Origin of the sequence: Ciceribacter sp. L1K23 (assembly GCF_018122705.1) — a bacterium.
Taxonomy (GTDB): domain Bacteria; phylum Pseudomonadota; class Alphaproteobacteria; order Rhizobiales; family Rhizobiaceae; genus Allorhizobium.
The window spans coordinates 1404628-1459617 of sequence record NZ_JAGRRC010000001.1 but is presented as its reverse complement, the minus strand read 5'-3'; the positions used below and the strand labels follow the sequence as shown (position 1 = coordinate 1459617).

The 54990-nt window shown below is 62.9% G+C and carries 60 protein-coding genes and 2 riboswitches (2 of these 62 cut by a window edge); of the genes, 24 read left to right on the top strand and 36 right to left on the bottom strand.

The features are described 5' to 3' along the window. The 8 genes from cobU to J5J10_RS06740 form a co-directional block, all read right to left on the bottom strand. Positions 1 to 351 carry the 5' portion of a bifunctional adenosylcobinamide kinase/adenosylcobinamide-phosphate guanylyltransferase gene (gene cobU / locus J5J10_RS06775; protein WP_211929319.1) on the bottom strand. Its footprint begins 165 nt before the window's first position, so the window shows 351 of its 516 coding nt (coding positions 1-351); the start codon lies at positions 349 to 351; its stop codon lies off the left edge, out of view. Then, positions 348 to 629 carry a hypothetical protein gene (locus tag J5J10_RS06770; RefSeq protein WP_211929318.1) on the bottom strand — a complete coding sequence of 94 codons (282 nt, stop codon included), beginning with the start codon at positions 627 to 629 and terminating at the stop codon, positions 348 to 350. Before J5J10_RS06770 ends, cobU begins: the two co-directional genes overlap by 4 nt. A gap of 144 nt (positions 630 to 773) precedes the next feature. Then, positions 774 to 1153: riboswitch (cobalamin riboswitch) on the bottom strand. Positions 1154 to 1203: 50 nt separating this feature from the next. Then, on the bottom strand, positions 1204 to 1899 hold the full coding sequence (locus tag J5J10_RS06765) for a hypothetical protein (protein ID WP_211929317.1): 696 nt from the start codon (positions 1897 to 1899) through the stop codon (positions 1204 to 1206). A gap of 66 nt (positions 1900 to 1965) precedes the next feature. Further along, a complete protein-coding gene (locus J5J10_RS06760; RefSeq protein ID WP_211929316.1) occupies positions 1966 to 2763 on the bottom strand; it encodes an ATP12 family protein in 798 nt (265 codons plus the stop codon). Between the two features lie 4 nt (positions 2764 to 2767). Next, on the bottom strand, positions 2768 to 3427 hold the full coding sequence (locus J5J10_RS06755; RefSeq protein WP_211929315.1) for an HAD-IA family hydrolase: 660 nt from the start codon (positions 3425 to 3427) through the stop codon (positions 2768 to 2770). After that, the gene (locus J5J10_RS06750) at positions 3424 to 4419 is read right to left on the bottom strand and encodes an RluA family pseudouridine synthase (protein ID WP_211929314.1); all 996 of its coding nucleotides are present in this window, start codon (positions 4417 to 4419) and stop codon (positions 3424 to 3426) included. Before J5J10_RS06750 ends, J5J10_RS06755 begins: the two co-directional genes overlap by 4 nt. A 102-nt stretch (positions 4420 to 4521) precedes the next feature. Continuing rightward, entirely contained in the window at positions 4522 to 4899 is a 378-nt protein-coding gene (gene crcB / locus J5J10_RS06745) for a fluoride efflux transporter CrcB (protein WP_211929313.1), read from the bottom strand. Between the two features lie 71 nt (positions 4900 to 4970). Next, the gene (locus J5J10_RS06740; RefSeq protein WP_211929312.1) at positions 4971 to 5507 is read right to left on the bottom strand and encodes a flavodoxin domain-containing protein; all 537 of its coding nucleotides are present in this window, start codon (positions 5505 to 5507) and stop codon (positions 4971 to 4973) included. 237 nt (positions 5508 to 5744) lie between these two features. Between J5J10_RS06740 and J5J10_RS06735 the strand changes: the two genes are divergently transcribed. After that, positions 5745 to 6023, top strand: a complete 279-nt coding sequence (locus J5J10_RS06735) for a hypothetical protein (RefSeq protein WP_208551228.1) — start codon at positions 5745 to 5747, stop codon at positions 6021 to 6023. A 59-nt stretch (positions 6024 to 6082) separates the two neighbouring features. On the opposite strand, the gene J5J10_RS06730 is transcribed toward J5J10_RS06735, so the two are convergent. After that, positions 6083 to 7090 (bottom strand): DUF1775 domain-containing protein, encoded by a 1008-nt coding sequence (locus tag J5J10_RS06730; protein ID WP_211929311.1) that lies wholly within the window; start codon positions 7088 to 7090, stop codon positions 6083 to 6085. Between the two features lie 81 nt (positions 7091 to 7171). After that, a complete protein-coding gene (locus tag J5J10_RS06725; protein WP_211929310.1) occupies positions 7172 to 7546 on the bottom strand; it encodes a hypothetical protein in 375 nt (124 codons plus the stop codon). 134 nt (positions 7547 to 7680) lie between these two features. Here J5J10_RS06725 and J5J10_RS06720 point away from each other — a divergent pair, with 134 nt between their 5' ends. The 4 genes from J5J10_RS06720 to gcvP all read left to right on the top strand — a co-directional run bounded on the left by J5J10_RS06720 (position 7681) and on the right by gcvP (position 12614). Continuing rightward, the gene (locus tag J5J10_RS06720; RefSeq protein WP_208551231.1) at positions 7681 to 7863 is read left to right on the top strand and encodes a DUF3008 family protein; all 183 of its coding nucleotides are present in this window, start codon (positions 7681 to 7683) and stop codon (positions 7861 to 7863) included. A gap of 102 nt (positions 7864 to 7965) precedes the next feature. Further along, positions 7966 to 8053: riboswitch (glycine riboswitch) on the top strand. Between the two features lie 153 nt (positions 8054 to 8206). Continuing rightward, positions 8207 to 9346 (top strand): glycine cleavage system aminomethyltransferase GcvT, encoded by a 1140-nt coding sequence (gene gcvT / locus J5J10_RS06715; protein ID WP_211929309.1) that lies wholly within the window; start codon positions 8207 to 8209, stop codon positions 9344 to 9346. A gap of 44 nt (positions 9347 to 9390) precedes the next feature. Then, the gene (gene gcvH, locus J5J10_RS06710) at positions 9391 to 9753 is read left to right on the top strand and encodes a glycine cleavage system protein GcvH (protein WP_208551233.1); all 363 of its coding nucleotides are present in this window, start codon (positions 9391 to 9393) and stop codon (positions 9751 to 9753) included. Next, the gene (gene gcvP, locus J5J10_RS06705) at positions 9750 to 12614 is read left to right on the top strand and encodes an aminomethyl-transferring glycine dehydrogenase (RefSeq protein WP_211929308.1); all 2865 of its coding nucleotides are present in this window, start codon (positions 9750 to 9752) and stop codon (positions 12612 to 12614) included. The genes gcvH and gcvP overlap by 4 nt, the downstream gene beginning before the upstream one ends. Positions 12615 to 12679: 65 nt before the next feature. Here the strand turns inward: gcvP and J5J10_RS06700 are convergent, their stop codons facing one another. From J5J10_RS06700 to J5J10_RS06690, 3 genes are read right to left on the bottom strand one after another with little or no spacing between them, the layout of a single operon-like run. After that, complete coding sequence (locus J5J10_RS06700; protein WP_211929307.1) at positions 12680 to 13441, bottom strand: ABC transporter ATP-binding protein; 762 nt, start codon at positions 13439 to 13441, stop codon at positions 12680 to 12682. Then, positions 13438 to 14469, bottom strand: coding sequence for an iron ABC transporter permease (locus J5J10_RS06695; RefSeq protein WP_211931162.1), 1032 nt, complete (start codon positions 14467 to 14469; stop codon positions 13438 to 13440). Before J5J10_RS06695 ends, J5J10_RS06700 begins: the two co-directional genes overlap by 4 nt. Before the next feature lie 5 nt (positions 14470 to 14474). After that, positions 14475 to 15494, bottom strand: a complete 1020-nt coding sequence (locus J5J10_RS06690) for an ABC transporter substrate-binding protein (RefSeq protein WP_211929306.1) — start codon at positions 15492 to 15494, stop codon at positions 14475 to 14477. Positions 15495 to 15953: 459 nt separating this feature from the next. On the opposite strand from J5J10_RS06690, the gene J5J10_RS06685 reads away from it, so the two are divergent. The 3 genes from J5J10_RS06685 to J5J10_RS06675 all read left to right on the top strand — a co-directional run bounded on the left by J5J10_RS06685 (position 15954) and on the right by J5J10_RS06675 (position 17906). Beyond that, the gene (locus J5J10_RS06685) at positions 15954 to 16385 is read left to right on the top strand and encodes a YqaA family protein (RefSeq protein ID WP_211931161.1); all 432 of its coding nucleotides are present in this window, start codon (positions 15954 to 15956) and stop codon (positions 16383 to 16385) included. A 125-nt stretch (positions 16386 to 16510) separates the two neighbouring features. Then, complete coding sequence (locus J5J10_RS06680) at positions 16511 to 17431, top strand: DMT family transporter (protein WP_211929305.1); 921 nt, start codon at positions 16511 to 16513, stop codon at positions 17429 to 17431. A 148-nt stretch (positions 17432 to 17579) separates the two neighbouring features. Beyond that, positions 17580 to 17906 (top strand): flagellar basal body protein, encoded by a 327-nt coding sequence (locus tag J5J10_RS06675; RefSeq protein WP_211929304.1) that lies wholly within the window; start codon positions 17580 to 17582, stop codon positions 17904 to 17906. A 49-nt stretch (positions 17907 to 17955) separates the two neighbouring features. On the opposite strand, the gene J5J10_RS06670 is transcribed toward J5J10_RS06675, so the two are convergent. From J5J10_RS06670 to J5J10_RS06615, 12 genes are all read right to left on the bottom strand, one after another. Next, positions 17956 to 18879 carry a hypothetical protein gene (locus J5J10_RS06670; RefSeq protein ID WP_211929303.1) on the bottom strand — a complete coding sequence of 308 codons (924 nt, stop codon included), beginning with the start codon at positions 18877 to 18879 and terminating at the stop codon, positions 17956 to 17958. A 136-nt stretch (positions 18880 to 19015) separates the two neighbouring features. Further along, positions 19016 to 19630, bottom strand: a complete 615-nt coding sequence (locus J5J10_RS06665; protein WP_249116688.1) for a LysE family transporter — start codon at positions 19628 to 19630, stop codon at positions 19016 to 19018. Positions 19631 to 19719: 89 nt separating this feature from the next. Continuing rightward, the gene (gene sufA, locus J5J10_RS06660) at positions 19720 to 20109 is read right to left on the bottom strand and encodes a Fe-S cluster assembly scaffold SufA (protein WP_211929301.1); all 390 of its coding nucleotides are present in this window, start codon (positions 20107 to 20109) and stop codon (positions 19720 to 19722) included. An 85-nt stretch (positions 20110 to 20194) separates the two neighbouring features. After that, complete coding sequence (locus tag J5J10_RS06655; RefSeq protein WP_211929300.1) at positions 20195 to 20482, bottom strand: type II toxin-antitoxin system RelE/ParE family toxin; 288 nt, start codon at positions 20480 to 20482, stop codon at positions 20195 to 20197. Then, on the bottom strand, positions 20482 to 20757 hold the full coding sequence (locus J5J10_RS06650; protein ID WP_211929299.1) for a type II toxin-antitoxin system ParD family antitoxin: 276 nt from the start codon (positions 20755 to 20757) through the stop codon (positions 20482 to 20484). The genes J5J10_RS06655 and J5J10_RS06650 overlap by 1 nt, the downstream gene beginning before the upstream one ends. A gap of 46 nt (positions 20758 to 20803) precedes the next feature. Next, the gene (locus J5J10_RS06645) at positions 20804 to 21178 is read right to left on the bottom strand and encodes an SUF system Fe-S cluster assembly protein (protein WP_208551244.1); all 375 of its coding nucleotides are present in this window, start codon (positions 21176 to 21178) and stop codon (positions 20804 to 20806) included. A gap of 10 nt (positions 21179 to 21188) precedes the next feature. Further along, entirely contained in the window at positions 21189 to 22436 is a 1248-nt protein-coding gene (locus J5J10_RS06640; RefSeq protein ID WP_211929298.1) for a cysteine desulfurase, read from the bottom strand. Then, positions 22429 to 23706 (bottom strand): Fe-S cluster assembly protein SufD, encoded by a 1278-nt coding sequence (gene sufD, locus J5J10_RS06635; RefSeq protein WP_211929297.1) that lies wholly within the window; start codon positions 23704 to 23706, stop codon positions 22429 to 22431. The genes J5J10_RS06640 and sufD overlap by 8 nt, the downstream gene beginning before the upstream one ends. Positions 23707 to 23726: 20 nt before the next feature. Continuing rightward, positions 23727 to 24482 carry a Fe-S cluster assembly ATPase SufC gene (gene sufC, locus J5J10_RS06630; protein ID WP_211929296.1) on the bottom strand — a complete coding sequence of 252 codons (756 nt, stop codon included), beginning with the start codon at positions 24480 to 24482 and terminating at the stop codon, positions 23727 to 23729. Positions 24483 to 24525: 43 nt separating this feature from the next. After that, complete coding sequence (locus J5J10_RS06625) at positions 24526 to 24747, bottom strand: hypothetical protein (protein WP_208551248.1); 222 nt, start codon at positions 24745 to 24747, stop codon at positions 24526 to 24528. After that, the gene (sufB, locus tag J5J10_RS06620; protein ID WP_211929295.1) at positions 24747 to 26216 is read right to left on the bottom strand and encodes a Fe-S cluster assembly protein SufB; all 1470 of its coding nucleotides are present in this window, start codon (positions 26214 to 26216) and stop codon (positions 24747 to 24749) included. The genes J5J10_RS06625 and sufB overlap by 1 nt, the downstream gene beginning before the upstream one ends. Before the next feature lie 143 nt (positions 26217 to 26359). After that, the gene (locus tag J5J10_RS06615; protein ID WP_211929294.1) at positions 26360 to 27526 is read right to left on the bottom strand and encodes a cysteine desulfurase family protein; all 1167 of its coding nucleotides are present in this window, start codon (positions 27524 to 27526) and stop codon (positions 26360 to 26362) included. 209 nt (positions 27527 to 27735) lie between these two features. On the opposite strand from J5J10_RS06615, the gene J5J10_RS06610 reads away from it, so the two are divergent. Continuing rightward, positions 27736 to 28413 (top strand): alpha/beta hydrolase, encoded by a 678-nt coding sequence (locus tag J5J10_RS06610; protein ID WP_208551250.1) that lies wholly within the window; start codon positions 27736 to 27738, stop codon positions 28411 to 28413. Between the two features lie 341 nt (positions 28414 to 28754). Further along, positions 28755 to 29618 carry a patatin-like phospholipase family protein gene (locus J5J10_RS06605; RefSeq protein WP_211929293.1) on the top strand — a complete coding sequence of 288 codons (864 nt, stop codon included), beginning with the start codon at positions 28755 to 28757 and terminating at the stop codon, positions 29616 to 29618. Here J5J10_RS06605 and J5J10_RS06600 read toward each other — a convergent pair. After that, positions 29615 to 30742 (bottom strand): anhydro-N-acetylmuramic acid kinase, encoded by a 1128-nt coding sequence (locus tag J5J10_RS06600; RefSeq protein WP_211929292.1) that lies wholly within the window; start codon positions 30740 to 30742, stop codon positions 29615 to 29617. The genes J5J10_RS06605 and J5J10_RS06600 overlap by 4 nt on opposite strands. A gap of 133 nt (positions 30743 to 30875) precedes the next feature. Here J5J10_RS06600 and tyrS point away from each other — a divergent pair, with 133 nt between their 5' ends. Next, complete coding sequence (tyrS, locus tag J5J10_RS06595; RefSeq protein WP_208551253.1) at positions 30876 to 32132, top strand: tyrosine--tRNA ligase; 1257 nt, start codon at positions 30876 to 30878, stop codon at positions 32130 to 32132. 53 nt (positions 32133 to 32185) lie between these two features. Here tyrS and J5J10_RS06590 read toward each other — a convergent pair whose 3' ends face one another. Continuing rightward, positions 32186 to 35584: a DUF3971 domain-containing protein gene (locus J5J10_RS06590; protein ID WP_211929291.1), complete on the bottom strand. Its 3399-nt coding sequence runs from the start codon at positions 35582 to 35584 to the stop codon at positions 32186 to 32188. A 119-nt stretch (positions 35585 to 35703) separates the two neighbouring features. On the opposite strand from J5J10_RS06590, the gene bcp reads away from it, so the two are divergent. The 6 genes from bcp to J5J10_RS06560 all read left to right on the top strand — a co-directional run bounded on the left by bcp (position 35704) and on the right by J5J10_RS06560 (position 41181). Continuing rightward, a complete protein-coding gene (gene bcp / locus J5J10_RS06585; protein ID WP_208551255.1) occupies positions 35704 to 36171 on the top strand; it encodes a thioredoxin-dependent thiol peroxidase in 468 nt (155 codons plus the stop codon). After that, complete coding sequence (locus J5J10_RS06580; RefSeq protein ID WP_348646454.1) at positions 36168 to 37010, top strand: ferritin-like domain-containing protein; 843 nt, start codon at positions 36168 to 36170, stop codon at positions 37008 to 37010. Before bcp ends, J5J10_RS06580 begins: the two co-directional genes overlap by 4 nt. A 146-nt stretch (positions 37011 to 37156) precedes the next feature. Further along, complete coding sequence (locus tag J5J10_RS06575; protein ID WP_211929290.1) at positions 37157 to 38455, top strand: peptidoglycan DD-metalloendopeptidase family protein; 1299 nt, start codon at positions 37157 to 37159, stop codon at positions 38453 to 38455. A 46-nt stretch (positions 38456 to 38501) separates the two neighbouring features. After that, entirely contained in the window at positions 38502 to 39125 is a 624-nt protein-coding gene (locus J5J10_RS06570; RefSeq protein ID WP_208551257.1) for a LysE family translocator, read from the top strand. A 145-nt stretch (positions 39126 to 39270) separates the two neighbouring features. Further along, positions 39271 to 40764, top strand: a complete 1494-nt coding sequence (locus J5J10_RS06565; protein ID WP_211929289.1) for a DEAD/DEAH box helicase — start codon at positions 39271 to 39273, stop codon at positions 40762 to 40764. A 9-nt stretch (positions 40765 to 40773) separates the two neighbouring features. Beyond that, positions 40774 to 41181 carry an NUDIX domain-containing protein gene (locus J5J10_RS06560; RefSeq protein WP_211929288.1) on the top strand — a complete coding sequence of 136 codons (408 nt, stop codon included), beginning with the start codon at positions 40774 to 40776 and terminating at the stop codon, positions 41179 to 41181. On the opposite strand, the gene J5J10_RS06555 is transcribed toward J5J10_RS06560, so the two are convergent. From J5J10_RS06555 to J5J10_RS06525, 7 genes are read right to left on the bottom strand one after another with little or no spacing between them, the layout of a single operon-like run. Continuing rightward, complete coding sequence (locus J5J10_RS06555; protein ID WP_211929287.1) at positions 41140 to 41517, bottom strand: TfoX/Sxy family protein; 378 nt, start codon at positions 41515 to 41517, stop codon at positions 41140 to 41142. The two genes, J5J10_RS06560 and J5J10_RS06555, sit on opposite strands and share 42 nt — an antisense overlap. Positions 41518 to 41521: 4 nt before the next feature. After that, a complete protein-coding gene (locus J5J10_RS06550; RefSeq protein WP_211929286.1) occupies positions 41522 to 43156 on the bottom strand; it encodes a molybdopterin-binding/glycosyltransferase family 2 protein in 1635 nt (544 codons plus the stop codon). Next, a complete protein-coding gene (locus J5J10_RS06545; protein WP_211929285.1) occupies positions 43153 to 43854 on the bottom strand; it encodes an XdhC family protein in 702 nt (233 codons plus the stop codon). The genes J5J10_RS06550 and J5J10_RS06545 overlap by 4 nt, the downstream gene beginning before the upstream one ends. After that, the gene (locus J5J10_RS06540; RefSeq protein ID WP_211931160.1) at positions 43854 to 44174 is read right to left on the bottom strand and encodes an XdhC family protein; all 321 of its coding nucleotides are present in this window, start codon (positions 44172 to 44174) and stop codon (positions 43854 to 43856) included. The genes J5J10_RS06545 and J5J10_RS06540 overlap by 1 nt, the downstream gene beginning before the upstream one ends. An 8-nt stretch (positions 44175 to 44182) precedes the next feature. After that, positions 44183 to 45442, bottom strand: coding sequence for a VWA domain-containing protein (locus J5J10_RS06535; RefSeq protein ID WP_211929284.1), 1260 nt, complete (start codon positions 45440 to 45442; stop codon positions 44183 to 44185). A 2-nt stretch (positions 45443 to 45444) separates the two neighbouring features. Then, positions 45445 to 46371, bottom strand: a complete 927-nt coding sequence (locus tag J5J10_RS06530) for a MoxR family ATPase (protein WP_211929283.1) — start codon at positions 46369 to 46371, stop codon at positions 45445 to 45447. Positions 46372 to 46399: 28 nt separating this feature from the next. Beyond that, positions 46400 to 46894 (bottom strand): flavin reductase, encoded by a 495-nt coding sequence (locus J5J10_RS06525; protein WP_208551265.1) that lies wholly within the window; start codon positions 46892 to 46894, stop codon positions 46400 to 46402. Between the two features lie 193 nt (positions 46895 to 47087). Between J5J10_RS06525 and J5J10_RS06520 the strand changes: the two genes are divergently transcribed. Beyond that, a complete protein-coding gene (locus tag J5J10_RS06520) occupies positions 47088 to 48161 on the top strand; it encodes an ABC transporter substrate-binding protein (protein WP_211929282.1) in 1074 nt (357 codons plus the stop codon). Between the two features lie 12 nt (positions 48162 to 48173). Here the strand turns inward: J5J10_RS06520 and J5J10_RS06515 are convergent, their stop codons facing one another. Next, on the bottom strand, positions 48174 to 48938 hold the full coding sequence (locus J5J10_RS06515; protein ID WP_211929281.1) for an SDR family NAD(P)-dependent oxidoreductase: 765 nt from the start codon (positions 48936 to 48938) through the stop codon (positions 48174 to 48176). A 181-nt stretch (positions 48939 to 49119) separates the two neighbouring features. Between J5J10_RS06515 and rpe the strand changes: the two genes are divergently transcribed. The 4 genes from rpe to purB all read left to right on the top strand — a co-directional run bounded on the left by rpe (position 49120) and on the right by purB (position 52427). Next, a complete protein-coding gene (gene rpe, locus J5J10_RS06510) occupies positions 49120 to 49797 on the top strand; it encodes a ribulose-phosphate 3-epimerase (RefSeq protein WP_211929280.1) in 678 nt (225 codons plus the stop codon). A 29-nt stretch (positions 49798 to 49826) separates the two neighbouring features. Continuing rightward, entirely contained in the window at positions 49827 to 50534 is a 708-nt protein-coding gene (locus J5J10_RS06505) for a DUF2259 domain-containing protein (RefSeq protein WP_211929279.1), read from the top strand. Then, positions 50507 to 51049: a hypothetical protein gene (locus J5J10_RS06500; RefSeq protein ID WP_249116687.1), complete on the top strand. Its 543-nt coding sequence runs from the start codon at positions 50507 to 50509 to the stop codon at positions 51047 to 51049. Before J5J10_RS06505 ends, J5J10_RS06500 begins: the two co-directional genes overlap by 28 nt. Before the next feature lie 76 nt (positions 51050 to 51125). Beyond that, positions 51126 to 52427, top strand: a complete 1302-nt coding sequence (purB, locus tag J5J10_RS06495) for an adenylosuccinate lyase (RefSeq protein WP_211929278.1) — start codon at positions 51126 to 51128, stop codon at positions 52425 to 52427. Positions 52428 to 52497: 70 nt separating this feature from the next. Here purB and J5J10_RS06490 read toward each other — a convergent pair whose 3' ends face one another. After that, positions 52498 to 53304: a DUF2189 domain-containing protein gene (locus J5J10_RS06490; RefSeq protein ID WP_211929277.1), complete on the bottom strand. Its 807-nt coding sequence runs from the start codon at positions 53302 to 53304 to the stop codon at positions 52498 to 52500. Between the two features lie 165 nt (positions 53305 to 53469). On the opposite strand from J5J10_RS06490, the gene J5J10_RS06485 reads away from it, so the two are divergent. After that, positions 53470 to 54021 (top strand): alpha/beta hydrolase, encoded by a 552-nt coding sequence (locus tag J5J10_RS06485; protein WP_208551271.1) that lies wholly within the window; start codon positions 53470 to 53472, stop codon positions 54019 to 54021. Positions 54022 to 54104: 83 nt separating this feature from the next. Further along, positions 54105 to 54990, top strand: partial view of an EAL domain-containing protein gene (locus J5J10_RS06480; protein WP_349252043.1) — the beginning only. Its footprint extends 1688 nt past the window's final position; 886 of the gene's 2574 nt are visible here — the first part of the coding sequence; its start codon is at positions 54105 to 54107; the stop codon falls past the right edge of the window.

The following is a 54990-nucleotide window of genomic DNA, read 5'->3' as shown; positions in this document are numbered from 1 at the left end:
CGCCGAGAGCGACGGAAGAACTTTCACGAGGCTGGTGGCCGAAGCGTCGATGGAGCGCTCCTCCATCATCAGATTCGTGATCCACAGCGTCAGGCAATCGACGAGGACCACACGGTCCGGCGAGTCGAGAGCCCACAGACGATCGGCAAGATCGAACGGCTCCTCGTGTGTCGTCCAGCCATCCCCGGCGCGATCCGCCTTGTGTTTGTCGATACGCGCCTGCATCTCGTCGTCAAAGGCGCGGCCTGTCGCCAGATAGTGCAGATCGAGACCGCTTTGACGAGCCAGGCGCTCCGAAAAGGCCGACTTGCCTGAGCGGGCGCCACCGAGCACGAGAATGGTCCTATTCATCTTGCCTCCATCGCATCCGTCGCATAAATGCCGCCGCCCCGCGCCGCAAAGGCTGGAAAAGTCGCGGTCGGCCTTCCGGCAGATCCGTCAGAAGGGTGCAGGGAATAGGTCGATGTCACAACAGGGCTCGTAATCTCAGCAGACGCAGAAGAAAGTCCATCAACGGTCTGCTGGGTCGTTATCGGATCGTCCTGAAAAGACGGAACCACCGCAAACGCCGTCGCGGCAACAATCAGGATGCCGAGGGCGATCGAAAGGAAAGAGAAATTCTTACGCACGACGTGTCGCCTCGGCACGTTTCATAGCGCGGCCCAGGGACTCATCGCGTGTTGACCGGACGTACGGATACACCACGCCTGTCGTCTGTGTCGCCATGACAACCTCCGTGCTGGCAACGGGGAAATCCTTCCCCAAGGCTGGGCAAAATGCCCGGCACGGATGGCAGGTCTCCTGGCTCATGGCATAAGGCCCAATCAAGGGCACGCGGGTCCGTCTCGCCTTCCCGGCGCATCGGCAATATCGCGAAAAGGTGGACGATTCGTAGATCCTAGAGGCGTCCGACCCCGGCTGATCGCGCATGCCGCGCCAGTGACTTTTCCGGACTGTCCAGTAGCGCCGCCCAAGGCACCATGCCCTGATCCCGACGTGTCCGAGGCAGATCCGGATGACGGACCCTCGCCACTCTACAGTCGCGGGGTCGGCTGCGATGGGGACGCCCGGAATGGGTCCGTCCTGTCGCATTCCCTTTTGCTCTCCGCCCACCCTTTGCGGGACGACGGAAACCATCCGTTCATGCCGACTTGATTAGGCCGACGACATCGGCAAGTCAATCGCGCCGGCGACCTTCGCCGTTCACGGATTGCAGGTCGGATCGGTTGCCACGTCGCAAGTGGAACCGCCGCCAATGGTGATCTTGCCGCTAGCACCTTCCTCAACATTGGTGCCCGATGGAACCACGGGCGCAGCAGCCGGCGCAACGGTCGGCGCGGGCACCACCGCAGGCGCGGTAACCGAGGCTGGCGCGGCCACAGCCGGAGCATCCGCTTTCAGCTTGGTCGACGTGGTCCGCGGCTTCGGGCGGGGCGGAGGCAGGCGAGGCGTTTGCAAGGAGAAGGCGAAGCGAATTCGCGCTGCTGCCTCTTCCGCAAGGTTCTCGTCGGCGATACGGGGATTGTCGGTAGAACTGTGAACAATGAAGGTTCCCGCTGCCACGGGATTGCCGGTGTCGATGTCGGCGGCTGTCACCTTGAAGCGCACGCTCGCACGCCTGTCACCGTAGGCCTGTACCGGACGATAATCGTCGAACTTCACCGTCAGCACGACCCTTTGCAGCGGAACATTGCGGCGGGTGGCATTGACTGCCGCAGCGACACGGCGGTCAACGCCAGCAAGCACGACGAGAGGCACGTCGGCGGCACCGATCACCGCAACGTCCCTGACATCATACATCAATGGCCGGCGGATCGGCTCGCGCCCCGTGAGAATGCAGGAGGGCAGTACGGCGACCACCGCGATAATCGCAAGGAGACGGAGAAGGAATCGCTGCATGGGGAATCCCGAAAAGACGTTTCGTCTTTTTCGACATTCCTGATTTATGGTTAGCGGGTGGTTAACTCAGCCGCGACGGGCCGAAAATACACCATAAGCCGCGGCCATTTCCTCGAACCGCTTGGCCCGGCGATGGGCCGCTTCCGCGTCGATACCCCAATGCTCGTCCGTCCAGTCTTCGTCGAGGTGGGCCAGAGACCATGCCTCTTCCAACGAAATCCGCCCTTCGGACAGCGCGAGGCCGATGAGCGCCGAGCCCGTGAGGGTTGTCATGACGTGCAAAGCCGAGAGCGCGAAAGGATCGCGATGCCTGGCAAGCGCCTTTTCGAATGCGGCGATCGCCGCTTCTGGCTGCTCCTGGTGCATCACACCGACAGCCAGGATGAAGCGCGCCCCAAAGGTCTCCGCGGCCCAGTCCAGCAGGGGATTCCACGAGAGGTTCTGGCGCTCCACCAGCTCCTGCGGCGTGTCGGCGCGATAAAAGATCATGTCCGTGCCCGCAAAGCGGAGAATTTCCGCCGCCACCATGTCGACCTGTTCGGCCACGGCATCGATTGCGGTGTTGGCAAGCCTGGTCACGGGCATGGTCGCCGGATCGATCACATCCTTCTGCGCCCGCCATTCAACCGCCACAAGTTCGGCGAGCGGTGTGGTCGGAAGGAGAAGCGTATTCCTGGCAGGCGTCTTTACGGGTCGCCCGTCGAGCTTGACGGCGAAGCTGTCGCCATCTGCCTCCACGCTTACGTTTTCGTAGAATTTCTTCGGCAGAGGCCGCTTCATCTGGATCTGCGCTCGGCGGACCGGATCTTCGTGGCTGGGCTCAGGCACGAATGTGCCGAAGATATCAGAAAGTTCATCGCGCATCGGGTTACCCCTTGTGAATATAGGCCAGAAGATCGGCGGGGCGCTCCACCACCGCGTCGGCGCCGGCCTGCCAAAGCTCCTCGACGGAACAGTAGCCCCAGGAGACGCCGATCGCTGCAGCACCCGCCGCCTTCGCCATCTGCATGTCGTAGATCGCGTCGCCGATGACGACCGTCTCCGCCGGCGAGATGCCGCTCTGGTCGCAGCATTCCGTCACCATGGCCGGATGTGGCTTCGACGGACAATCGTCGGCGGTGCGGCTGACGAAGAAATGGTCCCGCCAGCCGTTCGAATCAAGGATCAGGTCCAGCCCGCGCCGCGACTTTCCTGTCACCGCCCCGATCAGCACGTCGTCCCGCGCGGCAAGCGTAGCAATAACCTCGGCGATGCCGTCGAAACGCCGCTCTGTGGCTGCCCCGCTGCCTCGGACATCCGAGAAAATCGACTTGTAGTACGCGGTCATCTCGATCGCTTCGTCGTCGACATGCGACTTCCCTTGCAACCGCGCGATCGCGATATCGAGCGTGAGCCCGATGATCGCCTTGGTCGCCGCAAGGGTCGGAGGTGGGGAGCCAAACCGCTCGAAAGTCTTCTCCATCACTGCATGGATCAACCCCGCGCTGTCGACCAGCGTCCCGTCGCAGTCGAAGAGCACGAGCTTCATTCGATATCTGCCTCTGGCCCATCGACATCGAAGCCGAGCAGGTTCCAGCTCTGCACCATATGCAGAGGTAGCGGCGCCGTGACGCGCAGCCGCCCGCCGTCCGGATGCGGAATGTCGATATGGCGCGCGTGCAAATGGAGCCGCTTCTGGATACCGCCCGGGAATTCCCAGTTGTGGTCGTCGATGAAGTATTTCGGATCGCCGATGATCGGATGCCCGATGTGCAAAGCGTGCACGCGCAATTGGTGGGTACGGCCGGTATACGGTTCCATTTCCAGCCAGGCGAGGTTCTGCGCAGCCGTGTCCACGACGCGATAGTAGGAGACTGCGTGGTCCGCCCCCTCCTCGCCATGCTTGGCGATCCGCATGCGGTCGCCGTCGATCGTCGGCTCCTTGACCAGCCAGGTGGAAATCTTGTCCTCCCGCTTGCGCGGCACGCCCTTGACCAGCGACCAGTAGGTCTTCTTCGTATCGCGCTCGCGGAAAGCCGCCGTCAGTTTCTGGGCCGCACCGCGCGTCCGCGCGACGACCAGAACGCCGGAGGTGTCGCGGTCGATACGGTGCACAAGGCGCGGTTTCTCGCCCTTTCGGCTGGTCCAGGCCTCGAGCATCTTGTCGATGTGCCGCGTGACGCCGGAACCGCCCTGCACCGCGATCCCCGCCGGCTTGTTCAAGACGAATACCTTCTCGTCCTCGTGCAAGAGCATGCGAGACAGCAATTCCGCATCGCCGGCATGCTTCAGATCCTTGCCGGCGATCGGCCCGGTCTTCGGGCTTTTCGGATCGATATCCATCGGCGGAATTCGAATGAGTTGGCCCGGCTGCACGCGGCTGTCGCTTTTCACCCGGCCGCCATCGACACGGATCTGCCCGGAGCGCAACAGCTTCTGCAGCGCTCCGAAGCCCAGTCCCGGATAGTGCACCTTGAACCACCGGTCGAGGCGCATGCCCGCCTCGTCCGCGTCCACCTTGATATGCTCTATGCCGGCCATGGGTTCTCTTCCGTGCGCGCGGCCGAAACGCCGCGTCTTGCTTGTCAGACGCCGGCTTTACTGCATTTCACCGCCTTCGGACAACCTCTATCGAGGATACCGTCAAAACAGCATGCGGCCGATCTGCAGACCGCCAATCACCGCGCAGACGGAAAGGAGGACACTTGCCACGAGGTAGGTCACTGCCGCAACTGTTGCGCCGCGCTCGAACAAGGAGATGAAATCCAGGGAAAAAGCCGAAAACGTGGTGAAGCCGCCGAGGAAACCGGTGATCATCAGCAGTCGTAATTCCGCCGAGGCGTTGAACCGCCGTGCCACCAGTTCGGCGAACAGCCCGATCGCCAGAGAGCCCACGACGTTGACGGTCAACGTGCCCCAGGGGAAGGCCGGCCCGAACCAGCGCAATGTCAAAAGACCGACGAGATAGCGGCAGACCGAGCCGCTAGCGCCGCCGAGGGCGACGAGAAGGACATGCAGCATAGGGACTCCGGCATCGAACGCGGACAAGATTCGTCCAGACCTTACATCCGGCCGTCGTTGTTTGCACCCTGTCAGCGGTCAGCCGACGACAGGAAAACGGACACAAACCGGTCGATTTCGCTCCAGTCGGTGAACTCGACATCCTCACCGGTGTCCGATGGTGCGCCTTCCCGCTCCGCCATGCGCTTCATCATCCAGCGCTTGAAGAAATCGTACTCGCTGAAGCGGAAGGCACCGGCGGCATGGTGCACATGATCCGGCGCCCATCCGGTTTCAGTCTTCAGCGCATCCGGAAAGTGTCGGGCCTCATCCTGTTCTGCGTCGATATCGCTGCGGATGAACAGCGAAACGGACACGAAGGCATTCGGAACGGAGGACAGCCAATCCTTCTCGCGGCGGACGAAATCGACGAAGGGCGCCGGATAGCGGCCGGCATGGATCGGGGCGCAGAGGATCGCCGCCTCGGGCCGCTCCAGCGCATACTCCGCCATCGACATCACGTTGAAGAGAACGGCGCGGTGACCGTCCTTTTCGATCCGCGCCGCGATCGCTTCGGCGATCTTCCGTGTCTGACCTTCGATACTGACGTAACCCACGAGTACGATCATCTGAACCCTCCCTCAGGCATCGCGAGCCGGCGCAGTCTTAACATTTTCAGGCACTGACAGACAGGTCGCGCCGCCGACGCTCTGTTCAAGCTTGACCAGTTTGTCCGCAAACGCAAGCGACCGGCCGGAGGCGCCATGTCGCACCCTCCGTTGAACCGTTAAAATTCTAGGCTTTAATTTAAAGAACCGTACAAGCAGGGGCTGTTATATTAGAGAGATAAACAAAGTGGTAAGGCCATGACCCAAGTAGTCACAGTGTCGGCCCATACCGCCGCCTATGCGTCGGAGGCCGTGAAAAAACCGATACGGTCTCCTCGCAAGACCGATGTCCAGGACAATATGCGCGCGGTCGTCAACAACGCCGCCGAGGGCGAGGACGTCTGGAAGACGGCACCGCTGAACATGGTGCAATCGTCCAAACTCAGCCTTGATTTCCTGAGCGCGAACCAATCGCGGCACGAGCAGCAGGCAACGCTGAAGCAGACGATCGACGCCTACAAGAACAGCACGACCTGACCCGCCGAAGGGGGTTCGGCAAGGCCGCAGCCTGACTGACTGCGGCCTCTTGTTTGGTATCAGTTCTTCTTGCCGGCAGCCGCCACCGGAAGCATGATCTCCACCTCGCCCGCGTTCTGGAAGACCAGCTTCACCGGAACAGTCGCGCCTTCGGCGAACGGTTCCTTGACCTCCATGAACATCATGTGAAGTCCACCAGGCTTCAACTCCACGGTCTGCCCGGCCGGGACAGGAATGCCGTCCGCCAGTGCACGCATCTTCATCACCTCGCCGACCATCGCCATTTCGTGCAGTTCGACGCGACCGGCATTCGGCGATTCCGCCGACACCAGAACGTCGTCGTGATGACCGTTGTTCTTGATGGTCACGAAGCCGCCGCCGACGGGCTGTCCGGGCAACATCGCCTTGGTAAAGCCGGCCGTCAGTTCCAGGTCACCGACCGTGACGGGAGCGAAGCTACCGGGGTCGGCGGCCGCGGCCATATCACCGTGCCCGGCATGGGCATCGTGGGCGCCGTGCGCGCCATGGCCTTCATGAGCATCTTCGGCCGGATCCGCGGCCACAATCTTTAGAACGGGCGCCGGGTTTTCCAGAGAATGCGGATCGACACCCGCCGCAGCGACCTCGGTCCAGCTGACCTGCGCATCCGAGCCGCATAGCTGAACAGTCGGGAACGCGAGGCCCGCCTCGTCGGCTTCGGCGACCTTCCCGTAAATCACGAACGTATCGTAGAAATTATCCGGCAGTTCGCCGTTCTTCCAGCGGATTTCCACCGGACCGGAGGTGATCTGCGTGCCGTGATTGTCATAGGCTTTCTGGTAGTCGCCGGTGATCACCTCGATTTCCCAGCCGGCTTTGGGCTGCGGCTTGGCGGAGATGAAGCCTTCCGGCAATTTGATCTGGACCTCGTTGGTCGCCTTGCCGTCGCAGCCGTGCGGCACCTGGAGCGCCGCGGCGACATAGGAACCGACCTTCACCGGCTGGTTCGCGAAGGTGGCGTGGGCGAGCGCCTGGCCGCCGGTGAGCGAAACGAGCGCGGTGGCGCCGAGAAGAAAAGTGGTTTTCATGGGTGTTCTCCGTGTCCGGCCGCCCTGCGACGTCACCGGATTTGCCGCAAGGCGGCGATTGATCATCGTTTGCATTGAAGATCAGGAGAACGTCGGCGGCCCGCGCGACCGGGGCAGAGAAAGCGCATCAACGGTGACATGGGCCACGACGTCGGAAAGGCCATTGTCCAGACATTCAAAGCTGTCGATCAGCCATGACTCATCGTCAGGCAGCGGCAGAAGCGTCGAGCCGCCGATGAGGCAGGCCTCGCATTTCGCCATGTCATGGCCTGGATGCGGCAGGCCCTCGTCACCGATACAGAGATCGGCATAGGTTCCGTCGGGAAGGAGAAGCGCAGCCGTGTCGAACGCGGCGAGCGCGACACGCGGCGGGGTATGTGCGAGACCCAGCGACAGCATCGCGATCGCGCACAAAAGGCGCGTCATCGTCCCGACCATCGCAATTGTCTTGCCCATTTCCGCAGGCCCTCCGGCAGCCCTCCTTAGCCGGAATCAGTCGGCAAGGCAAAATCGAAAAGAGGCTGCGACAAAGGAACACAAAACCGTCTCTCGCTGTTTGTTTCTGCATCGACAACCGGAGGAGAAAATTCATGCCCGCAAAGTCCAAGGCCCAGCAGAAAGCAGCCGGCGCCGCCCTTTCTGCCAAGCGCGGCGATACGCCGAAGGAAAAGCTCAAGGGGGCCTCGAAGAGCATGGCCGAATCCATGAGCGAGAAGGAGCTTGAGGACATGGCGGAAACGAAGCGCAAAGGTCTTCCGGACAAGAAAGACTAAGCGCCACGTGCAGCACGCGCACGCCCCCGCGTACGATGCGACGAAAATTGTGCTGGTGACGACATTTGCCCCTTGCCAAGTGGCGGGTCCCGTCGATAATGGCGAGAACCCGTTGGGAGAACCGGTTCGATCCGGTGCCGAAGGAGCAACCGCCCCGGAAACTCTCAGGCCAAAGGACCACGGGTGCCGACAGGACTCTGGAGAGACGTCGCGGTTTGTGACCGTGACGCGCCGAAGGGATAACAATCTCAGGCGAAGGGACAGAGGGGGCTCAATGAACCGGCGCGCGGGACCCGTGCGCCAAATTTGAGCCAGCGCGTTTCGCGCCAATCCGGAGGCCATGGTGGACGACACCGTTCCCCTGAAAACGACCCCGCTTCACGACCTTCACCTATCGCGCGGTGCCCGCATGGTGCCGTTTGCGGGTTATGACATGCCGGTGCAATATCCGATGGGTGTTCTGAAGGAGCATCTTCATACCCGCACCAGCGCCGGCCTCTTCGACGTGTCCCACATGGGCCAGGTGCTCCTGCGTGCGAAATCCGGCCGCTACGAGGACGCCGCCCTAGCCCTGGAACGTCTCGTTCCCGTCGACATCCTCGGACTCAAGGACGGCCGCCAACGCTATGGTTTCTTCACCGACGAGAACGGCGGCATTCTCGATGACCTGATGATCACGCACCGCGGCGACCATCTCTTCGTCGTCGTCAACGCCGCCTGCAAGGACGCCGACGTGGCGCACATGAAGGCGCATCTCTCCGATACCTGCGACATCGAACTGCTTGAAGACCGCGCCCTCATCGCGGTTCAGGGCCCCCGCGCCCACGAGATCGTGCCGCAGATGTGGGCCGGTCTCGATGCGATGAAGTTCATGGACATGCGCGAGGGACCTCTGCACGACATAGACTGCATCGTCTCCCGCTCGGGCTACACCGGCGAGGACGGCTACGAGATCTCCGTTCCGGCAGAGCGCGCGACCGAACTGGCGGAGATTTTCCTCAGCCACCACGCCTGCGAGGCGATCGGCCTCGGTGCCCGCGATTCGCTCCGCCTGGAGGCGGGCCTCTGCCTCTATGGCAATGACATCGACACGACCACGTCCCCGATCGAGGCCGGGCTGGAATGGGCGATCCAGAAAGCCCGTCGCCGGGGCGGCGAACGTGAAGGCGGCTTCCCCGGCGCGGACCGCGTGCTCGCCGAGCTTGAAGACGGCGCCACGCGCCGCCGTGTTGGCCTGAAACCTGAGGGTAAGGCCCCCGTCCGCCCTCCGGCGAAACTCTTTGCGGACGCGGAAGGCTTGAACGAGGTAGGCCATGTCACCTCGGGCGGCTTCGGCCCGACCGTCGAAGGTCCCATCGCGATGGGCTACGTGCCCACGGCGCTCGCCGCACCCGGCACGCAACTCTTCGCCGAGGTTCGTGGCAAGTATCTGCCCCTAACCGTGACCGCCCTGCCCTTCGTGACCCCCGGCTACCGGCGTTAGCCGCCACCAGCATTTTTTTCCCTATCCCACCAGAGGACAACACAATGATCAAATTCACCGCCGAACACGAATGGCTCAAACTCGACGGCGACGTCGCGACCGTCGGCATCACCCGTCATGCCGCCGACCAGCTGGGCGATCTTGTCTTCGTCGAGCTTCCGGAGGTCGGCGCGACATTCAAGAAGGATGGTGAAGCCGCCACCGTCGAGAGCGTCAAGGCCGCATCGGACGTGTTTTGTCCGCTCGACGGCGAGATTGTCGAGGTCAACCAGGCGATCGTCGACGACCCGTCGCTGGTCAATTCCGATCCGCAGGGTGCTGCCTGGTTCTTCAAGCTGAAGCTCGCCAACGTGGCCGATGCCGACGCCCTTCTCGATGAAGCCGCCTACAAAGAGCTGATCGCATGACAACGCCAGTCGAATTCTCCTTCACCGACTACGATCCGTACGACTTCGCCAACCGTCGTCATATCGGCCCCTCACCGTCCGAGATGACGGAGATGCTGAAGATCGTTGGCTATCCCACGCTCGATGCGCTCATCGACGCCACTGTGCCGCCCTCGATCCGGCAGGAAATCCCGCTCACCTGGGGCGCCGCCATGACCGAGCGCGAGGCGCTGGACAAGCTGCGGGAAACCGCCAACAAGAACCAGGTGCTGACATCGCTGATCGGCCAGGGCTATTACGGCACGATCACGCCGCCGGTGATCCAGCGCAACATTCTCGAAAATCCCGCCTGGTATACGGCCTATACGCCCTACCAGCCCGAGATTTCCCAAGGTCGGTTGGAAGCGCTGCTGAATTACCAGACCATGGTCTGCGACCTGACCGGCATGGACGTGGCCAACGCCTCGCTGCTGGACGAAGCAACCGCGGCCGCCGAAGCCATGGCGCTCTGCCAGCGCGTCGCGAAATCCAAGGCCACCTCCTTCTTCGTCGACAGGGACTGCCACCCGCAGACCATCGCCGTCATCCAGACCCGCGCGGAACCGCTCGGCTGGACCGTGATCGTCGGCGACCCCTTCGCCGATCTCGATCCGACCGAAGTCTTCGGCGCGATCTTCCAGTATCCCGGCACACACGGGCACGTCAGGGACTTTTCGGGCCTGATTGCCCGCTTGCACCAGACAGGCGCAGTCGCCGCCGTCGCGGCGGATATCCTCGCTTTGCTTCTCCTGAAGTCGCCCGGCGAAATGGGCGCCGACATGGCGATCGGCTCCTCCCAGCGCTTCGGCGTGCCGGTTGGCTATGGCGGACCGCACGCGGCCTACATGGCCGTCAAGGACGCCCACAAGCGATCGATGCCCGGCCGTCTCGTCGGAGTCTCGGTCGACGCGCGCGGCAACCGCGCCTATCGCCTGTCGCTGCAGACCCGCGAACAGCATATCCGCCGCGAAAAGGCGACCTCAAACATCTGCACGGCGCAGGTGCTGCTCGCCGTCATGGCCTCGATGTATGCCGTCTTTCACGGTCCCGATGGCCTGAAGGCGATCGCGCAACAGGTCCACCGCAAGGCGGTTCTAACGGCCAAGGGGCTGCAAAAGCTGGGCTACAAGGTCGAGCCGGACACCTTCTTCGATACGATAACCGTCGACGTCGGCCATATGCAGGGCCTTATCCTGCGCGCTGCAGTGGCCGAAGGGGTAAACCTCCGCAAGGTCGGCGAGACGAAGATCGGCATCGCGCTCGACGAGCGCACACGCCCGGCAACGCTGGAAGCAGTCTGGCGCGCCTTCGGCGGCGGCTTCAAGGTTTCGGAGTTCGAGGCGGATTATCGCCTACCGGCGGACCTGATGCGCACGAGCGACTATCTCACGCATCCGATCTTCCACATGAACCGCGCCGAAAGCGAGATGACGCGCTACATCCGCCGGCTGTCCGACCGCGACCTGGCGCTCGATCGCGCCATGATCCCGCTCGGCTCCTGCACGATGAAGCTCAACGCCACGGCCGAGATGCTGCCGATCACCTGGCCGGAGTTCTCCGAAATCCACCCCTTCGCGCCGCCGGAACAGGCGCTCGGCTACAAGGAGATGATCGACGACCTCTCTGAAAAGCTCTGCGCCGTCACCGGCTATGACGCGATCTCGATGCAACCGAATTCAGGAGCTCAGGGCGAATATGCGGGCCTCCTGACGATCCGCAACTACCATCTCGCCCGGGGTCATGCCCACCGCACCGTCTGCCTTATCCCGACCTCGGCGCACGGCACAAACCCGGCCTCGGCACAGATGGCGGGAATGGTAGTCGTACCGGTCAAGGCGAAAGACAACGGTGACGTCGACCTCGATGATTTCCGCGCCAAGGCCGAACAGCATGCGGATAACCTCTCCTGCTGCATGATCACCTATCCCTCGACGCACGGCGTGTTCGAGGAGACAGTGCGCGAGATCTGCGCCATCACGCACCTCCATGGCGGCCAGGTCTATCTCGACGGCGCCAACATGAATGCCATGGTCGGCATCTCCCGGCCCGGCGATATCGGCTCCGACGTGTCGCACCTCAACCTGCACAAGACCTTCTGCATCCCGCATGGCGGCGGTGGTCCCGGCATGGGCCCGATTGGAGTCAAGTCGCATCTGGCGCCCTATCTGCCCGGCCATGTCGCGACCGACGGTCGTCCGGGCGCGGTCTCGGCCGGTCCCTACGGTTCGCCGTCGATCCTGCCGATCTCCTGGTCCTACTGCCTGATGATGGGCGGCGAAGGCCTGACGCAGGCGACCAAGGTGGCGATCCTCAACGCCAACTACATCGCCGAGCGACTGAAGGGCGCCTACGACGTGCTCTACAAGTCCGAGGCTGGCCGCGTGGCACACGAGTGCATCATCGACACGCGACCGCTGAACGCCTCTGCGGGCATTTCGGTCGATGACGTCGCCAAGCGCTTGATCGACTGCGGCTTCCATGCCCCAACCATGAGTTGGCCGGTCGCCGGCACGCTGATGATCGAGCCGACGGAAAGCGAGACCAAGGCGGAAATCGACCGCTTTTGCGAGGCCATGCTGGCGATCCGCGAGGAAGCCCGCGCGGTCGAGGAAGGCCGGATGGATAAGGACAACAATCCGCTGAAAAACGCGCCGCACACGGTCGAGGATCTCGTCGGCGAGTGGAACCGTCCCTACAGCCGCGAACAGGCCTGCTACCCGCCCGGCGCCTTCCGCGTCGACAAGTACTGGTCGCCGGTCAACCGGGTCGACAATGTCTACGGCGACCGCAACCTCGTCTGCACCTGCCCGCCGATGAGCGAATACGCCGAAGCGGCAGAGTAAGACTTTAGCATGGAAACGCCGCCCGAAAGGCGGCGTTTCCTCTTTCCCAGTATGGGGCGGCTACGTCAGCGCAGATAATGGATGTGCGGCCGGCCATGATGTGACGAGGTCTCCACCCGCGCGTCGACGGCAAAGACGCCGCGAAGCAGGTCTTCCGTCAGCACGTCCTCGGGTGATCCAAAGGCCACGATCCGTCCGTGATTCAGCACAATCAGCCGATCGCAGAACATGGCGGCGTGGTTGAGGTCGTGAAGTGCGATGATGCTGGTGACCGGCAGACCGGCGACAAGCCGCAGAAGCCCGATCTGGTGCTGGACGTCGAGATGATTCGTCGGCTCGTCGAGGATCAGCTCTCGCGGGCTTTGTGCCAGTGCCCGCGCGATATGCGCTCGCTGCTTCTCCCCACCCGACAGGTTCTGCCAGCCGTCCTGGCGCTTCTCCGACATCCCTGCCCTTTCAAGCGCCTCCTCGACTGCCACTTCGTCGGCCGCTGTCCACCCTGCGAACATCGAGCGGTGCGGAAAACGGCCGAGCTTGACCACGTCGACCACTTGAAGATTGGCATTGGTCGCCGCATGCTGCTCGACGAAGGCGACGCGTTGAGCCAGAACCCGCCTTTGGGTCGCATGGATATCCCGGCCTTCGATCAGCACCCGTCCCGCATGCGGCTTCTTCAATCCCGCGACGAGACGCAACAGCGAAGTCTTTCCCGATCCATTCGGGCCAAGCAGGCCAAGCATCTCGCCCGGCCGCGTCTCGAACGAGACACCGTCGAGGATCGTTTTCCGGCCGATCTTCCAGCTGAGATTTTCGACCGAGATGCTCATGACGCGCGCTGGAACCGGTAGAGGATGAGCGAGAAGAACGGCACGCCGACGAGCGCCGTCACCACCCCGATCGGCAGGATCTGCTGCGGCACCAGGATACGGGAAGCGATGTCGGCGAGAACCATGAATACCGCCCCGCCGACAGCGCAGGCCGGCAAGAGCCTGAGGTGCAAAGGCCCGACCAGGAAACGGACCGCATGCGGCACGACCAGACCGACGAAACCGATGGAACCGACCATGCTGACGATCGTCGCCGTCATCGCCGCCGTCAGCGAAAACAGCGCGATCCGCGCCCGGCCGACATTGACGCCGAGCGCCGCCGCCGCTTCTTCGCCGAACGCGAAGGCGTCGAGAACGCGGGCATAAAGCAGACAGATGACGAGCCCGCATCCGACCACGACGGAAACCAGCGCGAATTCCGGCCAGCGCACGCCGCCGAAGCTGCCGAGCAACCAGAACATGATGTCGCGCGCCTGCTGGGCGTTTGCTGATGTGGTCACGATGTAGGAGGTCGCCGCGTTGAAGAGCTGCGACGCGGCGACGCCGGCGAGAATGGTCCGGTCGGCGCCGCCACGGGTGCCGTTGGAGAGCAGTGCGACGAACAGGAAGGCGGCGAAGGCGCCTGCGAACGCGCCCGCCGACAGAGAAACCGCTCCTGCTCCGAGCCCCAGGATCACGATCGCGACCGCGCCCGTAGACGCGCCTGCGGAAATGCCGAGCACATAGGGTTCGGCGAGCGGATTGCGCAGCAGCGACTGCATGATCGCGCCCGACAGCGCCAGCCCCGCGCCGCAGAAGGCCGCGACCAGAGCCCGGCTCAGCCGATAGTCCCAGATGACGGTCTCATGAATGCGGTTGAGCTCGGCCGTGGTCCAGCCGAGCTTGTTGGTTACCGCGTAGAAGGTCGTCTGAAGCGGGATCGGCAGGTCGCCGATCCCAACGCTTGCGGCCACGGCGAGCGCCACAGCCCCGATCGAGGCCAGAAGCAGCGCCCAGAACGTGAAAGCGCGGTTGCGTGTGACCGTCAGCGTGCTCACTTGAGAAGACCGAGTGCCTTCAGCTGTTCGGCCACCTGTTCCGCCCCATAGACGGTGCGGATCGTCGGGTTCATCGCCTGGCCGTCCATGACGACGATCGCCTTGTTCTGCACCGCCGGCATCTGGCTGGTAGCCGGATCGGTCGTCAGGAACTGGATCTTGGCCTCCGGCGTGTCGAGTTCCCACCGGTTGCGGTCAAGGCTCGCGACGACGATAACGTCGGGATTGGCGGCGATGATTCCCTCCCATCCGACCGTCGGCCACTCCGCTTCGGTGGTGATCGCGTTCGTTCCACCAAGCAGGTCGGCAATGAATCCCGAGGCACCGTTCTTGCCACCCAGATAGGCTTCGGCCGACGGCGAAGGGCTGGAGAACCAGAAAACATAGGAAAGCTTTTTTCCGTCCTTCGGCGCTGCGGCACGAAGTGCTGCCTCTCGCGCCTTGAAGTCGGCGATCAGTGCCTGGCCGCGATCGGCAACATCGAAAATCTGCGACAGCTCGTCGATCTCCTTGTAGAGCAGGTCCATACTCCACAACGCCTTGCGGCTACCGTACATATCCGACTTGCCGTCCGTCGCAAGGCAGGTGCTCGGCGACAGGTAGCTCGGCACGCCGACCTTGTCGAAGTCCTCGCGCTTTGCGACCTTGCTGTCGGGTCCGACAAGGCTCGGCAGGGCGGACGCCACGAAGTCCGGGGTCTCTGCGAGGATCGACTCGAACGTCGGGAACTCGACCGTCAGAAGCTTGACCTTGGCATTGGCTTCCGCGAGCTCCGGCAGCACCTTGCTCGGCCAGAAGGCTGTCCCGGCCATCTTGTCCTCGAGACCGAGCAGCAGCAGGATTTCCGCGCTGTTCTGCCCGAGCGCGACCGCCCGTTCCGGCGCCTTATGGAAGGTGACCTGGACACCACAATTCTCAAGCGTCAGAGGGTATTCCGTCGGAGTAGCCGACGCGGCTCCAGCAAGCAGACCGATGGTCACAAGGGTGGAGGCGGCGAGCGTGCGGGCAAAAATCATCGGGATAAATCCTGGTCGGTTGTCTGTCCGCAGGCCTATAGTTCCGGGCGCAACAGAAAACAAGATAATAACAATCATGTTTCTATGCATTGGGCGATGCGGGAGGCGCGTTGTGCGTGGAAAGATGTGGTCGCAAGACGCTGACGCGCCTCTCCGTTCGAAACGGACCGGGCAATCCGCCGCTCTCTCCCGCTCCCTGAAACCATGGTCAGGTCGATCGTTTACACGGCACCGAACTCGAGAAGAACGAAATGCGCAACCAGCTTATTCTCGCCGGCACGATGGCACGGTCCGGTGGAACTCTACCCGAGTGAAGGGCTTCCGCTTGTCATTCGGCCGATGTCGATGCAAGACAGCGACTATCCCGTCAAGCAGAGCCCTTTGCCGAATGCCGCACGCCCAAAACATTATCCGCCCGTATGGTGGAAAAATATCGGAACCGTCGGCGTGAGCGGGGGTATGGGGGCGTTATTCGGGCTTTTTTCCTCTGCCTTTCTGGCGGCCACCCTGCTCCCGGCACAGTCGGAATCCGTGCTCGTTTTCCTCGTTCTTGCCGGCGGCCATCCGCTCGCTCTGCTGGTGACCGTTGCGAGCCTCGGCAATGTTCTCGGCTCCGTCGTCAACTGGTTTCTCGGGCGCGGTCTTGAACGGTATCGCGACCGTCGCTGGTTTCCCGTCTCGCATGCCGCTCTGGAGCGAGCGCAGCGCTGGTATGCCAGGTATGGCCGCTGGTCGCTGTTGGCGAGCTGGCTTCCCGTCGTCGGCGACCCGATCACGGTGGTCGCGGGTGTGCTGCGCGAACCGTTACCGACCTTTCTCGCACTCGTCACTCTCGCCAAGGTCGGACGGTATCTGGTCCTCGTCGCCGCCACAGCGGGCTGGATGTCCTGAAGACTGAACGTCAAGAGCTAGCCCGGCTCTCCGAATGATCACCGGAGGCACCACGTCCAGGTCGCTTGCCTTTCGCTTCCGGCTTCGACATAGCTCACCCTCACCACCGAGGCGAAGGCGCATCCATGTTCGTTTCCGAAGCTCTGGCCATCGGCTCCGCCGCCTGCATCGCGGCAAGTTCCATGTTCGTCAATGAACTGAACGGCCGGGTTCCATTGATGCGGCTGACGCGCTGGCAGCTCACCTCCGCCTTTCTCTTCACTGCCATCGCGGCGACGATGACCGGTGGCTGGAATACGCTCGGTCCATGGCAGATCTGGGCACTGATCGGCTCCAGCACAGCCGGCATCGTTGTTGCGTCCACAACCTATTTCGCGGCGATCTACACGGCCGGACCGCGCGTAACGGCGCTGCTCTTCTCCCTTGCGTCACCCTTCGCGCTGCTATTCGGCTATGTGGCTCTGGGAGAGACGATCTCCGGCCGCCAAGGCGTCGGTGTAGCGCTCATCCTGACCGGGATCCTCATTGCCATCGGCGTGCGCCGCCGACGCCCAGCCCCCATGATCCCGCTCGCCGACCAGCAGCCTATCGAGGCACCGGCACCGCAAAGCCCGCCGATATCGCTGCTTGGGATCGCGCTTGGCGTTGTCACCGCTTTCGGCCAGGCATTCGGCAGCCTGCTCGCTCGACCGGCAATGGCACCCGGGGTTGAACCGTTTGCGGCGATGGCCATCCGGTCAGGCTTTGCTGTCTTTGTGTTCTGGGCTCTTCTCTTCATTCCCGCCATCCGGCGCGAAGGCGGAACATTCCGCCTCGGCGACCTCGGACTTGCCGCGACCGCAGCATTCTTCGGCACCACGCTCGGCATGTCCCTGCTGATGGCAGCGCTGGCGGGCGGCAATGTCGGCATCGTCTCCACCCTTTCTTCCATGACGCCGATCGTCATCCTGCCGATGGTATGGCTGCGCAGCCGGAAGATGCCGCGGCCACACGCTTGGGTCGGCGCCGCGCTGGCGATCGCGGGAACGGCGCTCATCAGTCATTGACGGCCGAAGATGCAAAAAGCTGGAATGTATCTTCCTTAAAATGCAGTGTTTTTAAGAAATGCTTCGCTCACCTCGTCTTTTCAGAGTTTGCTAAAACCTTCATATTATCAATGGAGCCCTGACCGTTCTGTGCATCGGGGGGCAAGGAATGAGCATCTCAGCCGTCATGGGTGTCGCCCTGTCCGGCATGCAGGCGCAAACGACGCGGCTAAGCGCGACGGCGAACAATGTCGCCAATGCCTTGACGCCCGGCTATGACAGGCGCGTGACCGACTTCGTCACAGGCTCGCGCGTTGGCGTTACCGCTTCCGTTTCTCCGTCGGGGGAAACCACCCTCCCCGACGCTTCCAATGTCGACCTCGCCCAGGAAATGCTATCTCTCGTCGAGGCAGAAACGGCCTTCAAGTCGAACGCCGCCGTCTGGGAGACCGGTGCCGAAATCTGGGACGTGCTGCTCTCCATAAAGCGCGACTGAGCCCTGCGGCCGGCGAAGCCGGCCCTCATCGGACCGGCTTCCGGTCGTCTTACTCTTCTTCGTCGATCACCGGCTCATCGTCGACAGGCTCATCTTCGACAAACTGGTCTTCGACGGGCTCCTCGACGTCTTCAGCATCGTCCGCATAGTCTGGTTCTTCGTCGACAACCTGCTCTTCCACGACATCGTCCTGCTCCGTCGTGTCCTCGGCCTCCTCGTAAATCGCCTCGTCATCGCCGGCCTGATCATCCGCGCCATCGACATCGTTGACAACGTTGTCGGTCATGTCTTCGTCCATATCAGCGGCAGTGTCCTCATCGGCGCTCTGGTCGGATTGCGTTAAGATGTCCTCGTCATCAGTCGTTTCTTCCGTCTGCTGGTCCTCCGAGAATGTCGCTTCTTCCGAATACGCCTCGATCTCCTCTTCCACCAGCAGATCGCCGGCAGCGTCGTCCGGCAGGCCTTCGTCGAGATCACCCTCGGCGTATTCCTCGACCTCTTCGTAGACGACCTCCTCGTATTCCTCGTACGTCACTTCGACATACTCTTCGGTCACGGAGAGTTCCTCCGTGGTGATGACGGTGTAGCTTTCGAACACGGTCCACTCCACCGTGTAGCCGAACGTGTAGGTCAGGTCGACAAAATGGCGGCCGCGCGAACCGGTCACGATCGGGCTTACCCCGCGGCCGAGCGACAGGACGAGAAGGCCGATGATCTCCGAGTTGCGACCATCGACGGCCATCAGCGCTTCGGTGCCGAAGCCATCGCGGACGTGCAGGAAATAGACCTGCGCCAGGCGGCGCATGGCGATAACCTCGATGCCGCGCTTCTCGAGCGCCGTCATGATAAAATAGGGAGACCTCACGCGCTTCATGCGGTGCTGTACGGCCGCTTCGGCTTGGTAGTGGGAGATCGAGGCGACGCCCGCCGCCAGTTGCAGCGCAATGGCCGCCGAGCAAAGAACTTTGCGCACGGAAATGATCCTTGGAGAGAACGATCTGTGGACGCTCCGGCCCCTCCGAGGGCGTCCGTCGGCAACGTTGGCGCAAAGCATGGCCACAGTCACCGTCCAAAACCGGGCCTATCGGATATGGCCTGATTTGGCCGATTTATAGCAGCAGCGTCCTCAGTCCGAGGCCGACGGAAAGCAGCCCGAACCCGAGAAGCACGCCCCCGGACACCCAAGACACCCAGGTGGAGAATGAAGGCGGTAGGCGATGCTGCAGAAGCCGCACGAGACCGGAGAGAAAAATCCACCAGAGCATCGAGCCGCAGAAGACACCAGCCACGAGCAAGGCCGGGCCGGTCCGCTCACCCGCCAGCCCAAGCCCGGCGAAGATGGCGGCGAACGAGAGGATTGTCGCCGGATTGGCAATGGTCAGGAAAAAGGTGGCGACCGTGGTCGAGACCAGATCGCGCGCACCTGTGCCGGCGGCCTTCACTTCGCCGCGCGGACGAAAACTCGTCACACCAAACCAGAGCAGGAAGGCACCTCCAGCCAGTTGGAGCGGCAACGACACCACCTCCAGCAGGCCCGAAAGAGCCGCAAAACCAGCCGCCGCCATCGCGGCATAGGCACCGTCGGCGAGCGCGGTTCCCAGACCTCCGGCGATACCGGCGAGAAAACCCCGCTGTAACGTTCTCTGGATGCAGAGCGCTCCGATTGGACCCACCGGGGCAGCGATGGCTAGCCCCAGCAACAGTCCCTTTCCGAACAGCAGCATAGTCACTCTGCGCCCACCCGATCGATCGCCACGCTAGGCTGCCACATTGGCAAATCATCGTGGCTGAGGCAACGCACGGAGCAGACCTGTCACCCGTGCGCGTCGGCCCCCTGCTTCTGACGGGCAAGTTCTGCAAGGTCGGCGGCTTTCAGTTCCACCGACTCGCCACAGCCGCAGGCTGACGTTTGGTTGGGATTGTGGAACGTGAACCCCGAGCGCAACGTCGTGGTTTCGAAATCCATTTCAGTTCCAAGCAGATAAAGCACGGCCGCCGGATCGATCCACACCGACGCGCCATCGCGTTCGATCCGGTCGTCCTTCGCCTGGGGCTCAGTCACGAGGTCGATGGTGTATTCCATCCCGGCGCATCCGCCCTTCTTGATGCCGACGCGCACGCCCTTGGCGCCCGGGGAATTATCGACGATCGCACGAACCCGTGCTGCCGCCTTGTCCGTCATGGTCATGACGCTGAAAGCCATGGTCTTCTCCTTGGGCATCCGGGTTCAAGGTCCGGTGCCTTCGTCTTCAATGTAGGGGTTGGCGGTCAAAGGATCAACAAGACCGTCAACGAAACAACCTTCCCCAGTCCCGTGCGCCGTGAATCACGCGTAGGATTTCGATATCGCCGAATAGCACCCTGTAGAAGATGAGGTAGCCGTCTTTGCAGAACATTCTCACGCCGTCAGCTCGCCCTTCCACCAGATGCCCCATTCCAGGCATCTCGGCCAACCTACGAGCTGTCGCTAGGATCGTCCTCCGCCAAGCCCTCGCCGCATCCGGGTTCCGGTCGGCGATATACTGCGCGGCGAGTTGTATATCGAGCTTCGCTAAGGGGCGAAGAATGAGGGTCATCAAGCCCTCTTGGATGCAATGTAACGCTCCAGATCCTCTTCGATACGCCGAAACGCCTCTTCCCCATCAATCGGATCGCCGCTGTCCAGCCCTTCCTGGATCAGTACATCGAGCTCTTCCGGCGTGAAATTTGCGAGCAGCCGTTCGGCCTGCCATTGTGTCAGCGCCGCCGACACGACATCTTCGGCCGACTTGAAGTCGCCGGAAGACAAGGCATCCTCGACGATGTCGCGCATTTCGTCACTCAAAGCAACGCGGATTGTCTCGGCACCCATCGTCTTCGCCTCCGCAAATCCCGCAGAGAATAACCGATCCGGGACCTCAATACCAGCCGACGGCGACCTGCGCCTCTTCCGACATCCGGTCCGGTGTCCACGGCGGATCGAAGCTCATTTCGACCTCGACATTCGACACGCCCTCGACCGCGCCAACGGCGTTCTCCACCCAGCCGGGCATCTCACCAGCCACCGGGCAGCCCGGAGCCGTCAGCGTCATGACAATCTTGACCGTACGGTCGTCTTCGATGTCGATCTTGTAGATGAGACCAAGCTCGAAGATGTCGGCCGGTATTTCCGGATCGTAGACTGTCTTCAGCGCCGCAATGATATCATCGGAAAGCCGCGCCACTTCTTCCGCCGGAATGGCTGTGTTGATTATGCCCTCGCGGACGTCGATCTTGTCTTCCGTGTCGCTCATGGCATGGTCCTCAGGCAAAGAAGCTGCGGGCATAGTCGAGCGCGTCGGCGAGCGCATCGACCTCTTCCCTCGTGTTGTAAAGTCCGAACGAGGCGCGGCAGGTCGACGTCACGCCGTAGCGGGCCAGAAGCGGCTGGGCGCAATGCGTACCTGCTCGAACGGCGACACCGCGGCGGTCGATCAGCATTGAGACGTCATGCGCATGGATGCCGGCAAGCTCGAACGAAAAGATCGCCCCCTTGCCGGGCGCATTGCCGAAAATCTTCAACGAGTTGATCGCCCGGAGCCGTTCCTCGGCATAGGTTTTCAGATCGGCCTCGTGCGCAGCGATCGCATCCCGGCCAAGACTTTCCATGTAGTCCAGTGCATAGCCGAGCCCGATCGCCTGCACGATCGGCGGCGTGCCCGCCTCGAACCGGTGCGGCGGATCGTTGTAGGTGATCGCATCCTCGCTCACCTCGACGATCATCTCGCCGCCGCCCATGAACGGGTCCATATCGCGCAACCTGTCCATCTTGCCGTAGAGCACGCCAATGCCGGACGGACCATAGAGCTTATGGCCGGTCACCGCATACCAGTCGCAGTCGATGTCGGTGACATCGACCGGCATGTGCACGGCACCCTGGCTGCCGTCGATCATGACGGCGATGCCACGCTCACGGGCGATGCGGCAGACCTCCTTGACCGGAACCACGGTGCCAAGCGCGTTCGACATATGTGTGATCGCGATCAGCTTGGTGCGCTTTGTCAGGCAGGCTTCGAAGGCCTCCATGTCGAAGGCGCCATCGTCTGTGACAGGTGCCCAGACCAGCTTCGCCCCTTTGCGCTCGCGCAGGAAATGCCACGGCACGATATTGGAGTGATGCTCCATGATCGACAGAACGATCTCGTCGCCCTCGCCGACATGCTTCATGCCCCAGCCATAGGCGACCGTGTTGATCGCCTCGGTCGAGGACTTCGTGAAAATCACCTCATCGATCGAGCCGGCATTCAGAAAGCGCCGCACCTTCTCGCGCGCCGCCTCATAGGCGTCGGTCGCAGCGTTCGACAGGAAGTGCAGGCCACGATGCACATTGGCATATTCGTGGCCATAGGCATGGCTGATCGCGTCGATCACCATCTTCGGCTTTTGCGCCGAGGCGGCATTGTCGAGATAGACCAGCGGCTTGTCGCCGTGGACGGTGCGCGACAGGATCGGAAAATCCCTTCGCACCGCCTCGACGTCATAGCCAACCTGCGTGGCGATCGTATCAGCCATGACGCTCCAGCCAGTCGGAGATGACGGTTTCCAGTGCTTCCACCAGCGCCTCGTCCTCCAGTTCCTCGACGATCTCGGCAACGAAGCCGTTGATCAGCAGCCCACGTGCCTTCTTCTCCGGAATGCCGCGCGACATCAGGTAATAGAGATGCGTCTTCAGGATATCCGCGACCGTCGCACCATGGGCGCACTGCACGTCATCGGCAAAGATTTCCAGCTCCGGCTTGACCGAGAACTCGGCATCATCAGACATCAGCAGCGTATTGCAGGCCATTCGGGCATCGGTCTTTTGCGCATCCGGCGCCACCTTGATCATGCCCTGGAAGACGCCCTTCGCCCGATCGAACACCACGTTGCGGATGACTTCCGTCGACGTCGTATTGGGAACGTCATGGCCGAGCGTCATCGTGATGTCGGTATGCGTGTCGCCACCGAGCAGGTTGACCCCCCGCAAGGTGAAGTCCGAACCCTCGCCGGCGGTGTTCACATGCACTTCCTGGCGCACCAGCTTTCCGCCCGTATTCACGATGAAAAGCCGGAATTTCGCATCCGTGCCGAGCACGGCCTTGATCTGGCCGAGATGGGTATCTTCAGCACCTTGCGCCTGGACGATGACCCAGGTGATTTCCGCACCTTCGCCGAGCGTCAGATCGCTGACCGAGCTGACGAAAGACGCGCCTGAGGCCGACGAGATATGCCGCTCGATCACGGTTGCCTTAACGCCGGCGCCGATCGAAACCGGAAACCGGCTGTGCGCTTGTCCCGCCGCATGCGTGAGCTGGAGTTCGAGTGGCGCCTCGAGCTCGGTGCCGTCGGCAAACGACAGTGCAAAACCGTCGGTCACGAAACTTCCGTTGATCCGGCCGATCGCATCGTCAGCCTTGAAGGGCACGAGGCCAGCGACGTGACGACCTGCAACGAGAGCTTCGCTCAGCCGCTCGACGACAACGCCGTCCGGCAGCGATCCTGCGTTTTGCGTGCGACCCTGGTTGACAACCAACAGAGACGACCCGGCGACCAACGGCGTAGCCACGTCACCCGTCGCCGCAGGCTCCATCGCCGGAACCGCGCGCAGAAGTGTCTTGAGGTCGGTATAGTGCCAGGCCTCGACGCGGCGTGTCGGCAACCCACCCTGACGAAGCTCGGCGAACAGCCGGTCGCGGGCGATCATCACCGAGCCGTCACCCGGCAGGGTTCCGACCTGGGCGGTATAGGCCTCGATCAGCGCGCTTTCGGCGGCTGTCGGCCTGTTTGCAGCTTTCAGATCCATCGAAAAGCTCCTTCCTGGCCTCAGGCCGCCTCACCGATGATGTCGGCATAGCCATTGGCTTCGAGCGCGAGCGCAAGGTCCTTGTCGCCCGACTTGATGATCTGGCCCTTGTAGAGAACGTGGACGGTATCCGGCACGATGTAGTCGAGCAGGCGCTGGTAGTGGGTGATGACGATCACGGCGCGATCCGGCGAGCGAAGCGCATTGACACCATCGGCAACGATCTTCAGCGCATCAATGTCGAGACCCGAATCCGTTTCATCGAGAATGCAGAGCTTCGGCTCCAGAAGCGCCATCTGCAGGATCTCGGCGCGTTTCTTTTCGCCGCCGGAGAAACCGACATTCAGCGGGCGCTTCAGCATATCTGGATTGATCTGCAGCTTGGCCGAGGCTTCCTTGACGAGGCGCATGAAATCCGGCGTCGTCAGTTCCGCCTCGCCGCGCGCCTTGCGCTGCTCGTTCATGGCCACCTTCAGGAACTGCATGGTGGCAACGCCCGGGATTTCGACCGGATACTGGAAGGCGAGAAAGATACCCTTGGCGGCGCGCTCGGCCGGATCGAGTTCGAGAATGCTCTCGCCGTTATAGAGGATATCGCCCTCGGTGACCTCGTAGTCCTCGCGACCCGACAGGATGTAGGAAAGAGTCGATTTACCCGAGCCGTTCGGGCCCATGACGGCGGCGATCTCGCCCGGCTTCACGGTCAGGTTCAGACCGCGGATGATCTCGGTGCCATCTTCGGCGATGCGGGCGTGGAGGTTCTTGATTTCAAGCATGATTTCTATCCCAGATATTCGATTGTCGTTGCGCGGCGATCGGCTATTCGCTCAATTCCAGCCGCTTTTCGATCCGGTCGAGACGCAGCTTCAGTTCCGCAATCTCGCCATCCTGTCTCGTCTCGTCGGTCATGAACCCGGCCATATGCTGCTTCATAGCCCGCATTTCGGACCGCATCCCGACCATCTCCTCTTTCAACGAGGCGATATCGGTGCGCATGACACGCAGATGCTCCAAAATGAGGTTCTCGACCTTCTCGTTCATCACCCCACGCTACCCTCGAGCGAAATATTGATCAGCTTCTGCGCCTCGACAGCAAACTCCATCGGCAGCTGCTGGATGACGTCGCGGACGAAGCCGTTGACGATCAGTGCGATCGCCTCTTCTTCCGGGATGCCGCGCTGCATGGCGTAGAACTTCTGGTCCTCGGAGATCTTCGAGGTCGTCGCCTCGTGCTCCACTTTGGCCGTCGAGTTCTTGACCTCGATGTAAGGCACGGTATGCGCGCCGCACTTGTCACCGATAAGTAGCGAGTCGCAATTGGTGAAATTGCGCGCGTTTGCCGCCTTGCGGTGCATCGAGACCTGGCCGCGATAGGTATTTTCCGACACGCCGGCCGAGATGCCCTTCGAGATGATCCGGCTCCTGGTGTTCTTGCCGAGATGAATCATCTTGGTGCCGCTGTCGATCTGCTGATGGCCATTCGAGACGGCGATCGAGTAGAACTCGCCCTGGCTGTCATCGCCGCGCAGAATGCAGGACGGGTACTTCCAGGTGATCGCGGAGCCAGTCTCGACCTGGGTCCACGAGATCTTGGAGCGCGCACCACGGCAATCGCCACGCTTGGTGACGAAGTTGTAGATGCCGCCCTTGCCATCCTTGTCGCCCGGATACCAGTTCTGGACGGTCGAATACTTGATCTCGGCATCGTCGAGCGCCACGAGTTCGACAACGGCCGCATGCAGTTGGTTTTCATCGCGCTGTGGCGCCGTGCAGCCTTCGAGATAGGATACGTAGGCCCCTTCTTCGGCGATGATCAGCGTGCGCTCAAACTGGCCGGTGTTCTTCTCGTTGATACGGAAGTAGGTCGACAGCTCCATCGGGCAACGAACACCCTTGGGAACGAACACGAAGGAACCGTCGGTAAACACCGCGGAATTCAGCGTCGCGTAATAATTGTCGGAGGTTGGAACGACCGATCCCAAATACTTTTTCACAAGATCAGGGTGCTCGCGAATGGCTTCCGAGATCGACATGAAGATCACGCCGGCCTTCTTCAACTCTTCCTTGAAGGTCGTGACGACCGACACCGAATCAAACACCGCGTCGACAGCAATCCTCGACGACTGAACGCCGGCCAGCATTTCCTGCTCCTTGAGCGGAATGCCGAGCTTCTCGTAAACCTTCAGAAGCTCCGGATCGACTTCATCAAGCGACTTCGGACCCGCAGCAGTCTTCGGTGCGGCGTAGTAATAGATGTCGTTGAAGTCGATCTTCGGGTAGTTGACGCGTGCCCAGGTCGGCTCCTCCATGGTGAGCCAACGCTTGTAGGCTTCAAGCCGCCATTCCAGCATCCAGTCCGGCTCCTGCTTCTTCGCGGAGATGAAACGGATGATGTCTTCGTTCAGACCCTTCGGAGCCTTCTCGACCTCGATCGTGGTCTCGAAACCGTATTTGTACTGGTCGACATCGATCTGGCGGACCTGATCGATTGTTTCCTGTACCGCAGCCATGTGCGTTCTCCAATCTTGCCGGGTCAAGGCCGGCAGCTTGTCAACGTAGTGAGGCGGGGAAGTCCCGACTCTATGTAAGAGCGAAAGGCGTGATTTCACCCCTTTTCGCAAGCGAAATTTGCCAATCGGCAAGTTTTACGACCTCAGGCGGCCCTTTCCTCCCGAGGCCGCCGGCCGTTGACCAGGGCGAAGACCTCCAAGGCCCGGTCGATCTCTTCCTCTGTCGTCGAATACCCGAGAGACATACGCAATCCTCCCGATTTCGGATCGTGCCCCATCGCCGTCAGCACGTGACTTTGCCCGACCTTTCCCGACGAACAGGCCGATCCGGCCGACAGCGAGACGCCTTCGATGTCGAAGGCGATCTGCCCGGTTTCGGACTTCAGTCCCGGCAGGCCGAAGAACGTGGTGTTGCAAATCCTCGGAACCGACGCGCCGTAGATTGCGACATCGGGCGCAACGTCCCGCATCCGCGTCTCAAGCCGGTCGCGCAAAGCCCCAATTGACGCATTTCGATCGCCGATGCCTTCGGCCATTGCGGCGGCCGCGACCCCGAAACCGACAATCGCGGCAACGTTTTCCGTACCGCCGCGGTGCCCCTTCTCCTGCCCGCCGCCCGTCACCAGCGGCTTCGGCATGAGGGTCTCGCCACGCGACACCAACGCGCCCACCCCTTTCGGACCGCCGATCTTGTGAGCCGAGACAATCAGGAAATCGGCGTCTATCGCCGCGATATCAATCGGAATGCGTCCCGCGGCCTGCACGGCGTCGACGACGATCAAACCGCCCCTGGCATGGACGAGCGCTGCCACCTCCCGAACGGGCTGGATCACACCGGTCTCGTTGTTCGCCGCCATCACCGCCACCAAGGGCAGGCCGGCATCCGCCGGATGGACAGCAAGCAAGGCTTCAAGCGCTGCAAGATCGACGAGGCCATCCGATGTCACAGAAATTTCGGTCACCTCGGAAGCGGCGAACCGCCCTCCGAGCCTGACCGCCGGATGCTCGATTGCAGAGACGTAAAGCCGGCCGAAGCGAAGCGGCGAGCGGCCCATCGCGTAATCGGGCGTCAGCACCATATTGGCCGCTTCCGTCGCCCCCGACGTAAAAACGACATTCGCGGGCGCCGCCCCGACCAGCACCGCGACCTGCCGGCGCGCGGTCTCGATGGCGGCCCGTGCCGCACGACCATCCGCATGAACCGAATTCGGGTTTCCCTGAAGCGAAAGCGCGTCGACGAACGCATCACGAGCGGCCGGTAGAAGCGGCGCCGTGGCATTCCAGTCGAGATAGATGCGGCTCTTGCTCATCCGGGACCAGTTTTCGTTGGTTTCGGCCAACCGACGCATTTTTCTTGATATTCGCGCCGGGCTTGAACTAAGACACGTCCACACCGGATGGCCCACCATCGCAGTTTCGAACGGTTCTAAACTGTTCTAGAAAAGCTGACATGTTTCGTCAAGTCAGCTCGCGGGATATGGGGTGTCCGAACACAGAAAAAAGACAGGGACCCGAGTTTATGCCCGAAGTCATCTTCAACGGCCCGGCCGGCCGCCTCGAGGGACGCTACCAGCCGTCGAAGGAAAAAAGCGCCCCGATCGCCATCATCCTGCACCCGCACCCGCAGTTCGGCGGCACGATGAACAATCAGATCGTCTACCAGCTCTTCTACATGTTCCAGAAGCGCGGTTTCACGACGCTCCGTTTCAACTTCCGCGGCATCGGCCGCAGCCAGGGCGAATTCGACCATGGCGCGGGCGAACTCTCCGACGCGGCTTCGGCGCTCGATTGGGTCCAGAGTCTGCATCCCGATTCGAAGAGCTGCTGGGTTGCAGGCTATTCCTTCGGCTCGTGGATCGGCATGCAGCTGCTGATGCGTCGCCCGGAAATCGAGGGCTTCATTTCTGTGGCCCCGCAGCCGAACACCTACGACTTCTCCTTCCTGGCACCCTGTCCCTCCTCTGGCCTGATCATCCACGGCGATAGCGACAAGGTCGCGCCGGAAAAGGACGTTCAGGGCCTGGTCGACAAGCTCAAGACCCAGAAGGGCATCCTGATTACCCATAAGACCATCCCCGGCGCCAACCACTTCTTCGGCGGCCAGGTGGAAACGCTGATCGAGGATTGCGGCGACTACCTTGATCGCCGTCTCGACGGCGAGCTGGTGCCGGAGCCCGCTGCGAAACGCATTCGGTAACCCAATACGGGTTGTCTGAAGGGCGGCGAAAGCCGCCCTCAGACCGCTGACAAACCCGCCGATTTTTGCTTGGCGGGTTTTCTTGTTTTGAGGTGCGCGGTCAGGTGGTGTTTTGGTCTTAGATTTTCGTGATCTTCTCGAGAGCCGTCTGTTCGGGAGCAGGTTTCTTCAACATGTCCCAGTGAATCATAAACCCCCGGATGTAGCCAGGGGTTTGTCAGCAGTCTGAGGGCGGCGAAAGCCGCCCTTTTTCGTTTGCGCCTTGTCTGCCGGTTTTGGGCATTGACACGGCAGGACGAAAGTTCTGACCTGAACGACAGCGCACTCTACGAAACGAACACATGTCAGATCATCCAACTTTTGATGCCGTCGGGCTCGCAGGGGGCGGCAACCGCTGCTACTGGCAAAGCGGCTTCCTGAAGGCTTATTCTGAACACGCCAGCCTCACGCCGCGCTTCTACGTTGCCGTGTCGGCCGGCGCCTATCATGGCGCCATGCATCTGGCGGGAGTCGGCGACCGGGTTCGCGCGGCAGCCTTCGCCTTCGCCGAAACCCGTCAACGCGATCTGGACTGGAGGGCGCTGAAGCGGCGTCAATCGCCGCTTGTCGTCGGCGACCTCTATCGCCGGTTCCTCGCCCAGGAATTCGGGGAAGCCGAACTCGACGCGCTGAAGGCAGCCCCACCGATGCTGATCCAGCTATCCGCGCTGCCCGGCTGGATGCCAGGCGCCCTTGGCGCACTCGGCTCGATTGGCGCCTACCAGATCGAGAAGCTTTTGACGGACGGGTCCCATTCTCGCGCCGGACGACACATGGGGCTGAAGCCGGTTTGGATCTCGACGCACAATGTCGACTACCCCAGCGAACTGGTCGACGCCCTCGTGGCGACGTCCTCGGTACCGCCGTTCATGCCCGTCGGACGACTGCGCGGCCGCGCCTATCTCGATGGAGGGCTCGTCGACAACCCGCCGCTCATCAAGCTCCGGGAGGTCGAGGAAAAGGGTTGGCGCACGCTGCTGCTCTCAACCCGGTTTGGCCGAAAGCCCCCGGAGGCCCCAAACCGCACAGTTGTCGGTCCGAGCGAGAACATCCCCGTCAACAAGTTCGCCGTGGGAGATCCCGATGGCATACGCCATGCCTACGAAGTGGGGTTGCGGGACGGCAAAGCGTTTTCGCAACGCTCCCTTGCGACCATCTCTTGTTAGGCGCGTATCGTCCTCGCCAAGACCCCACCCGTCATCGGCCGCGCCACGCCGGTGGTGCCCGGAAAGGTGAGCGGCAACCCGGCGAGCGAGCGCACGGCAAGATACGCCCACGCCTCGGCCTCCATCGCATCGCCGTCGAAACCCGCTTCCTCTGCCGTCAGCACTTGCGCGCCATGCCGTGACGCCATTTCGGCGAGATCTTCCATCACGGCGCCGTTGAGCCGCCCGCCGCCGCAGATGATGAAGCATTTCGGCATCGCCGGCAGGTGACCTGCCGACCGCATGACGGAAGCCGCCGTCACGTAGGCCAGGGTTCGCGCGCCGTCGTGGAGGCCCGCCTCGTCCGCAGCAGGCGGCCGAAAATCGCTGCGGTCGAGCGAGCGGCGCATGTCGGAGGTGAAGAAGGGATGATCCAGATAGCGATCGGCAAGGGCCATGATGATGGTACCCTCGGATGCGATCCGTCCGCCCTGATCATAGGGAACGCCGGCGTTCTCCTCGACCCACTGGTCGATCAGCGTATTTCCCGGTCCGCTGTCAAAGGCAATGATCTCGTGATCCGGGCCGATATAAGTGAGATTGGAGATACCGCCGATATTGACGAAGCAGACCGGGCTCGTCCGATCCTCCAGCCGGGCGGCAAGCGCGGCATGATAGGCGGGAACGAGCGGCGCCCCCTGCCCGCCATGCGCGATGTCGTTTGCCCGCATGTCGAACACCGTGGCGATGCCCGTGCGGTCCGCCAACAGCTGGCCGTCGCCAATTTGCACCGTCAGTGCGGCATACGGACGATGAAGCACCGTCTGCCCGTGGAAACCGATCACATCGATATCGCCGGGCAAAATGCTGTTTTGCTTCAGGAAGTCATTGACAGCATCGACGTGTCGCAGGGTGAGATCGCGCTCCAGGTCCGCAAGATCGCCGGGCCGCTCATGCCGCTCGTGAATGGTCTTGGCGGTTTCGAGGCCGGCCTTCAGGCGCTCCCGAAAGTCAGGATCGTAGGACACGGAAAGAAACGGCCCCAGCTCGACAGTCTCGCGTCCGTCGGTCGCCAGCAGCGCCACGTCGATCCCGTCCATCGACGTGCCGCTCATCAGACCCACGGCCCGCTTCAACTCACCCACGATTCAGCTCCTTTTCGAATCAACGTCACGAATAAAAGTCTTGACGAGATTTCATGGCCGAACCACGTGCACAAATCACAAAACAGTGGTAAAGCGCCGGCGCATTTGCGTTTATTCCAGAAAGCCAAGAGTCATGTCGAAGTTCAAGTCCGATTTTCTCCGCACCATGCACGAGCGCGGCTTCATTCATCAGGTCTCCGATGAAACAGGCCTCGACGAGTTGCTCGCAAAGGAAAGCGTGACCGCCTATATCGGCTTCGACCCGACGGCCCCCTCCCTTCATGCCGGCGGCCTGATCCAGATCATGATGCTGCACTGGTTCCAGGCGACCGGACACCAGCCGATCTCGCTGATGGGCGGCGGCACCGGCATGGTGGGAGACCCCTCCTTCAAGGAGGAAGCCCGGCAGTTGATGACGATCGAGAAGATCGAGGACAACATCGCCTCTATCAAGCGCGTCTTCGCCAACTACCTCGACTACGACAAGGGTCCGAAGGGCGGCGCCCTGATGATCAACAATGCAGAGTGGCTGCGCGGCCTCAACTACCTCGAATTCCTGCGTGATGTCGGCCGGCATTTCTCCGTCAACCGCATGCTGTCCTTCGACAGCGTGAAGACGCGTCTCGACCGCGAGCAGTCGCTGTCCTTCCTCGAATTCAACTACATGATCCTCCAGGCCTACGATTTCGTCGAGCTGAGCCAGCGCTACGGCTGCCGCCTGCAGATGGGCGGTTCCGACCAGTGGGGCAACATCGTCAACGGCATCGATCTCGGCCACCGCATGGGCACGCCGCAGCTCTACGCCCTGACATCGCCGCTACTGACGACGTCGTCCGGCGCCAAGATGGGCAAGTCGGTCAACGGCGCGGTCTGGCTCAACGCCGATATGCTGTCGGCCTACGACTTCTGGCAGTACTGGCGCAACACCGAGGATGCCGATGTGTCCCGCTTCCTCAAGCTCTACACGACGCTGCCAATGGACGAGATCGCTCGACTCTCCGCGCTTGGCGGCTCCGAGATCAACGAGGTGAAGAAAATCCTCGCCACCGAAGTGACCGCCATGCTGCATGGCCGCGTAGCGGCCGACGAAGCCGCGGAGACGGCGCGCAAGACGTTCGAGGAAGGAGCACTGTCCGCGAACCTGCCGACTGTCGAGGTCGCGTCGAGCGAGCTGGAGGCCGGCATCGGCCTGCTGGCCCTGATCGTCCGCGCTGGCCTTGCAGCGTCGAACGGCGAAGCTCGCCGCCATGTCCAGGGCGGTGCGGTCCGCATCAACGACGAGCAGGTCTCCGACGAGCGCAAGACGATCGGCACCGGCGAACTGACCGCCGACGGCGTCATCAAGCTCTCGCTCGGCAAGAAGAAGCACATGCTGGTGAAGCCTGCCTGACATCAAAGCATTGAAAGACATCTGAAAAAGCCGGCCCTGCGCCGGCTTTTTCGTCAGCGGAATTCGAAGATCTGACGAAAAACGCCGGGAGCGATGATCGATAGCGGATTGACCGCCAGCCTCGGCTCTTCCGTCGGTCCGGAGAGCCGGAAGGTGATGCCAAGCAGGCCGCGGTCGCGGCCATTTCCGAGGATGGCGCCGATGATCGGCAGCTCGCCGAAGATGCGGTTCAGCCCGTAGGCAGGCATGAAGGTGCCGGTGAGGTCCATGCGGCCGCTCTCGTCACGGACGACCCCCTGGAATGTCGCGCCCACCTGCTCTCCCCGAACCACGCCGTTTTCGACGCGGAAGGCACCCGCTGTGGTCACCAGCCGGGCAAAAGCGCGCTGGAAGCGTTCGGAGCTCACGTCGATGTCGCGCCGCACGGCATTGTTGAGGCTTTGTCCGTCGCGGCCGGCCGGCGTCGAGACGATGGACTGCAGGCGCTGCTCGTTCACCAACTGGAAATTCCGGACGTCGACCGTGCCGCTCCAGCCATTGGTCTGCTCGTTGAGCTTGAGGTTCAGCAGCCCCCCCGCCATGCGGGTGTACAGGTTGGCGATCCTGAGTACGGCGCCGGCATCGCTGCTGGTCAGGGTGAGCGTCCGCGATTCTCCCGGGGTCATTTTCGCGACGACCGCCTCGCCCCTTTCGGTGACGGCCGTAAGGTCGAGCGATGATGTCTTGCCCCCACTGGCAAGGTAGGAAAGGGAGACATTGCGCAATTCTTCGCCACCGAAACCCTCGACCGAGTCGAGCCCCACGGTAAGGGCAAGCCGCTTGGAGCCGGTCGCGGCGCCACTGCCGGCACTCGACTTCAACTGCGCCATAAGCGACCGGATATCCGCCGATCCGCCGGTGACCCTGATATCGTAGCCACCCTTTGCCGACGTCATGACGACGGCGAAATCGTCGGCCGGCGATAGCCTGACCTTGCGGAATTCCGCCGACTGCAGCCCGTCCTTGCCGACGACCAGATCGCCGCTGGCACCGAAGCCGTCGCCGGTCAGCTCCAGCCCCTTGATCCGCGTCAGGCCATCGGCTTCGGTCACCTCGAAACTGGCCTTCGCGGCGACCCCCTGCCCCTTCGACCAGCCCACCCACGGCACCCGCAGCGTCGCACGCGCAAGGTCGAGATCGAGCTTCTGGCGGCTCTCGTCGATCCGCGTCATCGTCAGCGACAGCGGCCCGTCGATGATCTCCTCGAGGCCCGGCACTAGCCGATCCCGCTCCGCGTTCGACAAGGTGGCCTTGACGATCCGCTCGCGCGCGACGGTAGAACTTGCCTCCACCGGCTCGACGAGGGTAAGCTCCATCGGCACCCCGTCGATTTCGCCGCCCCCTTTGAGGCGCGCCGCCGCGCGGTCCACGTCTAGCGTTCCATCGAACGCGGCGACCTTACGCCCTGCAATCTCCGTCGCCAACGACACCTTGCTAAGATCGAGATGCGCGTTCCACTCGGTCGGCGGTGGATTTTGATCGCGTATCAGACCTACGCGCAGCCTCACCTTGGCCTTCACGTCTCCGGAGAGATCTTCCGGCTTCAGACCGGTCCGCGACAGCACGTTGATCGGCTCATAGGTGACGAGCTCACCGACGGCATCCGCCTTGCCTGAAAGGTCGAGGTCGAGATCGGCCATCAATGGCTTGAGATAGACGTCGTCGACCGTCAGCCGCCCGGCATCCAGCTTCACCGTGCGCCCGGAGCTGAAATAGGAGGCCCCGGTCTTGAAATCGATGGCAAGAGCCTCGCCATTCATCGTGATATGGGCGCTCGCATCTCTCACCGGCGGGATTTTTCCTGTGACGTTGACCCGGCTGTCGACAAGATCGATATCGAGTTTCAACTCGTCGCCCCGCAGGTGTAGCGGCGTCGGCTCGACGCTCATCCGGCCTGCAGGAATGAAGACGTCGATCGTTCCCCTGGCGACCGTACCGCCTATGACGTTCTGCATTATCCAGTCGCGCGGCTTGTCCGCGATCCAGAACGGCCACAATTGTTTCACCACCTCGGTTTTCATATCGGCAACGTTGCCGCTGAACCGCACCTCGGGCGACTGCGCTCCCGTATTGCGCACGCGCGCCGATGCCGTCATGGTGCCGGCTGGCGTCGAAACGATCAGCTGGTCGGCCTGCAGTTCTGAGGTCGCGTAGAGATAGCGTCCGTAAACCTTGAAATCGAAGGGCACCGGGGCTGCAGCCGCCTTCGGCACAGACGCCGTTCCCTGCCGTACCAAGAGGTCGATGCCGATCCCGCTTCCAGTGGGATAGTCGCCGTCAAGGCGGTCAAGGTCGATCAGCGCGCCGGTAAACGGCAGCACCGTGGCGCCGAAAACGGCGCGCGATGACCGCAGTTCGATCGTATCCTTCGAAAAGTCGTAGGCGAGGTTGATGTCCGCCATCGTCAGCGGCTGAACCTTGCCGTCCATGTAGAACAACCCGTCCTGGCCGGTGACTTGGGCCGACAGCACAGGCGACTGCCCGTCATCGGCACGGCGCGCCTCCATCGCAATGGTGGCATCCGCATCGAGCCCTTGGCGAATTTCGCCGGCCCGGCTGCGGCGAATGAGGAAAGGCGCAAGGTCCACCGATTCCAGCCGCGCGTTCATCGACAACGTCCGCCCCGGCAGCCCCTGGCTATCGATCTTCAGCGTCGTTGCCTTCCCCGCGACGGCGACGGAACCCTCGATCACCAGCGACGTCTCGTCCACCCGCTCCAGCGTCAGGTCATCGAGCGCCGCCACGATCCGCCCGGTCTCCGGATTGCCCCGAAGGATCTGCAGGTTGTGTAGGCTAACCCGGTCGAGACTGCCGCGGGCGATGAAGGTCGAGGCGTTATCGATCTCGACGAAGGCTCTTTCGAGCAGCGCCGGCAGCTGGTCGACACGAAGCTTCGCAAGATCGATGGGCGGACCGGCTGGCAGCTGGTTGGCGTCGATCACCAGACCTTCCCCGTCGATCTCATCGATCTCCACGCGTCCGAACCCGAGCGCCAGTGGATCGATGACAAGGCGGACGCTCTCCGCCTGCCCGAACACGCCGCCGCCGTCGCGCTTGTGGACCGTCACGCCGCGCGCCTCGACGGACAGATGCATGCCGGTGAAAAAGCGGACCTGAGTCGTCTCGATCCGCGCGATGAAATCGGGAGCAAGCGCCGTATTCAGCGCGGCCTGCGCCCTTGCCGCGAGGATGCGGTCAAAGCCGCCGCCCTCGACCGTGAGCATCACGGCCGACACGGAGAGCAGAAAGAACAGGCACGTCACCAGTCCATACCGCAAAAGGCGGCGGCCGAGTCCCAATCGCGGCGGGCAGTGAACGATCAACGGATCCTCGGCCTGCGCCGACGGAAGCCGGTGCAGGGGCACGATGTCTTGCCTGCGAAAGCTGACCTTTTCGCCCCGGATTTCTCCCATGCGCGGTCGATCGTCTCCATCGATCGGCGATGGCCAGTCCTGCTCTGGACCTTCTCCGAACCCTTTCCATATCTATGCAGTCGTTTATATCGACAATGACGGCGAAAGAAAGGATTACCATGAGCGCGCTTGCAATCGGCGATACCGCACCGGCCTTTACCCTGCCCCGCGACGGCGGCGGCAGCGTCTCCCTCTCCGATTTCACCGGAAAACCGGTGGTCGTCTACTTTTACCCCAAGGACGACACCAGTGGCTGCACCACCGAGGCCGTCGCCTTCAGTGGCCTGGCGGACGACTTTGCCAAGACAGGCGTGATCGTCATCGGCGTCTCCCCCGATTCGGTGAAGAGCCACGACAAGTTCGTGTCGAAGCACGGCCTCAAGGTGATTCTCGCCTCCGACGAGGGCCAGGACATGCTGAACGCCTATGGCGTCTGGAAGGAAAAGAGCATGTACGGCCGCACCTACATGGGCGTCGAGCGCACCACCTTCCTGCTCGACAAGGATCACAAGATCGCTGCCGTCTGGCCGAAGGTGAAGGTGCCCGGCCATGCCGAGGCCGTTCTCGAGGCGGCAAAGTCGCTGTGACACCTCGTGAAGGCGGCACGCTGCCGCAGATATCATCGCTGCGCGGCGGCGCGACGCTTGCCATCATCTCGGCCGACCTCGACGTGAAATGCGCCCTCGCCCGTGATACGGCGAGGCGCTGGCACGAGCGACGGCTGTCGTTGCGTTCGCCGCTAGACCCGCCGCTGCCCGATCGCCCGGGTCGACCGGCCAAACCCGAACTCGTCCCACCGAAAGCGGTCGGGAAGCGCTCGCTGCATACGCTGCCGGGACGCGTAGCCATGTTGCATGCGCTCGCCCATATCGAGCTCAACGCCGTCGACCTGGCGCTCGATATCGTCGCGCGGTTCGCCGCCGAACCGGTGCCCCATTCCTTCTTCGACGGATGGATGCGGGTCGCCGATGAGGAGGCCAAGCATTTCGGTCTCGTGCGAGACCGCATGCGCGCGCTGGGCGCCGATTACGGCGATATGCCCGCCCATGACGGTCTCTGGCAGGCGGCGCATTCCACCCGCAACGACCTGACGGCCCGCCTCGCGGTCGTACCGCTGATTCTGGAAGCCCGAGGCCTCGACGTGACGCCGTCGCTCCAGGAGAAGATGCGCGAAACCGGTGATCTGGAGAGCGCCGAAGTCCTGCGCATCATCTACGAGGACGAAAAAGGCCATGTCTCGGTCGGCGCCAAATGGTTCCGATTTCTCTGCGCCCGCGAAAAGAAGGACCCGGCGGCCACGTTCAAGGAACTGGTGCGCGTCAACTTTCGTGGGGCGCTCAAGGCGCCGTTCAACGATGTCGCCCGCGCAGAAGCCGGTCTCACCCCCTCCTTCTACCGCTCCCTGACCTCCACAAGCAACGGCTGAAATACCGTTGCGGTCAAGGCCGCGCAACGACCGCGAACAGCATCGGGAAAGGCTTCGTTAACCATATTCGGTTCTACTCCTGCCATCGGTAAGGCGCCGCCCATCGGTCTGGATCATGCGGCACTGAGAACGGCAGGAGAGTAGCTTTGTCAGCCAGGACGCAGGGCCGCGTATTTGGAAAACGCCGCGAGCCACACATCATCATCGTGGCGCAGGGCGACAACATCCGGCACGTAACGGTCAGGCCGTGGATGGTTGCGCTTGGCGTCTCCTTCCTCGGCATGATGGCGATCGGCTATCTCGGAGCCACAACCTATCTCGTCCTCCGCGACAATCTCATCGGCGCCAGCATGGCCCGCCAGGCCCGCATGCAGCACGATTATGAAGACCGAATCGCCGCCCTTCGCGCCCAGGTCGACCGCGTCACCTCGCGGCAGCTCCTAGACCAGCAGGTTGTCGAGGAGAAGGTCGAGAAGCTTCTCGAACAGCAGATGGCGCTCAGTTCCCGCCACGGCAAGCTCGATACGCTTGTCGATCGCGCCGAGGAAAACGGCCTCGTCCCGGAGGCTGCACCGCTGCCGACAGTGAAACCCGAAGACGGCTCGCAGCGTGCATCGTTGAGCGGCGGCATCGGCGCCATCGACAGACTGCTCGGCAAGGACAGCGCCGAAGCGGAAGCCACACCGGACAACCTCACCCTCGCCTACGTGCCCTTGCGGCAGACGGCTGCCGATCGGGCGGACCGGCTGTTCTCGACGGTCACGCGGTCGCTTAAGGATATCGAACGCAGCCAGCTCGACCGTCTCCAGCAGTTGACGATCGGCGCCACGGTTGTCGCCGACGAGATCGACAGCATTCTGCGAAAGACCGGTGTCCGTGTCGACGTCGCGTCCAGCGCGATCGCCGACCAGCAGGCGATCGGCGGACCCTATCTGGATCCCCAGTCGCCGACGGATTTCGACAATTCCCTCGATGAACTCGATGCGGCACTTACCCGGCTCGAAGCCATGCGCTCGACCGCCAAACGACTGCCCTTCGCCAATCCGGCACCCGGAAAACCGATCACCAGCCGTTTCGGCAATCGCATCGACCCCTTCTTCGGACGCCTTGCCATGCATGCCGGGATCGACTTTTCCGCGACGACCGGCAGCGATGTGAAAAGCACCGGCGCAGGTGTCGTCATCACGGCATCCCGCTCCGGCGGCTACGGAAACATGGTCGAAATCGACCACGGTGACGGCATCACCACGCGGTTCGGCCATCTGTCGCGCATACTCGTAAAGGTCGGAGACGAGGTCGCCGCCGGTGATCTTATCGGCCTGGCCGGCAGCACCGGGCGCTCCACGGGCCCGCACATCCATTATGAGGTCCGCCGTCACGGCGACGCCGTCGATCCGATGCACTTCCTGAATGCCGGCATGAAACTCACCTCGCTGGTAGATTGACAGCAGCAGAGGCGCACGCGAGGGTACATCAACCTCCGGAGTCGCCATGGACAGCCATATTCTGCTAGCCTTCGCCGCCGCCTTCTTCGTGTTCGCGGCAAGTCCCGGCCCTGATAACATGACGATCGTCGCGCGCACGGTGACCAGCGGCCCCCTCTCCGGAATCGCTTATGGGCTTGGCACGGTTGCCGGAATCCTCGTCTATCTCGCGCTAGCGGCCTTCGGCCTGACGGTGCTTGCCGCCGAGATGGGCTGGCTGATGACGCTCCTGCGCTATGGCGGCGCCATCTACCTGATCTGGATGGGCATCAAACTGTGGACCGAGCCGGCCCGCGTTCCAGCCGAAAACGTCGAGGCACGCCAAGGCGATGTGTTCAAGATTTTTCTGACCGGGTTTGTCCTCAACCTTGGCAATCCCAAGATGCCGCTGTTTTACGTGGCCCTTTTGCCGAACTTCGTCGGAGAAAGCTTCGGCCGCGCCGATTTCGTGGCCCTCGCGACCGTCATTCTCGGTGTCGAAACGCTGGTGATCGGCGGACATGTCGTGCTCGCCTGGCGCGCGCGACGTCTGCTGCGGACGCCGTCCGTCGTCACCATCACCAACCGTGTCGCCGGCACGCTTCTGGCCGGCGCCGGCATCGCCACCCTCGCGCTTCGGCGAGGCTCCTGAATTGCTTGTTAAGGGTTAATCGCGGGAATCTCCCGCATTCCTTGACTTTCAGGCTCTTTGGCTCTATCCCGCCCTTGCGAAACGGCCCGTCTGACGGGTCGACTCATGAGTTTTCGCCAAAACCGAAATGGAAAACGATCTCCCTTTGACAACGTTCGCCGATCTTGGCCTGAGCCAAAAAGTCCTGTCCGCCGTTACCGACGCCGGTTACACAATTCCGACGCCGATCCAGGCAGGCGCCATTCCGCCGGCGCTTCAGCGCCGCGACATCTGCGGCATCGCCCAGACCGGAACCGGCAAGACGGCCTCGTTTGTTCTGCCGATGCTCACACTGCTGGAAAAGGGCCGCGCCCGCGCCCGCATGCCACGCACGCTGATTCTCGAGCCGACGCGCGAACTCGCGGCACAGGTTGCCGAGAATTTCGAGAAGTACGGCAAGAATCACAAGCTGAACATCGCGCTTCTGATCGGCGGCGTCTCCTTCGAGGAACAGGACCGCAAGCTTGAGCGTGGCGCCGACGTGCTGATCTGCACGCCCGGCCGCCTGCTGGACCACTGCGAGCGCGGCAAGCTGCTGATGACCGGCGTCGAGATCTTCGTCATCGACGAAGCCGACCGCATGCTCGACATGGGCTTCATCCCCGACATCGAGCGCATCGCCAAGATGATCCCGTTCACGCGGCAGACGCTGTTCTTCTCGGCCACCATGCCGCCGGAAATCCAGAAGCTGGCCGACCGCTTCCTGCAGAACCCGGAGCGGGTCGAAGTCGCTCCGCCGTCCTCTACGGCCAAGACCGTGACCCAGCGTCTCGTCGCCGCGAACAAGAAGGACTATGAGAAGCGCGCCGCCCTTCGCGATCTGATCCGCGCCGAGGAAGGCGAGTTGAAAAACGCGATCATATTCTGCAACCGCAAGAAGGATGTCGCCGATCTGTTCCGCTCGCTCGAACGACACGGCTTTTCTGTCGGCGCGCTGCATGGCGATATGGACCAGCGCTCGCGCACAAACATGCTGGCCGGCTTCAAGGACAACCAGATCACGCTGCTCGTCGCCTCCGATGTGGCCGCGCGCGGTCTCGACATTCCCGATGTCAGCCATGTTTTCAATTTCGACGTCCCGATCCATGCGGAAGACTATGTCCACCGCATCGGCCGTACCGGCCGCGCCGGTCGTTCCGGCAAAGCGTTCACGCTCGTGACCAAGGCAGACACGAAGTATCTCGATGCGATCGAGAAACTGATCGGCCAGAGCATCGAATGGATGAGTGGCGACCTGTCGGCGTTGCCGGCATCGGAAGAAAGCCAGGACGAGCCGCGCTCGCGTGGCCGTGACAAGGATCGCGACCGCCGCAAGGGCGGTCGTAAAGCTGAACCCCGGCGGGCGGAAGCTGCTCCGGTTATCGAGGAGATCGAAGTGCAGACAGAAGTCCGCGAACCGCGTCGCAGCGAAAACCGCCCGGCACCGCAGCCGCGCAACGAACGTCCGCGTTCGCGCGACAACGATCGTCCGCGTCCGGCCAATGACGACCAGCAGCGTCGCCGCAACCACTACCGCGATCACGATGATGGCCCGACACCTGTCGGCTTCGGCGACGACATCCCGGCATTCATGCTGATCGTCGCAAACGCCAAGGCCTGATCGCTTCCCATGGGAATGCCCGGCATCGACTTTCCCGGCCTCGGCGTCGGGCTCGCGATCCTGCGCGACGACCGGATTCTGCTCTACCGCCGCATGAAGGCGCCCGAGGCCGGCCACTGGAACATCGTGGGCGGCAAGGTCGACCACATGGAACCGGCTGAACGGGCCGCGCGCCGCGAGGCGGAAGAGGAAACCGGTTTATCGATTGGTTCGCTGACGTTCCTCGGACAGACCGAGCAGATCATCGAGGCCGACCGCCAGCACTGGGTCTCGTTGCTGTACAAGACAACCGACTTCAGCGGCGAGCCGCAACTGACTGAACCCGACAAGCTCTCCGAGTTCGGCTGGTTCGATCTCGACGCGCTCCCCGAGCCCCTATCGGCCTTTACCCGCGCCGTCCTTCCGCTTCTTCGCTGATTTCTTCTTCGGCACCGTCGGCCCGGCCCTGAGCCCCGCCTCGTAGGCGAGCCCGACCCATTTCGCCATCTCGTCCGGATCATCATAGGCGCCGTCAGGCACTGTCCAATAGGGCATTGCAACCGGCGACTTGCCCTCGCGCTGGTAGACCCATTGCGTCGCGCCGGCCTCGGCGAACCGCGGCCCGCTTTCCGCATCCGCCTTCAGCATGATCTCGTCGAACAGGTCGATCGCGATGATCACGCCGTGATGATAGATGCCCTTGCCGCCGAACATTCGCTTGATCGTCACGGGCCCGAGCGACTGGAACATCTCCTCGATATCGATCGTATCCACAGTCTCACCCCTTCAGGATTCCACCAGCGGAGACTACCGCTTCGGGGGTATCCACGTCGAGATGGGCGGCGGCACCAATCTCGACGTCGATCACCGGAAGTCCCGACCCCTCGACGATCGGCCGTGCGCCGATATCACCCTCAAGAGCCTTTACGGCATCGAAGGTGGAACGCGGCAGGATCACGGGATTGCCGCGCTTTCCATTGGCGACGGCCCGCACGATGGCCGTGCCGCCATGCTCGTGAAAAGCATCGATCAGCCGCTTCAGGTCGTCCGCCACCAGTCCCGGCATGTCGGCAAGCATGACCAGCACGCCGTCGCTCTCCGCGACCTGCGGCACCTCAAAACCCGTCTTCAGCGAACTCGCCATACCGCTGGCAAAATCGGGATTGTCGACAATACCAACGGCAAGACCAGCCAGTGCATCCCGGATGTCCGCGGCCCTGTGCCCGGTTACGACCACTACGGGACAGGCACCGCTCTCCAGCGAGATCCGCGCCGACCGCCTGACGAGCGGCTCGCCATCGAATTCCGCGAGCAGCTTGTGGTTTCCGCTGCCGCCCATACGGCTGGCTTTGCCGGCTGCCAACAACACGATCGAGATCGACAGGATCTTATCGCCATGCGTTGCGACCTCGCGCGGCAGCGGCCGGCTCGGGATTTCCATCAGCAACCCTCCCACGCCCAATCCGGACAATTCCAGCGCGGTCGGATGTTCACCCGCCAGCAGCCGGTTCATCACCCAGTCAAAACCGTTTTCCTTCGGCGAGCGCGCGCATCCCGGCGCGCCGATGACAGGGACATCGCCGACCCGTCCGAGCACCAGCAGATTGCCCGGATCGACCGGCAGCCCCACCTGCTCGACGATGCCGCCGGCCATGCGGATCGCTTCCGGAATCACGTCGGCCGGATCGGTCATCGCCGACGCCCCGAAGATCACCACCATCGGCGGTTCCTCATGCCGGACCACCAGCGCCGCCTCGATCGCCGCCGCAACATCGCGCGCATGATGCGGAACACGTTGTTCACCGACGAGCCGGCTGCCGGATGGCGAAAGCCGTTGCTCCAGGACCCGCGCCGTCTTGTCCATGACAGAGGTCTTCAGCGAGGGCAGTTCGGTGGCAATCAGCGATACCTCATGTGCGCTGTAAGGCTTCAGCGTCACTGGCGCCGATTGCCGGAAGATATCGAGGGCCATGTCGACGCTCCGCCGCGAGACGGCGAGCGGAATGATCTTGACCGTCGCGACGAGATCGCCGGTCCGCACATCGCTGTGGTCGTCGAGACAGGCGAACGTGATCGCGGGATCGACGCGGTTGAAGCGATCGACAACCTCCCGGTCAGCGACGAACAGACCGTTACATGCAGCATGTATGTTAACCCGGCCTGTGGAAGCCGGCGAGAAACGCAGATGATCAGGCGCCATGGCGTTCGCCAACGCTTCGGCCGCCAAATCTTCCCCAAGATCGTCGTCCTCAATCCGGCAGGCGATCACTCTTGTGACACCGCCGGCCCTCAGCGCCTCGACGTCACCGGCCGTCAGGTGATGGCCCTTTGGCAGCTTTCCATCGGCCAGGCGTATCGAATGGGCGAGCACCAGCCCTTCGGCCACATCAAGCGAAAACTCGCCGAAGATCATGCTGCCTCTCCGGCGGCCAGCCCGCGCCGACGGAAGGCGCCGATGATATCGGCCAGCACCGCAACGGCGATCTCGCCCGGATTGGCGGCGCCGATATCGAGTCCGATTGGCGCTGAGATGCGCCCGATCTGCTCGGGGCCGAAGCCTTCGGCGGCAAGCCGTTCGACGCGTTTCGCATGCGTCTTGCGACTGCCGAGCGCGCCGACATAGAAACATCCTGTACGTAAAGCCTCCGCCAGCGGAAAATCGTCGATCTTCGGGTCGTGCGTGACCGCCGCGACCGCCGTATAGGCATCGAGCGGCCGCGCCTTCAGCACGTCTTCCGGCCAGTCCGCGACCAGATCGACACCCTCGAACCTGTCGGGCGTGGCAAAGGCGGTGCGGGGATCGATGACGGAAACGTCGAAGCCGGCGATCCGCGCCATCGGACAGAGCGCCTGGCTGATATGGACGGCTCCAATGATCACGACGCGTGGTGGCGGCAGGTAGACGTTGATGAAATGGCTGCCGCCGCCCATCTCGACGATGCCCGCCTTGCCGGAGCGAAACCGCGCGGAGACTTCCTCACCCAGTTCCCCCGCAACGCTCTCGCCCTCCAGCACCAACTGCCCTTGGCCCGTGCCAAGGTCCGTGACGACGGCCGCCGCCGTCCGGGCGGCGCGCGCCGCGTTCAGCCGCTCCAACAGGTTCCGGTCCATCAGCCGAGCCTCTCGACATAGACGCGAATGCGCCCGCCGCAAGAAAGCCCCACCCGCCAGGCGGTCTCGTCGGCCACGCCGAATTCCAGCATGCGCGGCGCGCCGCTTCCGATCACCTCCATCGCCTCGGTGATGACGGCGCCCTCCACGCATCCTCCGGACACCGAGCCCTCGAAATTGCCCTCGCCGTCGATCACCAGATGGCTGCCGACAGGACGGGGCGCCGAGCCCCAGGTCTCGACCACGGTCGCAAGCGCGACCGAGCGTCCTTCGCCGGACCAGGTCTGCCCGATGACAAGCGGGTCGCGCGCCTCGTCCATGGATGTCGTCACTGCAGCCTCCCGTGTTTCAGAAATCGCCGCGGATCCGCTTTCCGGCTCGTCGCGCCGGACAGCGCGGACGCGAGATCCGCGAGTGAATTGAGATTGTGGACCGGGCGGAACTCGTCGACATGCGGCAGCATGGCCTTGACCCCGCTCGCCCGCGCCTCGAAACCGTCGAACCGGAGCAGCGGATTGAGCCAGACGAGCCTGCGACACGAACGGTGCAGCCGGTCGACCTCGGTCTTCAGAAGATCGACGCCGTCGCGTTCCAGCCCGTCGGTGATGAGCAGCACCACAGCACCCTGCCCCAGCACCCGCCGCGCCCATATGCGGTTGAATTCCTTGAGCGTCTCACCGATTCGCGTACCGCCCGACCAGTCCTTCACCAGCGCCGAACATTGGTCGAACGCCTCGTCTGGATCGCGAAAACGCATCTGCCTCGTGACATTCGTTAGCCGGGTACCGAACAGAAAAGTGTGCACCCGCCGCCTTCGCTCGGTCATCACATGCAGGAAGTGCAGGAAGACGCGCGTGTACTGGCTCATCGAGCCGGAAATGTCGGCGAGGATCACCAGCGGCGGCTCGATCGCCCGTCGGTCGCGAAAGCGCGGCAGGATGAGATCGCCGCCGCTCTTCAGCGACGCCCGCATCGTCGCGCGCGGATCGAACGCGCGCTGCCTGTGCGATGGCTGGAAGCGCCGCGTCTGCATCGTGTCGAACGGCATGACCAGTTGCTCCATGATCCGCCGGGCATGTGCCAGTTCCGAAGCCGACATCTGCGCGAAATCCATCTGCTTCAGGAGTTCATTGCCCGACACCGTGAACCGCGCGTCGATCTCGATCTCCGGCTCATCCTTCTCCCGCAGAGGGCGCTCCCGCTCGGCGAACAGCGCATCGCTGACACGCGCCGATCCCGCCTTGTCCTTTTCCTTGTGCCCCTTGTCGGGCGCCACCGGCGACATCATCGCGATCATCTTGCCGACCAGATCCCGCGTCCGCCAGTATAGCCGGAACGCCTCGTCGAACACCGGCTGATCCTCATGGCGCTTGACGAACACCGCCGAGAGCGCCGCATGGAATTCCTCGCGCGACCCGATCCCGATCGCCTGCACCGCCTCGATCGCATCCGCCACCGCGCCCGGCCCCGGCTTCAGCCCGGCCTTGCGCAGCACGCGAGCGAAATGCACGATGTTGTCGGCGAAACGGCCCTCTCCCGGCGCGACCGGCGGCATCACGAGACCATCCTGCGCTCCGGTCGCCGCCATCGTCAGCCCGCCAGCAGTTCCGCCCGGACCTCGGCGAGCAACTTCTGTCCCTCGCCGCCCTGTATCCGGGCAATATCGTCCTGGTATTTCAGCAGAGTCCCGAGCGTGTCGGAAATCGTCTCCGGATCGAGCGCCAATCGGTCGAGCTCCGTCAGCGCCGTCGCCCAGTCGATGGTTTCCGCGACACCGGGATTCTTGAAGAGATCGAGCGTCCTGAGCTTCTGTACATAGGCAACGATCTGTCGGGACAAGGCGTCGTTGCATTCAGGCACCTTGCGGCGGATGATCTCCAGTTCCTCGGCGGCCTTGGGATAGTCGACCCAATGGTAGAGGCAGCGCCGCTTCAGCGCGTCGTGCACCTCGCGTGTCCGGTTCGACGTGACAATGACGATCGGCGGTTCGGCGGCGCGGATGGTGCCAAGCTCGGGCACCGTGACCTGGAAATCGGACAGCACCTCAAGCAGAAAGGCCTCGAACGCCTCGTCCGTCCGGTCCAGTTCGTCGATCAGGAACACCGGCGCCTTGCCCTCGGCGCCCTCCAACGCCTGCAGCACCGGCCGGCGGATCAGGTAGCGCTCGGAGAAGATGTCGCCCTCCAGGCGACCCCGGTCAGACACGCCGGTCGCTTCCGAGAGGCGAATCTCCAGCATCTGCGCCGGATAGTTCCATTCGTAGACGGCCGACGAAATATCGAGGCCTTCATAGCATTGCAGGCGGATCAGTGGCCGGTCGAGCGCCTTGGCCAGCACCTTGGCAACCTCGGTCTTGCCGACCCCCGCCTCGCCTTCGAGAAACAGCGGCCGTCCCATTTTGAGAGAGAGAAAGAGTACGGTGGCGAGCGGGCGGCTGGCCAGATAGTCATGACGCCCAAGAAGCCCGGCCATCTCGTCGATGCTTGCCGGCAGATTGCCGTCCGACTGTCCGCTCATGGCTGCTCCCTCGTGTTTTCGAAGGAGCTTACAGGCTGTGATAGCCCCGGTCCAGATAGATGAGGCTTTCGTCCTTCGGACCGAAATGGACCCCTGCCACCTCGCCGAAGAGAACGGTATGCGTCGCCGTCACCTTCATGTCGACGACCCGGCAGTCGAAGGATACGATGGCGTCCTTCAGCACCGGCGCTCCGGTCGCGAGACTGATCCACTCTGCCATCCCGAAGCGTTCGTCCGCAGAGAGGCTTCCGAACCCGGCAAAGGCGTTGGCAAGCGTCTGGTGCCGTGCACCGAGCGTGTTCAGCGCAAAACGGCCGCTCTCGAAGAAAACGCCGTTGCTGGCGTTGCTGTTGTTCAGGCAGGCAAGCACCGTCGGCGGATTGTCCGAAACGGAGCAGGCGGCGGTAATGGTGACGCCGCGCCTGACGCCCTCGTGTTCGGTCGTCACGATCTGCACATGCCCGGCATACTGCGCCATCGCATCGCGATAAAGGACGGGTTCGATCTTATGCCTGTTCAACAAGTCTATCTCCAGGAGTGCCTGCACGGCGCCGGCGTCTCAGATGTGGCTGTGCCGTCAATATGGAGCGCAGGCGTTACCTTTTCCACAATGGGCGTTGCAATATGCCTGCAACGGCAATTTGGCCACCATCTTGCGGTTTCCTTTGCGATGGCATGCCTCTAAGCTGCATCCGTTGCCGAAGGACCGATTGCCGATGACGATCCGACTTGCCCTCACCGCCCTCTCCTTCCTGTCCGTCGCATCCCATTCGGTTGCGGAAGGCATCGCCGTCGTGGCACCCCAGTCCGGTCCCTATGCGGTGCTCGGCGAGCAGATCCGCGATGGTGCCGCGGCCGCCGCATCCGCGGTCGGGCAAAACATCTTCCTCGTCAACGAAAGCTGCGAGGCGGGCAGCGGCGGAGACATCGCCGCCCGGATTGTCGAGGCCGGCGTCGACACCGCCATCGGCTTCCTCTGTTCGGAATCCCTTGACGGCGCCCTGCCGGCCCTCGCCGAGGCCGCCATCCCGGCGATCACAGTCTCGGTGCGCTGGAAGGTCCTGATGGAAGACGCGCTGAAAAAGGGCTGGCCGTTCTTCCGGCTGGCACCCGCTCCGGACGACGAGGCGGAAAAGCTCGTCGAGGTCATTCTCGCCAACTGGCCCGGATCGCCCATCGCTCTCATCGAGGACGGCACCATTCACGGACGCGAACTGGTCGAGTCCGTCAGGGCTGGACTGGAGGAGCGCGGCCTGACACCGGTTTTCACCGACACCTTCCGTCCCGGCCAGGAACAGCAGCTCGCCCTCGTGCGCCGTCTGAAGACCGCCGGCGCGACGCATGTTCTGGTCGGCGGCGACCGCAACGACGTGTCGATCATCGCCCGTGACGCCGCCGCCGAATCCATTCCGCTGACGGTGATCGGCGGTGACGCCATGCGGGCCCTGGATGAGCCCGTTCCGCTCGCCGACGGCGTGTTGGCCGTCGCCCTGCCCGACCACGCCGGCGACACGACGGCAGCGGCGGCCCTCGCAGCACTCGCCGCCGTCGATGTCGCTCCACAGGGTTACGTGTTGCCCGCCTTTGCCGCTGTCGAGATCGCCCTTGCCGCAGCGACGACGGCGACCGATCGCAAGCTGCCGATCGCCGACATCCTCGCCAGCAACACCTTCGAGACCGCCATTGGCCCGATCAGGTTCGGACCGGATCACGAACTGGCAGAAAACCCCTACCGGCTCCTGGAGTGGCAAAACGGCCGTTTCGTCGAGCCTGCGCCGCAGGGACAGTAATATCCGTCGGCGTCAAACCGGATAGGGCCATTGGGGCTGCGAAAACAGACCGCCATCCACCCAGATCGTCTGTCCCGTGATGAAGGCGGCGTTATCGCCCGAAAGAAACAGCACGGCCGCCGCGATATCCGCCGGCTGTCCGGCCCGGCGCAGCGGCGTCAGCTTCGACCACGTCTCCTCGTAATCAGGCGCCTCCTCGAGCGTGCGCTCGGTGATGATCGCCCCCGGCGCCACGCAGTTGACGCGGATACCCTTCGGGCCGAGCTCGACCGCCGCGACCTTGGTGAACTGCTCGATCCCGCCCTTGGACGCCGTGTAATCGACGAGGCGCGGGAAGGCGAGCTTGTTGCAGCCCGACCCGATATTGACGATCGCCCCGCCCTTCCCCGCGTCGACCATCCGCCGCGCTGCGGCTTTGGTGTTGAGGAACGTGCCCGTAAGGTTGGTGCGGATCACCCGGTTCCAGGCCTCCTCGGTGAGATCGAGCAGCGGGGACCATGTCTGAATGCCGGCATTGTTGACGAGCACGTCGGGAGCCATTCCGGCCCAATCAACGACGCCGTCGAAAAACCGCTCGACCGCCTCCCCCTCACCTGCGTCGGCGGCAAACCCTCTGGCCTGTCCGCCCAGCGACGCAACCTCAGCTTCAACCGCATCGGCGCCGGCCTTGTCGTTGAAATGGCTGAACGCGACCCCGTAACCGGCGCTTGCGAAAGCCTCCACCAGCCCGCGACCAATGCCGCTGCTGCCACCCGTGACCACGGCCAGTTTCTTCATGTCATTCTCCCTTGCAGACGTCAGCCCGTCCTTACACCGCCCCGCACATGCCCGCCAGATCATCGACGTTGCCGCCGCGATGCGACGAAAGACGCGACCAACCGGTCGCCCAGAGTGTTGTGACACGACCCGCCCGGTGCTATGGGCGGCAACATCGCCGAATGCCGAGGAGCCCACCGCCATGACCCGTCCGCTGAAGATCGCACCGTCGATCCTTGCCGCCAATTTCGCCAAACTCGGTCAGGAGGTCGCCGACGTGACGGAGGCCGGCGCCGAATGGATTCACCTCGACGTCATGGATGGGCATTTCGTGCCGAACATCTCCTATGGCCCCGCCGTGATCAAGGCGCTCAGGCCCTTCACGAAAGCCGTCTTCGACTGCCACCTGATGATCTCGCCCGCCGACCCCTATCTGGAAGCCTTCGCCGATTCCGGCTGCGACGTGATCACCGTCCATGCCGAAGCCGGCCCGCACCTGCACCGCTCGCTGCAGAAGATCCGCTCGCTCGGCAAGAAGGCCGGCGTATCTCTCAATCCGGCGACACCGGTCAGCGTCCTCGAACACGTCCTCGACGACCTCGACCTGATCCTGATCATGAGCGTCAACCCCGGCTTCGGCGGCCAGAAGTTCATCCCGGCCATGGTTGAAAAGACCGCGCAGGCCAACCTGCTGATCGGCAACCGTCCGATCGAGCTTGAGGTCGACGGCGGCGTCACCGCCGAGACCGCGCCGCTGGTCACCGCCGTCGGCGCCAACGTACTCGTCGCCGGTTCCGCCGTGTTCAAGGGCGAAGGCGTTGACGACTATCGCAAAACCGTCGACACTCTGAGGAAAGCTGCGGAGGGAGCACGCGCTTGACGCGATGGGAGAGAGGCCGGCTGGCCGCAATGACGATGTTTGTGCTCGGCATGACCGGGCCAACGCTTGCCGGAGACATGGCGGCCTTCAATCCCCTCGGTTTTTCCGCTGACGGCAATATCTTCGCCTTCGAGCAATACGGCATCCAGGACGGCTCCGGCTTTCCCTATTCCGAAATCTTCGTGATCGATACCGCGAAGGACGCCTTCCTGCCGAAGACGCCGATCCGGGTCAGGATCGACGACGAAATGGCCGGGCTTTCCGAGGCAAGGGCAAAGGCGGGCGGCAACGCCGCGCCGGTCCTGACACAACATGGCATCGCCGATCATCCGGGTCATCTGGTCGCTTTCAATCCGGTCAGCGAGATCGAGGCGCCAGCGCACCAGCTCGGCTATCGCGCTTTTCCGGCGGAGCCCGCCTTCGGCGAACCCTACCGGCTATCGCTGACGGAAACCGAAGCGCAGCCGTCCGACGCCTGCAAGGATCTCGGCACGCCGATCAAGGGGTTCCGCCTCTCGCTGACGGAAAAGAACGGCGAGGCCGCCGATATAACGCTTCATGAAGACGGCAAAGCCGTCCCGTCCAGCCGCCGCTGCCCGACCGGCTACCGCATCGGCGGCGTCATGACGTTTCATCCCATGCAAGGCGAGCCGCTGCATGTCGCCCTGGTGCTCGTGCTCAGCTATGGCTTCGAAGGCCGGGACGGACGATGGATCGCCGTTCCGTTTCGCCCCTGACGATGGTCGGCGACACGCGGCACTCGCCGGGCGGCAGACTTTCGGCCCTCAAGATACCTCTGCTGCCATGGCTTGGCGGCGCGGTTCTCTGGGGTACGGCGATGGCGATCTCCGCCTGGCTCGGGTTTGCCTTGTTGCAGAACATCCCCGTCACCCACCACGACGAGTTGATGATCCTGTATTTCGCCGGAGGCTCGCTGACCTGGCTAACCGTACTGCCGCTCGTCCGGTTACTGTCTTATGCCCGTCCCCCCGAAACCCGCTTTGCTGCCGCCTTGCTTCTGCTTGGAGCAGGCACTGTCGCGATAACGGCTTTCATCTTCGCCATGCAGTACCGGCTGTTCTACGCGCAATGGCACGCACCGTTCGGATCCCGGATCTGGATGTTCCAGTTCGTTTTCACATCCGCCGGTGCCGTATACCAGTTCGCGGTGCTCGGCATCCGCCCCCTGCTGCCGATCGGCGGACCGATCCTTGTGGCGATGAGCCTGCTGCTTGCCCGCCGGCACCGTTGAGATTGCCGCCGCTCTTTGCTAAAGCGGCGCCAGTCCTTCCCGCACCCGTTCTTTCGAAGACAGAAAGCCCAAGCCGATGATCCCCCGCTATTCCCGTCCCGAGATGGTCGCCATCTGGTCTCCCGAAACCAAGTTCCGCATCTGGTTCGAGATCGAGGCCCATGCCTGCGACGCGCTTGCCGAGATTGGCGTGATCCCGAAGGACGCGGCCAAGACGATCTGGGAGAAGGGTGGCGCCGCCGAGTTCGACGTCGCCCGCATCGACGAGATCGAGGCCGTCACCAAGCATGACGTCATCGCCTTCCTGACGCACCTTGCGGAATTCGTCGGCCCCGACAGCCGCTTCGTCCACCAGGGTATGACGTCCTCCGACGTGCTCGACACCACGTTCAACATCCAGTTGGTGCGCGCCGCCGACATCCTGATCGCCGACATGGACCGCGTTCTCGCTGCGCTCAAGACGCGCGCCTTCGAGCACAAGGACACCGTCCGCATCGGCCGCAGCCACGGTATCCATGCCGAGCCGACGACCATGGGCCTGACCTTCGCCCGCTTCTACGCCGAGATGGACCGCAACCGCGCCCGTTTGGTCGCCGCCCGCGCCGAAGTGGCCACGGGTGCGATCTCGGGTGCCGTCGGCACCTTCGCCAACATCGATCCGCGCGTCGAGGAACATGTCTGCGAAAAGCTCGGCCTGCAGCCCGAGCCGATCTCCACCCAGGTCATCCCGCGCGACCGCCATGCGATGTTCTTCGCCACGCTCGGCGTCATCGCCTCGTCAATGGAAAACATCGCGATCGAGATCCGCCACATGCAGCGCACCGAGGTTCTGGAGGCCGAAGAGTTCTTCTCGCCCGGCCAGAAGGGCTCGTCCGCCATGCCGCACAAGCGCAATCCCGTTCTCACCGAAAACCTGACCGGCCTCGCCCGGCTCGTGCGCATGTCGGTCACGCCGGCGATGGAGAACGTTGCCCTCTGGCACGAGCGCGACATCAGCCATTCGAGCGTCGAGCGGGCCATCGGCCCCGATACCACGATCACCCTCGACTTCGCCCTGAACCGTCTGGCTGGCGTGATCGAAAAACTCGTCATCTACCCCGAGAACATGTTGAAGAACATGAACAAGTTCAAGGGACTGGTCATGAGCCAGCGCGTGCTCCTGGCCCTGACGCAGGCCGGCGTGTCCCGCGAGGACAGCTACCGCCTCGTCCAGCGCAACGCCATGAAGGTGTGGGAAAAAGGTGCCGATTTCCTCGAGGAACTGCTGGCCGACGAAGAGGTCCGCACGGCACTCTCCGAGGAAGAAATCCGCGAAAAATTCGACCTCGGCTATCACACCAAGCACGTCGATACGATCTTCAAGCGCGTCTTCGGCTGATCTACGCCACTATTGCTGTTCCGGTTTGCGGGCCGCCGGAGATCATCCGGCGGCCTTGCCGTGTCAGTCGTCAGCGTCTGTCCGAAGCCACCATTGCCCGGTAGAGATGCCAGGTTCCGTGGCCGAGGATCGGCATGGTGATCGCCAGGCCGACGAGCAGCGGAATGGACCCGACCACCAAAAGTCCGGCAACGATCGCGCCCCAGAGCGCGACCGGCAACGGATTGGCAAGCGTTGCCCGGATCGAGGTCTCGACTGCCGTCGCAACGCCGCAGTCTCGGTCGAGCAGCATGGGGAAGGCGATGACGGTCGACGCTAGGACGGCGACGGCAAAGAAGAAGCCGACGAGAATGCCCCAGAAGGTCATGGCCCGCCCATGGCTGGTCTCCAGGACGCCGCTGAGGAAGCTTGCGAATGACGCCGGCACGGCTTCGCCGAAATAGCTGGCATAGATCTGCTGGGCGGTCAGAAGCCAGACCACCAGGACCATGGTCAGCAGCACGCCCAGCGCCAGGATCGACGGCAGCGCCGGAGACCGTCGAATGGCAACGATGTCCTCGAATGTCCAGGACAGCCCCTGCTCACGCCTCCGGCTGATCTCATAGAGCCCGAGCGCCGCGAAAGGACCGACCAGCGCAAAGCCGGATAAAAGCGGAAACAGCAGCGGCAGGAGATTGGCGCCTGAGGCCCAGGCCATCAGCAGCGCGCCCGCCACCGGATAGATGAGACCGAGAAAGAGATAGTGCGACGGACTGGCGCGAAAGTCCTCCGCCCCCGCCTTCAGTGCCGCCAGAACATCAGCTGTGCCGATCTCGCGGATGACGACACGAGACCTTTCGACGCCGGTGGACCCGGCCCATACGTGGAAAGTAGCCATGCAAACCTCCTCCGTTTCACGACTGGTGAGACCGGCGCATCCGCGGCGAAGGGTTCGACCGACGTCACGAAAGAGCACCGGCAGAGTTCAGATTAGCAAAAGCAGCGTCCTTTGTCGCCCCGAGCCTTGACACCACTTCGTGAACGTCACAAATCGGGCGTCACCATGAAAGCATCCGACGCCGACATTCTCATCATCCCCGGCTATACCAATTCCGGGCCCGACCACTGGCAGAGCCGATGGGAGAGCAAGCTCTCCACCGCCCGCCGCGTGGAACAGGCCGAATGGTCGAAGCCCGTGCGCGAAGACTGGGTCGAACAGGTCGCGGAGGCCGTCAATGCCGCGAGCCGGCCGGTCGTTCTTGTGGCCCATTCCCTCGGTGTTCCAACCGTGATCCATGCGATACCGCATTTCCGCAAGCCGGTCGCAGGCGCCTTCCTCGTCGCGCCGCCAGACGTCGCCAATCCGGCGATCCGTCCGAAGCATCTGATGACTTTCGGCCCCTACCCGCGCGATCCGCTGCCCTTCCCGTCGATCACCATCGCCAGCCGCAACGATCCCTTCGGCACCTACGACCACGCCGACGATATCGCCTCCGCCTGGGGTTCGCTGCTGATCGACGCCGGCGAGTCGGGGCACATCAACGCGGAGTCCGGGCATGGACCTTGGCCGGAAGGGTCCATGGTCTTCGCCCAATTTCTGGGGAGGCTCCGGTAAAACTTCCGGCGTCTCTTTAAGCCGATCTTAATCTGCGCATACACATAGTCAGCCTTCTAGTTTTGCTTGCAGACGAGTTGGCCGTGCCCGTCAGTTCCGCCTTACCCTTGAGCCGCGAGGCGACGCCGCAGGAGCGATCCGCATATCTTGAGGCCCTACCGCAAGCCGCGGCCATCGTGGATGTATCCGGTACCGTCCTCGCGATGAACGAACCGTTCCATCGGTTGACGGGCAGCGCACGACGTCCCGGTACATCATCATGTTTCGAACTCGTTGATATCGCCGACCAGCCGAGACTTCAGGCCAACCTGACAGCCGCTCTGACGGGAAGCACGCCGCCGCCTTGCGACCTGATCCTCACCGCCGGCGATGGGAGACGTTCCACGGTCCTGGCGCTGACAAGCCAGGTGGATGATCGCCGCACACGCGCCGCCATTCTGCTACAGTTTGTCGACATCAGCGAACGCGCGGAGCGCGAGGCGGAACTTGCTCGACATGAAAGTCGCTGGCATCAGGCCCTCACCAGTGCTGCGACGGGAGTCTGGGATCACAATTTCAAAACCGGCGAGATGTACTACTCGGAAACGTGGCGGCACCTGCGCGGTCTGGGCCCCGACGACATGCCGGCTGCAACGGCGGAGGAATGGCTCCAGCTCCTGCACCCCGACGACCGGGATCGCGTCTGCCACGCCCTCGAACGGCAGAACGCCGGCGATCCGGACTACATGGCGTTCGAATATCGTGAACGCCACAAGGCCGGTCACTGGGTCTGGATCGAGTGCCGCGGCGCCTGCGTCGAGTGGGATGACAAAGGCCAGCCGACCCGAATCATCGGCACGGACATCGACATCACGGCGCGCAAAAACGCCGAGGAAATGTTGCGGCAGATGACCGCGCGGCTGGAACTTGCGCTGGAGACATCCAAGATCGGCGTGTTCGAGGCCGATCTAGATACGATGGAGGTCTACT

Coding starts and splice junctions, on each gene's coding strand:
- J5J10_RS06765 (WP_211929317.1), bottom strand. CDS start 1,899: ATGCAGCGATTCCTTCTCCGTCTCCTTGCGATTATCGCGGTGGTCGCC.
- J5J10_RS06760 (WP_211929316.1), bottom strand. CDS start 2,763: ATGCGCGATGAACTTTCTGATATCTTCGGCACATTCGTGCCTGAGCCC.
- J5J10_RS06755 (WP_211929315.1), bottom strand. CDS start 3,427: ATGAAGCTCGTGCTCTTCGACTGCGACGGGACGCTGGTCGACAGCGCG.
- J5J10_RS06750 (WP_211929314.1), bottom strand. CDS start 4,419: ATGGCCGGCATAGAGCATATCAAGGTGGACGCGGACGAGGCGGGCATG.
- crcB (WP_211929313.1), bottom strand. CDS start 4,899: ATGCTGCATGTCCTTCTCGTCGCCCTCGGCGGCGCTAGCGGCTCGGTC.
- J5J10_RS06740 (WP_211929312.1), bottom strand. CDS start 5,507: ATGATCGTACTCGTGGGTTACGTCAGTATCGAAGGTCAGACACGGAAG.
- J5J10_RS06735 (WP_208551228.1), top strand. CDS start 5,745: ATGACCCAAGTAGTCACAGTGTCGGCCCATACCGCCGCCTATGCGTCG.
- J5J10_RS06730 (WP_211929311.1), bottom strand. CDS start 7,090: ATGAAAACCACTTTTCTTCTCGGCGCCACCGCGCTCGTTTCGCTCACC.
- J5J10_RS06725 (WP_211929310.1), bottom strand. CDS start 7,546: ATGGGCAAGACAATTGCGATGGTCGGGACGATGACGCGCCTTTTGTGC.
- J5J10_RS06720 (WP_208551231.1), top strand. CDS start 7,681: ATGCCCGCAAAGTCCAAGGCCCAGCAGAAAGCAGCCGGCGCCGCCCTT.
- gcvH (WP_208551233.1), top strand. CDS start 9,391: ATGATCAAATTCACCGCCGAACACGAATGGCTCAAACTCGACGGCGAC.
- gcvP (WP_211929308.1), top strand. CDS start 9,750: ATGACAACGCCAGTCGAATTCTCCTTCACCGACTACGATCCGTACGAC.
- J5J10_RS06700 (WP_211929307.1), bottom strand. CDS start 13,441: ATGAGCATCTCGGTCGAAAATCTCAGCTGGAAGATCGGCCGGAAAACG.
- J5J10_RS06690 (WP_211929306.1), bottom strand. CDS start 15,494: ATGATTTTTGCCCGCACGCTCGCCGCCTCCACCCTTGTGACCATCGGT.
- J5J10_RS06685 (WP_211931161.1), top strand. CDS start 15,954: ATGGGGGCGTTATTCGGGCTTTTTTCCTCTGCCTTTCTGGCGGCCACC.
- J5J10_RS06680 (WP_211929305.1), top strand. CDS start 16,511: ATGTTCGTTTCCGAAGCTCTGGCCATCGGCTCCGCCGCCTGCATCGCG.
- J5J10_RS06675 (WP_211929304.1), top strand. CDS start 17,580: ATGAGCATCTCAGCCGTCATGGGTGTCGCCCTGTCCGGCATGCAGGCG.
- J5J10_RS06665 (WP_249116688.1), bottom strand. CDS start 19,630: ATGCTGCTGTTCGGAAAGGGACTGTTGCTGGGGCTAGCCATCGCTGCC.
- sufA (WP_211929301.1), bottom strand. CDS start 20,109: ATGGCTTTCAGCGTCATGACCATGACGGACAAGGCGGCAGCACGGGTT.
- J5J10_RS06655 (WP_211929300.1), bottom strand. CDS start 20,482: ATGACCCTCATTCTTCGCCCCTTAGCGAAGCTCGATATACAACTCGCC.
- J5J10_RS06650 (WP_211929299.1), bottom strand. CDS start 20,757: ATGGGTGCCGAGACAATCCGCGTTGCTTTGAGTGACGAAATGCGCGAC.
- J5J10_RS06645 (WP_208551244.1), bottom strand. CDS start 21,178: ATGAGCGACACGGAAGACAAGATCGACGTCCGCGAGGGCATAATCAAC.
- J5J10_RS06640 (WP_211929298.1), bottom strand. CDS start 22,436: ATGGCTGATACGATCGCCACGCAGGTTGGCTATGACGTCGAGGCGGTG.
- sufD (WP_211929297.1), bottom strand. CDS start 23,706: ATGGATCTGAAAGCTGCAAACAGGCCGACAGCCGCCGAAAGCGCGCTG.
- sufC (WP_211929296.1), bottom strand. CDS start 24,482: ATGCTTGAAATCAAGAACCTCCACGCCCGCATCGCCGAAGATGGCACC.
- J5J10_RS06625 (WP_208551248.1), bottom strand. CDS start 24,747: ATGAACGAGAAGGTCGAGAACCTCATTTTGGAGCATCTGCGTGTCATG.
- sufB (WP_211929295.1), bottom strand. CDS start 26,216: ATGGCTGCGGTACAGGAAACAATCGATCAGGTCCGCCAGATCGATGTC.
- J5J10_RS06615 (WP_211929294.1), bottom strand. CDS start 27,526: ATGAGCAAGAGCCGCATCTATCTCGACTGGAATGCCACGGCGCCGCTT.
- J5J10_RS06610 (WP_208551250.1), top strand. CDS start 27,736: ATGCCCGAAGTCATCTTCAACGGCCCGGCCGGCCGCCTCGAGGGACGC.
- J5J10_RS06605 (WP_211929293.1), top strand. CDS start 28,755: ATGTCAGATCATCCAACTTTTGATGCCGTCGGGCTCGCAGGGGGCGGC.
- tyrS (WP_208551253.1), top strand. CDS start 30,876: ATGTCGAAGTTCAAGTCCGATTTTCTCCGCACCATGCACGAGCGCGGC.
- J5J10_RS06590 (WP_211929291.1), bottom strand. CDS start 35,584: ATGGGAGAAATCCGGGGCGAAAAGGTCAGCTTTCGCAGGCAAGACATC.
- bcp (WP_208551255.1), top strand. CDS start 35,704: ATGAGCGCGCTTGCAATCGGCGATACCGCACCGGCCTTTACCCTGCCC.
- J5J10_RS06570 (WP_208551257.1), top strand. CDS start 38,502: ATGGACAGCCATATTCTGCTAGCCTTCGCCGCCGCCTTCTTCGTGTTC.
- J5J10_RS06560 (WP_211929288.1), top strand. CDS start 40,774: ATGGGAATGCCCGGCATCGACTTTCCCGGCCTCGGCGTCGGGCTCGCG.
- J5J10_RS06550 (WP_211929286.1), bottom strand. CDS start 43,156: ATGATCTTCGGCGAGTTTTCGCTTGATGTGGCCGAAGGGCTGGTGCTC.
- J5J10_RS06545 (WP_211929285.1), bottom strand. CDS start 43,854: ATGGACCGGAACCTGTTGGAGCGGCTGAACGCGGCGCGCGCCGCCCGG.
- J5J10_RS06540 (WP_211931160.1), bottom strand. CDS start 44,174: ATGGACGAGGCGCGCGACCCGCTTGTCATCGGGCAGACCTGGTCCGGC.
- J5J10_RS06535 (WP_211929284.1), bottom strand. CDS start 45,442: ATGGCGGCGACCGGAGCGCAGGATGGTCTCGTGATGCCGCCGGTCGCG.
- J5J10_RS06530 (WP_211929283.1), bottom strand. CDS start 46,371: ATGAGCGGACAGTCGGACGGCAATCTGCCGGCAAGCATCGACGAGATG.
- J5J10_RS06520 (WP_211929282.1), top strand. CDS start 47,088: ATGACGATCCGACTTGCCCTCACCGCCCTCTCCTTCCTGTCCGTCGCA.
- J5J10_RS06515 (WP_211929281.1), bottom strand. CDS start 48,938: ATGAAGAAACTGGCCGTGGTCACGGGTGGCAGCAGCGGCATTGGTCGC.
- rpe (WP_211929280.1), top strand. CDS start 49,120: ATGACCCGTCCGCTGAAGATCGCACCGTCGATCCTTGCCGCCAATTTC.
- J5J10_RS06505 (WP_211929279.1), top strand. CDS start 49,827: ATGACGATGTTTGTGCTCGGCATGACCGGGCCAACGCTTGCCGGAGAC.
- J5J10_RS06500 (WP_249116687.1), top strand. CDS start 50,507: ATGGATCGCCGTTCCGTTTCGCCCCTGACGATGGTCGGCGACACGCGG.
- purB (WP_211929278.1), top strand. CDS start 51,126: ATGATCCCCCGCTATTCCCGTCCCGAGATGGTCGCCATCTGGTCTCCC.
- J5J10_RS06490 (WP_211929277.1), bottom strand. CDS start 53,304: ATGGCTACTTTCCACGTATGGGCCGGGTCCACCGGCGTCGAAAGGTCT.
- J5J10_RS06485 (WP_208551271.1), top strand. CDS start 53,470: ATGAAAGCATCCGACGCCGACATTCTCATCATCCCCGGCTATACCAAT.